Annotated in this window: 55 protein-coding genes; 32 read left to right on the forward strand and 23 right to left on the reverse strand. The window is 66.0% G+C overall.

From position 1 onward, the window contains the following. Positions 1–155: 155 nt before the first annotated feature. From ccmI to PVW49_RS10315, 4 genes are read right to left on the reverse strand one after another with little or no spacing between them, the layout of a single operon-like run. A complete protein-coding gene (gene ccmI, locus PVW49_RS10300; RefSeq protein ID WP_074837277.1) occupies positions 156–1,301 on the reverse strand; it encodes a c-type cytochrome biogenesis protein CcmI in 1,146 nt (381 codons plus the stop codon). Between the two features lie 3 nt (positions 1,302–1,304). Continuing rightward, positions 1,305–1,784, reverse strand: coding sequence for a cytochrome c-type biogenesis protein (locus PVW49_RS10305; protein ID WP_274562368.1), 480 nt, complete (start codon positions 1,782–1,784; stop codon positions 1,305–1,307). Continuing rightward, positions 1,781–2,335 (reverse strand): DsbE family thiol:disulfide interchange protein, encoded by a 555-nt coding sequence (locus PVW49_RS10310; protein ID WP_074837276.1) that lies wholly within the window; start codon positions 2,333–2,335, stop codon positions 1,781–1,783. Before PVW49_RS10310 ends, PVW49_RS10305 begins: the two co-directional genes overlap by 4 nt. A gap of 5 nt (positions 2,336–2,340) precedes the next feature. After that, a complete protein-coding gene (locus PVW49_RS10315; protein WP_074837275.1) occupies positions 2,341–4,332 on the reverse strand; it encodes a heme lyase CcmF/NrfE family subunit in 1,992 nt (663 codons plus the stop codon). A gap of 201 nt (positions 4,333–4,533) precedes the next feature. On the opposite strand from PVW49_RS10315, the gene PVW49_RS10320 reads away from it, so the two are divergent. Continuing rightward, entirely contained in the window at positions 4,534–5,508 is a 975-nt protein-coding gene (locus PVW49_RS10320; RefSeq protein WP_074837274.1) for a type I glyceraldehyde-3-phosphate dehydrogenase, read from the forward strand. Positions 5,509–5,587: 79 nt separating this feature from the next. On the opposite strand, the gene PVW49_RS10325 is transcribed toward PVW49_RS10320, so the two are convergent. Further along, complete coding sequence (locus tag PVW49_RS10325) at positions 5,588–6,142, reverse strand: TetR/AcrR family transcriptional regulator (RefSeq protein ID WP_274590491.1); 555 nt, start codon at positions 6,140–6,142, stop codon at positions 5,588–5,590. Positions 6,143–6,266: 124 nt separating this feature from the next. On the opposite strand from PVW49_RS10325, the gene PVW49_RS10330 reads away from it, so the two are divergent. Next, positions 6,267–6,800: a redoxin domain-containing protein gene (locus PVW49_RS10330; RefSeq protein WP_074837272.1), complete on the forward strand. Its 534-nt coding sequence runs from the start codon at positions 6,267–6,269 to the stop codon at positions 6,798–6,800. Between the two features lie 16 nt (positions 6,801–6,816). Next, complete coding sequence (locus tag PVW49_RS10335; protein ID WP_048532223.1) at positions 6,817–7,215, forward strand: nuclear transport factor 2 family protein; 399 nt, start codon at positions 6,817–6,819, stop codon at positions 7,213–7,215. A gap of 191 nt (positions 7,216–7,406) precedes the next feature. Here the strand turns inward: PVW49_RS10335 and PVW49_RS10340 are convergent, their stop codons facing one another. The 4 genes from PVW49_RS10340 to PVW49_RS10355 all read right to left on the reverse strand — a co-directional run bounded on the left by PVW49_RS10340 (position 7,407) and on the right by PVW49_RS10355 (position 11,777). Then, positions 7,407–8,195 (reverse strand): FAD binding domain-containing protein, encoded by a 789-nt coding sequence (locus tag PVW49_RS10340; RefSeq protein ID WP_274590492.1) that lies wholly within the window; start codon positions 8,193–8,195, stop codon positions 7,407–7,409. A 13-nt stretch (positions 8,196–8,208) separates the two neighbouring features. Then, a complete protein-coding gene (locus PVW49_RS10345; RefSeq protein WP_074837271.1) occupies positions 8,209–10,587 on the reverse strand; it encodes a xanthine dehydrogenase family protein molybdopterin-binding subunit in 2,379 nt (792 codons plus the stop codon). Positions 10,588–10,707: 120 nt separating this feature from the next. Continuing rightward, positions 10,708–11,193 carry a (2Fe-2S)-binding protein gene (locus PVW49_RS10350; RefSeq protein WP_048532226.1) on the reverse strand — a complete coding sequence of 162 codons (486 nt, stop codon included), beginning with the start codon at positions 11,191–11,193 and terminating at the stop codon, positions 10,708–10,710. A 47-nt stretch (positions 11,194–11,240) separates the two neighbouring features. Further along, positions 11,241–11,777 (reverse strand): CoxG family protein, encoded by a 537-nt coding sequence (locus PVW49_RS10355; RefSeq protein WP_274590493.1) that lies wholly within the window; start codon positions 11,775–11,777, stop codon positions 11,241–11,243. A 167-nt stretch (positions 11,778–11,944) separates the two neighbouring features. Here PVW49_RS10355 and PVW49_RS10360 point away from each other — a divergent pair, with 167 nt between their 5' ends. The 3 genes from PVW49_RS10360 to PVW49_RS10370 all read left to right on the forward strand — a co-directional run bounded on the left by PVW49_RS10360 (position 11,945) and on the right by PVW49_RS10370 (position 16,051). After that, a complete protein-coding gene (locus PVW49_RS10360) occupies positions 11,945–12,643 on the forward strand; it encodes a response regulator transcription factor (protein ID WP_048532228.1) in 699 nt (232 codons plus the stop codon). Positions 12,644–12,716: 73 nt separating this feature from the next. Next, a complete protein-coding gene (locus tag PVW49_RS10365; protein WP_274590494.1) occupies positions 12,717–13,859 on the forward strand; it encodes an FIST N-terminal domain-containing protein in 1,143 nt (380 codons plus the stop codon). Next, positions 13,856–16,051, forward strand: a complete 2,196-nt coding sequence (locus tag PVW49_RS10370) for a PAS-domain containing protein (protein WP_274590495.1) — start codon at positions 13,856–13,858, stop codon at positions 16,049–16,051. Before PVW49_RS10365 ends, PVW49_RS10370 begins: the two co-directional genes overlap by 4 nt. 11 nt (positions 16,052–16,062) lie before the next feature. Here PVW49_RS10370 and pobA read toward each other — a convergent pair whose 3' ends face one another. Beyond that, positions 16,063–17,232 carry a 4-hydroxybenzoate 3-monooxygenase gene (pobA, locus tag PVW49_RS10375; protein ID WP_274590496.1) on the reverse strand — a complete coding sequence of 390 codons (1,170 nt, stop codon included), beginning with the start codon at positions 17,230–17,232 and terminating at the stop codon, positions 16,063–16,065. A gap of 74 nt (positions 17,233–17,306) precedes the next feature. Here pobA and PVW49_RS10380 point away from each other — a divergent pair, with 74 nt between their 5' ends. Beyond that, positions 17,307–18,173: a helix-turn-helix domain-containing protein gene (locus tag PVW49_RS10380; protein ID WP_274590497.1), complete on the forward strand. Its 867-nt coding sequence runs from the start codon at positions 17,307–17,309 to the stop codon at positions 18,171–18,173. Positions 18,174–18,234: 61 nt separating this feature from the next. Here PVW49_RS10380 and PVW49_RS10385 read toward each other — a convergent pair whose 3' ends face one another. The 4 genes from PVW49_RS10385 to PVW49_RS10400 are packed head-to-tail and all read right to left on the reverse strand — an operon-like array spanning position 18,235 to position 21,652. Further along, positions 18,235–19,125 (reverse strand): amidohydrolase family protein, encoded by an 891-nt coding sequence (locus tag PVW49_RS10385; RefSeq protein ID WP_274590498.1) that lies wholly within the window; start codon positions 19,123–19,125, stop codon positions 18,235–18,237. Next, positions 19,122–20,165, reverse strand: a complete 1,044-nt coding sequence (locus PVW49_RS10390; protein WP_274590499.1) for a 4-oxalomesaconate tautomerase — start codon at positions 20,163–20,165, stop codon at positions 19,122–19,124. Before PVW49_RS10390 ends, PVW49_RS10385 begins: the two co-directional genes overlap by 4 nt. A 60-nt stretch (positions 20,166–20,225) precedes the next feature. Then, the gene (locus PVW49_RS10395) at positions 20,226–20,918 is read right to left on the reverse strand and encodes a 4-carboxy-4-hydroxy-2-oxoadipate aldolase/oxaloacetate decarboxylase (protein ID WP_074837263.1); all 693 of its coding nucleotides are present in this window, start codon (positions 20,916–20,918) and stop codon (positions 20,226–20,228) included. Then, on the reverse strand, positions 20,915–21,652 hold the full coding sequence (locus tag PVW49_RS10400; protein ID WP_048532234.1) for a PIG-L deacetylase family protein: 738 nt from the start codon (positions 21,650–21,652) through the stop codon (positions 20,915–20,917). Before PVW49_RS10400 ends, PVW49_RS10395 begins: the two co-directional genes overlap by 4 nt. 110 nt (positions 21,653–21,762) lie before the next feature. Here PVW49_RS10400 and PVW49_RS10405 point away from each other — a divergent pair, with 110 nt between their 5' ends. The 6 genes from PVW49_RS10405 to PVW49_RS10430 all read left to right on the forward strand — a co-directional run bounded on the left by PVW49_RS10405 (position 21,763) and on the right by PVW49_RS10430 (position 27,562). After that, complete coding sequence (locus tag PVW49_RS10405; RefSeq protein ID WP_274562402.1) at positions 21,763–22,989, forward strand: LysR family transcriptional regulator; 1,227 nt, start codon at positions 21,763–21,765, stop codon at positions 22,987–22,989. Between the two features lie 177 nt (positions 22,990–23,166). After that, the gene (gene ligA, locus PVW49_RS10410; protein WP_048532236.1) at positions 23,167–23,568 is read left to right on the forward strand and encodes a protocatechuate 4,5-dioxygenase subunit alpha; all 402 of its coding nucleotides are present in this window, start codon (positions 23,167–23,169) and stop codon (positions 23,566–23,568) included. After that, complete coding sequence (locus tag PVW49_RS10415) at positions 23,568–24,449, forward strand: class III extradiol dioxygenase subunit beta (RefSeq protein ID WP_074837261.1); 882 nt, start codon at positions 23,568–23,570, stop codon at positions 24,447–24,449. Before ligA ends, PVW49_RS10415 begins: the two co-directional genes overlap by 1 nt. 15 nt (positions 24,450–24,464) lie before the next feature. Next, positions 24,465–25,406 (forward strand): Gfo/Idh/MocA family oxidoreductase, encoded by a 942-nt coding sequence (locus PVW49_RS10420; protein WP_074837260.1) that lies wholly within the window; start codon positions 24,465–24,467, stop codon positions 25,404–25,406. Positions 25,407–25,616: 210 nt separating this feature from the next. After that, positions 25,617–26,576 carry an XdhC family protein gene (locus tag PVW49_RS10425; RefSeq protein ID WP_274590500.1) on the forward strand — a complete coding sequence of 320 codons (960 nt, stop codon included), beginning with the start codon at positions 25,617–25,619 and terminating at the stop codon, positions 26,574–26,576. Next, a complete protein-coding gene (locus tag PVW49_RS10430) occupies positions 26,573–27,562 on the forward strand; it encodes a molybdopterin-binding protein (protein ID WP_274590501.1) in 990 nt (329 codons plus the stop codon). Before PVW49_RS10425 ends, PVW49_RS10430 begins: the two co-directional genes overlap by 4 nt. Positions 27,563–27,620: 58 nt before the next feature. On the opposite strand, the gene PVW49_RS10435 is transcribed toward PVW49_RS10430, so the two are convergent. Next, entirely contained in the window at positions 27,621–28,784 is a 1,164-nt protein-coding gene (locus PVW49_RS10435) for a hypothetical protein (protein WP_274590502.1), read from the reverse strand. Between the two features lie 258 nt (positions 28,785–29,042). Between PVW49_RS10435 and infC the strand changes: the two genes are divergently transcribed. After that, positions 29,043–29,540, forward strand: coding sequence for a translation initiation factor IF-3 (infC, locus tag PVW49_RS10440; RefSeq protein WP_244526523.1), 498 nt, complete (start codon positions 29,043–29,045; stop codon positions 29,538–29,540). Between the two features lie 186 nt (positions 29,541–29,726). Here the strand turns inward: infC and PVW49_RS10445 are convergent, their stop codons facing one another. The 6 genes from PVW49_RS10445 to cysG form a co-directional block, all read right to left on the reverse strand. Continuing rightward, complete coding sequence (locus tag PVW49_RS10445; RefSeq protein ID WP_048532243.1) at positions 29,727–30,575, reverse strand: ferredoxin--NADP reductase; 849 nt, start codon at positions 30,573–30,575, stop codon at positions 29,727–29,729. 108 nt (positions 30,576–30,683) lie between these two features. Further along, positions 30,684–31,082 carry a DUF934 domain-containing protein gene (locus PVW49_RS10450; protein ID WP_074837256.1) on the reverse strand — a complete coding sequence of 133 codons (399 nt, stop codon included), beginning with the start codon at positions 31,080–31,082 and terminating at the stop codon, positions 30,684–30,686. After that, complete coding sequence (locus PVW49_RS10455; RefSeq protein ID WP_274590503.1) at positions 31,079–31,825, reverse strand: phosphoadenylyl-sulfate reductase; 747 nt, start codon at positions 31,823–31,825, stop codon at positions 31,079–31,081. The genes PVW49_RS10450 and PVW49_RS10455 overlap by 4 nt, the downstream gene beginning before the upstream one ends. Positions 31,826–31,870: 45 nt before the next feature. Beyond that, positions 31,871–33,535, reverse strand: coding sequence for a nitrite/sulfite reductase (locus tag PVW49_RS10460; RefSeq protein ID WP_274590504.1), 1,665 nt, complete (start codon positions 33,533–33,535; stop codon positions 31,871–31,873). A 42-nt stretch (positions 33,536–33,577) separates the two neighbouring features. Continuing rightward, positions 33,578–33,877, reverse strand: coding sequence for a DUF2849 domain-containing protein (locus PVW49_RS10465; protein ID WP_048532247.1), 300 nt, complete (start codon positions 33,875–33,877; stop codon positions 33,578–33,580). Beyond that, positions 33,877–35,292 (reverse strand): siroheme synthase CysG, encoded by a 1,416-nt coding sequence (gene cysG, locus PVW49_RS10470; RefSeq protein WP_274590505.1) that lies wholly within the window; start codon positions 35,290–35,292, stop codon positions 33,877–33,879. The genes PVW49_RS10465 and cysG overlap by 1 nt, the downstream gene beginning before the upstream one ends. A gap of 141 nt (positions 35,293–35,433) precedes the next feature. On the opposite strand from cysG, the gene PVW49_RS10475 reads away from it, so the two are divergent. After that, entirely contained in the window at positions 35,434–35,892 is a 459-nt protein-coding gene (locus PVW49_RS10475) for an Lrp/AsnC family transcriptional regulator (RefSeq protein WP_048532249.1), read from the forward strand. A gap of 50 nt (positions 35,893–35,942) precedes the next feature. On the opposite strand, the gene PVW49_RS10480 is transcribed toward PVW49_RS10475, so the two are convergent. Continuing rightward, positions 35,943–37,202, reverse strand: coding sequence for a vWA domain-containing protein (locus tag PVW49_RS10480; protein ID WP_074837252.1), 1,260 nt, complete (start codon positions 37,200–37,202; stop codon positions 35,943–35,945). Positions 37,203–37,298: 96 nt separating this feature from the next. Then, a complete protein-coding gene (locus PVW49_RS10485) occupies positions 37,299–38,210 on the reverse strand; it encodes an AAA family ATPase (RefSeq protein ID WP_274590506.1) in 912 nt (303 codons plus the stop codon). A 230-nt stretch (positions 38,211–38,440) separates the two neighbouring features. On the opposite strand from PVW49_RS10485, the gene PVW49_RS10490 reads away from it, so the two are divergent. The 17 genes from PVW49_RS10490 (at position 38,441) to PVW49_RS10570 (ending at position 55,360) form a co-directional block, all read left to right on the forward strand. Further along, on the forward strand, positions 38,441–39,481 hold the full coding sequence (locus PVW49_RS10490) for a glycosyltransferase family 2 protein (RefSeq protein ID WP_274562430.1): 1,041 nt from the start codon (positions 38,441–38,443) through the stop codon (positions 39,479–39,481). Then, complete coding sequence (locus tag PVW49_RS10495) at positions 39,478–40,122, forward strand: sulfotransferase family protein (protein ID WP_274562431.1); 645 nt, start codon at positions 39,478–39,480, stop codon at positions 40,120–40,122. Before PVW49_RS10490 ends, PVW49_RS10495 begins: the two co-directional genes overlap by 4 nt. After that, positions 40,119–42,446: a glycosyltransferase family 2 protein gene (locus PVW49_RS10500; RefSeq protein WP_274590507.1), complete on the forward strand. Its 2,328-nt coding sequence runs from the start codon at positions 40,119–40,121 to the stop codon at positions 42,444–42,446. The genes PVW49_RS10495 and PVW49_RS10500 overlap by 4 nt, the downstream gene beginning before the upstream one ends. 1 nt (position 42,447) lies before the next feature. Beyond that, positions 42,448–43,146 carry an FkbM family methyltransferase gene (locus tag PVW49_RS10505; RefSeq protein WP_274590508.1) on the forward strand — a complete coding sequence of 233 codons (699 nt, stop codon included), beginning with the start codon at positions 42,448–42,450 and terminating at the stop codon, positions 43,144–43,146. A 28-nt stretch (positions 43,147–43,174) separates the two neighbouring features. After that, positions 43,175–44,215: a glycosyltransferase family 2 protein gene (locus PVW49_RS10510; RefSeq protein ID WP_274590509.1), complete on the forward strand. Its 1,041-nt coding sequence runs from the start codon at positions 43,175–43,177 to the stop codon at positions 44,213–44,215. Between the two features lie 121 nt (positions 44,216–44,336). Then, positions 44,337–45,272: a phosphoadenosine phosphosulfate reductase gene (locus PVW49_RS10515; RefSeq protein WP_074837245.1), complete on the forward strand. Its 936-nt coding sequence runs from the start codon at positions 44,337–44,339 to the stop codon at positions 45,270–45,272. Positions 45,273–45,315: 43 nt separating this feature from the next. Beyond that, positions 45,316–46,353, forward strand: coding sequence for a dihydroorotase (pyrC, locus tag PVW49_RS10520; protein ID WP_274590510.1), 1,038 nt, complete (start codon positions 45,316–45,318; stop codon positions 46,351–46,353). A gap of 57 nt (positions 46,354–46,410) precedes the next feature. Then, a complete protein-coding gene (locus tag PVW49_RS10525) occupies positions 46,411–47,088 on the forward strand; it encodes an orotate phosphoribosyltransferase (protein ID WP_074837243.1) in 678 nt (225 codons plus the stop codon). A gap of 224 nt (positions 47,089–47,312) precedes the next feature. After that, the gene (locus tag PVW49_RS10530) at positions 47,313–48,803 is read left to right on the forward strand and encodes a replicative DNA helicase (protein WP_048532259.1); all 1,491 of its coding nucleotides are present in this window, start codon (positions 47,313–47,315) and stop codon (positions 48,801–48,803) included. 196 nt (positions 48,804–48,999) lie between these two features. Continuing rightward, positions 49,000–50,037 carry an alanine racemase gene (gene alr / locus PVW49_RS10535; protein ID WP_274590511.1) on the forward strand — a complete coding sequence of 346 codons (1,038 nt, stop codon included), beginning with the start codon at positions 49,000–49,002 and terminating at the stop codon, positions 50,035–50,037. Beyond that, positions 50,034–50,819 carry an MlaE family ABC transporter permease gene (locus PVW49_RS10540; RefSeq protein ID WP_139211390.1) on the forward strand — a complete coding sequence of 262 codons (786 nt, stop codon included), beginning with the start codon at positions 50,034–50,036 and terminating at the stop codon, positions 50,817–50,819. Before alr ends, PVW49_RS10540 begins: the two co-directional genes overlap by 4 nt. Next, complete coding sequence (locus PVW49_RS10545; RefSeq protein ID WP_074837242.1) at positions 50,816–51,562, forward strand: ABC transporter ATP-binding protein; 747 nt, start codon at positions 50,816–50,818, stop codon at positions 51,560–51,562. Before PVW49_RS10540 ends, PVW49_RS10545 begins: the two co-directional genes overlap by 4 nt. Further along, positions 51,559–51,951 (forward strand): hypothetical protein, encoded by a 393-nt coding sequence (locus PVW49_RS10550; RefSeq protein ID WP_074837241.1) that lies wholly within the window; start codon positions 51,559–51,561, stop codon positions 51,949–51,951. Before PVW49_RS10545 ends, PVW49_RS10550 begins: the two co-directional genes overlap by 4 nt. Before the next feature lie 69 nt (positions 51,952–52,020). Further along, a complete protein-coding gene (locus PVW49_RS10555) occupies positions 52,021–52,455 on the forward strand; it encodes a paraquat-inducible protein A (protein WP_048533857.1) in 435 nt (144 codons plus the stop codon). A gap of 166 nt (positions 52,456–52,621) precedes the next feature. Beyond that, positions 52,622–53,350, forward strand: coding sequence for a DNA repair protein (locus PVW49_RS10560; RefSeq protein WP_274590512.1), 729 nt, complete (start codon positions 52,622–52,624; stop codon positions 53,348–53,350). Between the two features lie 46 nt (positions 53,351–53,396). Then, positions 53,397–54,764: a DNA repair protein RadA gene (gene radA / locus PVW49_RS10565; RefSeq protein ID WP_074837239.1), complete on the forward strand. Its 1,368-nt coding sequence runs from the start codon at positions 53,397–53,399 to the stop codon at positions 54,762–54,764. 32 nt (positions 54,765–54,796) lie between these two features. Beyond that, positions 54,797–55,360: a CvpA family protein gene (locus PVW49_RS10570; protein ID WP_274590513.1), complete on the forward strand. Its 564-nt coding sequence runs from the start codon at positions 54,797–54,799 to the stop codon at positions 55,358–55,360. Positions 55,361–55,439 lie beyond the last annotated feature (79 nt).

Here is a 55,439-nt window from a genome sequence, read left to right on the forward strand (position 1 = left end):
CGCCATCGCCCACCGAAAAGCCCGATCAAATACGCAACTGTAGTACTAGTGTCGAACAGGCCGGCGGGTGATCCCCCGCCCGGGCTTTCCTCTTGCCGAAAATACCGCGGGGAGCGCGAGGGGCTGGCCCCTCGCTCCGACGCCGGCCGCGCCGCTTATCCGCCGTGTTCCGCCAGTCCGGCGGCCACGACCTCCCGCCGCGGATCGTTGGCAGCCAGCCCTTCCAGCAGCCCCTCGGCCGCCTGATAGGCCTGCAAGGCCCGCGCCTGCTCGCCTAGAACGCCATAGGCGCGGCCAAGTTGCAGCCAGCCGTCGAGATCGTCGGGTTCGTCCTCCAGCCGCTCGGCCAGACGGTTGACCATCGAGCGGATGAAATCGCCGCGTTCTTCTGCGGTCATGGCCTGGGCCGCCTCCACGTCCTCGGCGCTGGGGCCGCGGGTCACCACGAAATCGTCGAGCGCCACGGGTGCCGCGCCGGTCTCGCTGCCGAGGCGGTTGATCTGGCGCAGAAAGACCTCCATCCAGGGCTGCGCCTCGTCTGCCTGCCGCAACCGCAGCACCAGCAGCTCGCGGGCCTCGCCCGAGCGGCCTTCCTGCTCCAGCCATTGCGCCTTGTAGTAGCTCGCAGCCGGGTTCAGCACATCCATGTCCAGCGCCCGGTCGATCGCTGCTCCGGCCTGGGCGGTGATGATGCCGTCATTGGCGGCGATCAGCGCCTCGGCCCATTGCGTCAGATGGCCGGAATGGGCGTCCTCGCGGTCGACGATCCGGCCCAGCGCCTCGGCGGCGGCGTCGAATCGGCCCATCCTCATGTAGGTCTGGGCCAGAAGCTCCCAGCCCTCGGTCGGCCCGCCATTCTCGTCGCTCGTCAGCCGCTCACGCAGCCGTTCGGTCAGCTCCACGATCTCGCGAGTGTCGGCGCGCTCCTCGGCGCGTTCGGCAAACGGCAGGCTCTCGGCCCCCGGCGCGCCGGTCATCACATAGACCCCGCCGGCCAGCAGCGGCACCAGAACCGCCAGCGCCATCAGCATCGCCGCGCCGCCGGTTCGTGCCGGTCCGCGCCCCTTCAGGCGACCGACCGCCAGCATCCGGCGCTTGATCTCGAGCTGCGCGGCCTCGGCCTCGGCCGGTGAAATCAGCCCACGGGCGCGTTCGGCGTCGATCTCCTTGAGCTGATCGACAAAGATCGCCAGCGCGCCCTCGCGGTGATCCACCGCAGCGCCATCGCGGCGCCAGAGCGGCAGCAGGATCATCAGAACGGCCAGAAGCGCCATCGCCGCGGCGGGTATCCAGAATGTCATCACTCAGTCGTCTTTCCTGCTCTGATCGCCGTCATAGCGCGCCATCAACTCGGCCACGCGCGCCTCGTCCTCGGCGTTGAGCGCCTCGGCACCGGCGCGCATGCTGCGTCGCCGCAGCGCCGCCCCGGCCGCCACGCTGCCCAGCCCCAGAAGCACGAAGGGCGCCAGCCAGAGCGCATAGGTCGACGGCTTGAAAGGCGGTTTGAACAGCACGTAATCGCCGTAGCGGTCGACCAGGTACTGCCGCACCTCGTCATCGCTGTCGCCGGCCACCAGCCGTTCGCGGATCAGCAGCCGCAGGTCGCGCGCCACCCCGGCGTTCGAACTGTCGATCGGTTCGTTCTGACACACCACGCAGCGGATATCCTTGGAGATTTCCCGCGCCCGCGCCTCGAGCGCCGGGTCGTCGAGGATCTCATCCGGCTCGACCGCCGCCGCCATTCCGGCCAGCGCGATCAGCAGCGCGGCAAGCAACCCCCTCACGACGCCGCCCTTTCCCGCGTCGCGGCCAGCGCGCGGCGCAGATCGTCCTGCGCCTGCTCGGTGACAATCGGTCCGACATAGCGCCAGATCACGGTGCCGGTGCCGTCGATCAGAAAGCTCTCGGGCACGCCGGAGATGCCCCATTCCAGCCCGGAACGGCCGCTCTCATCCGATCCGATGCGCAGATAGGGATTGCCCAACTCTTCAAGCCATGCCTTCGCATCCTCGGGCTTGTCCTTGTAATTGATGCCAAAAAGCGGAAAGCCCTCCTGCGCAGCCAGGCGTGTCAGCACCTTGTGCTCGGCCCGGCAGGGCACGCACCAGGAGGCAAAGACATTGACCAGCACCGGTTCGCCCGCCGCCAGATCGCCGCTGGCCAGCCCCGGCACATCGACCCCGGCGATCGGCGCCAGGTCAAACACCGGCACCGGTTTCGAGATCAGCACCGAGGGAATGGCGTTGGGGTCGCGCTCGGGGTTCAGCCCCCAGACAAAGAAGCCACCGATCACCAGAACCACCGCGATGGGCAGCAGGACAAGGATACGTTGCATGTCGTTTACTCCGCAGGTTGCGCCATCTCGGGCGCCTTGGCCCGGCGTGGCGCGCCGACGCGCAGCCGCCGGTCGCTGAGCGAAAGCGCGCCACCGAGGACCAGCATGAAAGAGCCGAGCCAGATGAAATTCACCAGCGGCTCGTACAGCACCCGAAGCGTCCAGGCCTCGCCCGCGGTCTGCGAGGCCGGCTCGGCGATCGAGGCATAGAGGTCGCCGGCCAGCGAATGGCGAATGGCGCTCTCGGTGGTCTGGCTGCGCGCCACCGGGTAGTTGCGCCGCTCGGGATAGAGGTTTTGCAGGAATTCACCATCGCGGCTTACCACCAGGGTGGCGCGAAAGGCGGTGTAATTCGGCCCGGGCACCTCTTCGACGCCCTCGAGGCGCAGGTCAAAGCCCGCCACCTGAACCTCTGTACCCGGTTCGGCAAAGACGATCAGGTCTTCCTTCCAGGCCGAGGAGCCGACAAAGCCGAAGATGCAGACCGCCAACCCGAGATGCGCCAGCGTCATGCCATGGCTGGCGCGTGGCAGATTGCGGGCGCGCCGCAGGCTTTCGGAAAACGGCGCGCGGAACAGCTTGATCCGCGACGCCCATTCCTGCGCCGTCGCCACAAAGAGCCAGATGCCGAGGCCGAAGGCCAGCACGGCCAGCACCGGCCCCTCGGTCACCAGATACCAGAGCACCAAGGCCGCGACCGCCGCCAGCGCCAGCGCCAGCCAGAGCCGTTGCAGCACGCCCTTCAGGTCGGCCCGCTTCCAGGTCAGGAACGGCCCCAGCCCCATCACGAACACCAGCGGCAGCATGATCGGCACGAAGGAGGCATTGTAGAACGGCGGGCCAACCGAGATCTTGTCGCCGGTGATCGCCTCGAGAAACAGCGGATAGAGCGTTCCGAAGAGCACCGTGCCGGTGGCCACCGCCAGCAGCAGGTTGTTGATCAAAAGACCGCCCTCGCGGCTGACCGGCGCAAACAGCCCGCCGCCCTCCATCGCCGGTGCGCGCACCGCATAGAGGGTCAGAGAACCGCCGATCGAGATGCCCAGCAGCCCGAGGATATAGATCCCGCGCTCGGGATCGACGGCAAAGGCGTGCACGCTTGTCAGCAGCCCCGAGCGGACGATGAAGGTGCCCAGCAGCGACAACGAAAAGGTGAGGATTGCCAGAAGGATGGTCCAGGACTTGAAGGCGCCGCGTTTCTCGGTGACGATGGCGGAATGCAACAGCGCGGTGCCCAGCAGCCAGGGCATGAACGAGACGTTCTCGACCGGATCCCAGAACCACCAGCCACCCCAGCCAAGCTCGTAATAGGCCCACCAGGAGCCGAGCGCGATGCCGGCGGTAAGCGACATCCAGGCCGCCAGCGTCCAGGGCCGCACCCAGCGCGCCCAGGCGGCATCGACCCGGCCTTCGATCAGCGCGGCGACGGCAAAGCTGAAGACGATGGAAAAGCCCACGTAGCCGACGTAGAGCAGCGGCGGATGCATCGCGAGGCCGATGTCCTGCAACAGCGGATTGAGGTCATTGCCGTCGACCGGCGGCGGCAACATGCGCTCGAAAGGGTTCGAGGTGAAGAGCATGAAGGTCAGGAAGCCGACCGAAATCCAGGCCTGCACCGACAGTGTTCGCGCCCGCAGGGCATGGGGAATATTGGTGCCAAAGACCGCCACCCCCGCGCCGAACAGCGCCAGGATCAGCGTCCAGAGCAGCAGCGAACCCTCGTGGCTGCCCCAGGTGGCGGCCACCTTGAACAACATGGGTTTCAGCGAGTTGGAATTCTCGACCACGTTGCGCACGGTGAAATCGCTGACCACGAAGGCCCACATCAGCGCCCCGAAGGCCAGGGCGAGAAACACCAGTTGCCCCAGCGCTGTCGATTGCGCCGAGCGCATCCACACCAGGTTGCCGCGGGCCGCACCTGCCATCGGCACCACCGATTGCACCACCGCCAGCGCGAGCGCCAGGGCCAGGCCGAATTGTCCGAGTTCCGGGATCATGGCACCACTCCCCATGGGCTGTCAGATCATTGCGACAGTCCTAGCCGCTGAGAGGTGAAAATTTAAGTCACCATTTCGTTGTTTTACGTATCATTTGGTCGCAGCCCGGGCGTCGCGGCCAAAAGTTTCCGCCGCGGGCCATTGCCTCTGGCGCCGCAATGAGGTCACTTCCGGTGACCTCCCAAAGCCGCAGGATCGCCCATGTCCCTTCGCATCTTCATCAACGGGTTCGGCCGCATCGGCCGCACCATCACCCGCATGATCCTGACCGATCACCCCGATATCGAGATCGTTGGAATCAACGACATCGCGCCGCTCGAGACCTGCGCCTATCTGTTCGGCTACGACAGCGTCTTCGGCCCCTTCCCCGGCGGTGCCGAGGGCCGCGACGGCACGCTGCATGCGGCCGGCCGCGCCCTGCCGATGACCCATGCGCCGGATATCTCGGCGCTGGACCTCACGGGCGTGGACATCGTGATGGAGTGCACCGGCAAGGCCCAGACCCGCGAGGTGGCGCTGCGTGGCCGCACCGCCGGGGCGCGCCGCATCCTGATCTCGGGGCCCTCACCGGCGACCGACGATACCATCGTGCTTGGCGCCAACACCGAGCTGTTGGGCGATCAGATTGTGATCTCCAACGCCTCCTGCACCACCAATGCGCTGGCACCGCTGCTGCGCCTGCTCGACGAGGCGGCGGGGGTGGAGAGCGGCCACATGACGACAGTGCATTGCTACACCGGTTCGCAGCCCACCGTCGATGCGCCGCGCGGCGATCTGGTGCGCTCGCGCGCGGCGGCGCTGTCGATGGTGCCCACCACCACCTCGGCCGGCCGGCTGATCGGCGTGGTGCTGCCGCATCTGGCCGGCCGGATCGAGGCCCGCGCCATCCGGGTGCCCACCGCCAGCGTCTCGGCCATCGACCTCACCGTGCAGACCCGCGCGGCGATCACGGCCGAGCGGCTGAACGGGCTGATCCGCGCCGCCGATCCCGCGCTCTTCGGCTATACCGACCTGCCGCTTGTCTCGACCGACCTGCGCGGCCGGCCGGAATCGCTGGTGGTGGCGGGCCGCGAAACCTCTGTTTCGCTAGGCGGCGTGCTGCGGATCTTCGGCTGGTATGACAACGAATGGGGCTTTTCGGCGCGGATGCTCGATATGGCACGCCGGATGGCCTGACGTGGCATGGGCCGGACGGCTGCGGGCGCCACGGGGTCGTTCGGCCGGATTGCGCTGCCCAGATCTGCCAGGGTGAAGATCAGTTCGAAAGCAGCATGGCAACCCGCTCGGGCACGTCCTTCAACATACACTCGCGCGACAACCCCGCGCGCCCGCGAAACATGTAGCCCTGCCTGATGTCAAAGAGCAGGGCCGCCCGTTCCCGGGCGGGAAAGGTTGCCGGCAAGGTGCCCTTGTCGATCTCTCGTTCAAAGCGGGCCGTCAATCTGCGTTCGGTGTCGGCAATGGCATCCTCGACACGTTCGGCCACCCCGTCCACCTGGCCGACAGAGGCCACGACGCTGGACGCGAGAAAACACCCCTTTGCCCCGCTTTCATGCTCGGTCGCCGACCGGATCACCTCGACCAGAAAGCCATGCAGCGCCGGCTCGATGTTCTCTTCGCCCTCCAGGACGACAAGCGGCGTGCAGGCATCGGCCGAGCAATAGTGATCGATCGTTTTCAGGTAGAGCCCACATTTGTCGCCGAAGGCGGCATAGAGGCTCGGCCCCGTGATCCCCATCGCGCCGGTCAGGTCGCGCATCGACGCCCCATCGTAGCCCTTCTCCCAGAACACGGCCATCGCTTGCAGCAAGGCCGTGTCATAATCGAAGGTTCGCGGGCGCCCTAATTTTTTTGTAACGGACAATATATAATCCTTGACCCTCACGGGCTCTGCGATTTATGTGTTGATCGTTACATATAGAGGATCACCCAAATTGACCAGTGGAAAACTTGCCGCCGGATCGGTATTTCCGGCGATCGACCTTCCTGTGCTCGGCGGTCGCCGTCGCGAAATTGCCAAGCCCGCCGAGGGCTTTGAATGGATGCTTGTTGTCGTCTATCGCGGCAAGCACTGCCCGCTTTGCACGACCTATTTGCAAGAGCTCAACGCCGCCTTGCCCGAGCTGAACGCTCAGGGCGTCGACGTGATCGCGGTATCGGCCGACAGCGAAGCCCGGGCGACCGCGCAGATGGCGAAAGTCTCGCCCAGGTTCGACGTCGCCTATGGCCTGACGATCCCGCAGATGGCGAGGCTGGGGCTCTATATCTCGGATCCCCGCAACGGGATGGATGTCGAGGCCCCTTTCGCCGAGCCGGGACTGTTTGTCCTCGATGAGACCGGGGCTCTGCAAATCGTCGATATCTCGAACGTTCCGTTTTCCCGGCCCAACCTGGAGTGGATTGCCAAGGGCATCAGCTTCCGGCGCGGGCCCATGAAAGAGGCCCCCATCAACGGCACATATGCCTGAACCAGAAGGAAACATCATGACCGAAAAAACTGAAACCGCTCTGCGCGCAAGGATCGACGAGCTGATGAAAGCCGGGGTCAGCGCTGACATGGAGACGCTGGACAAGATTTACCATGACAACATCGTCGTCATGGATCTGAGCATCGACGGCCGCCTGATGACGCTGGAGAAAAACGACTTCATGGCGCTGCTGAAGGAGACCTTCAGGGACAAGACCCCGGAAGATCATATGTGGTCGAAAATCCACAGCCTGACGGTCACAGGGGACCGTGGCCATGTGCTTATCTCGCGCAGGATTCCGGTTGGTGGCCCGAACATGATGATCGATCTGAGCATCGATTTCGTCTTTGAAGACGGCCGCTGGCAGGTGGTCCGCGAGGTGAATTTCAGCCGTCCGGACCAGAAAGCGGCCTGATCCGAGCCATATACGCGCAGCGCGGACGGCAATGGCGCGCAGTCGGGCGATCGCCAATTGGCCTCTGATCATGGCGCATTGCGCCACCCCCGCAGCCTCGGCCATGTCAGAGGCGCCCGCCCGACACCTCCAACCAACGGCAAGGGGTGGCCCGTCAGGGCCGCCCCTCTCTCAATTCATGCCCCTGGCGGTCACCGGGCCGCAGCCACCGCCCGCCGCGTCATCACGCCCACCAGATGCGCGCGATATGCGCCGGTGCCATGCAGATCTCCGATCATGCCGTCACCAGAGACCGACAGCCCTTCAAGTGCGTTTTCGGCGAAATTGCCGCCCAACGCCGCTTCTGCCTCGGTCCAGCGGAATACGCCCTCTTCCGAGGCGCCGGTGACGCCGACGCCGACCCGGTCGGCGTATTTGGCCACAAAGACCCCCACCAGCGGAAAGCGCGAGGCCGGCTGCTCGAACTTGATATAGGCCGAGCTCTCGGGCACCGGGAATTTCACCGCGGTGATAATCTCGCCTTCCTCCAGCGCAGTGGCGAACATGCCCTGAAAATAGTCGTCCGCCGCGATCTCGCGAGAGTTGGTCACGATGGTCGCGCCGCAGGCCATGGCCGCCGCCGGATAACAGGCCGACGGGTCGTTGTTGGCCAGCGAGCCGCCGATGGTGCCGCGATTGCGCACCGCCGGATCGCCGATCTTCGAAGCCAGCCCCGCAAGACCGGGAAAGCCCTCCGCCGTCTCGCGCTCGATGGTGCCATGCGTGGTGCCGCCGCCAATGGTCAGCGTGTCGCCGTCGCGGCTGATACCCTTGAGCTCTTCGATGCCCGACAGGCAGACCAGTTTCGACGGGCTTGCCAGACGCTGCTTGAGCGTCGGGATCAGGGTCTGCCCGCCGCCCAGCGCCTGCGCCTCGTCGTCGGCCAGCGCCGCCAGAGCATCGGCCAGGGTGGTTGGCCGTTCGATGTCAAAGCTGTACATATTCAGCCCTCCCTTAAGACGCGTTGTTGATCGCCGCCCAGACCCGCGAAGGCGAGGCCGGCATGTCGATGTGATCCACTTTATGCCCACCGGAATTCAGCGCGTCGAGGATCGCGTTGATCACCGTCGGCGGCGAGCCGATGGCCCCGGCCTCGCCACAGCCTTTGACCCCCAACGGATTGTGGGTGCAGGGCGTCTGGCAGGAATGATCGACCGTATAGGCCGCCATCTCGGGAAGGTCATCTGCCCGCGGCATGGCGTAATCCATGTAAGACGCCGAGAGCAGCTGGCCGTTCTCGTCATAGACGCAGTTCTCCAGCAGCGCCTGGCCGATGCCCTGGGCGATTCCGCCATGTACCTGGCCCTCGACGATCATCGGGTTGACCACATTGCCGAAGTCATCCGCCGAAACGAACTTTTCGATCGTGGTGACGCCGGTTTCGGGGTCGACCTCGACTTCGCAGGCATAGGCCCCCGCCGGATAGGTGAAGTTCGACGGATCGTAGAAGGCGGTTTCCTCCAGCCCCGGCTCGATATCCTCGAGCGGATAGTTGTGCGGCACGTAAGCCGCCAGGCAGACATCGCCCCAAGCCACCGATTTGTCGGTGCCCGCGACCGAGAACTGACCGTCCTTGAGCTCGATATCCGCCTCGGCGGCCTCGAGCAGGTGGGCGGCGATCTTCTTGGTCTTGGCGATGATCTTCTCGGCCGCCCGCACCATGGCCGAGCCGCCGACCGCGATCGAGCGCGAGCCGTAGGTGCCCATGCCCATCGGCGTATTGGCGGTGTCGCCATGCACGATCTCGACCTGGTCCTCGGGGATGCCGATCATCTCGGAGATCACCTGCGGAAAGGCGGTCTCATGCCCCTGCCCGTGGCTGTGCGAGCCGGTCATGACGACCAGGCCGCCGGTGGCATTGACCCGCACCGTGGCGGATTCGTAGAGCCCCGCACGCGCGCCCAGCTGCCCCACCAGGTTCGACGGCGCGATGCCGCAGGCCTCGATGAAGCAGTTGATGCCGAGGCCGCGCAGCTTGCCCTTCTTCTCGCTCTCGGCGCGGCGGGCGGCAAAGCCGTCGCGGTCGATCAGCTCGAGCATCTTGTCCATGGTGGCATGGTAATCGCCGGTGTCATATTCCACCGCCACCGGGGTGGCATAGGGGAATTCGGTGATGAAGTTTTGCCGCCGCAGCTCCACCGGGTCGACCCCCAGCTCGCGCGCCGCCTTGTCGATGACGCGTTCGAGCTGATAGGTCGCCTCGGGCCGGCCGGCGCCACGGTAGGCATCGACGGGCACGGTATTGGTGAAGACGGCCTTGACGTTCACGTAGATGTTCGGCGTCTTGTAGTTGCCCGCCATCAACGTGCCATGCAGCCAGGTCGGCACCGAGGGCGCGAAGGTCGACAGATAGGCCCCCATGTTGGCATAGGTCTCGGTGCGCACGGCGGTAAAGTTGTTGTCGGCATCCAGCGCCAGTTCGATCTTGGTTACATGGTCGCGGCCATGGGCGTCGGACATGAAGGCCTCGGACCGGGTCGAGGTCCATTTCACCGCACGGTTGCAGGCCTTGGCGGCAAAGGTGCAGAAGGCTTCCTCGGCATAATGGAAGATCTTGGTGCCGAAGCCGCCGCCCACATCCGGCGCCACCACACGCAGCTTGTGCTCGGGGATGCCCAGCACGAAGGCGCCCATCAGCAACCGGATCACATGCGGGTTCTGGCTGGTGGTGTAGAGCGTCGAATCGCCGGTGGCGCGGTTGAAATCGCCCACTGCGACGCGCGGCTCCATCGGGTTGGCGACCAGCCGGTTGTTGACCAGCTCGAGCGTGGTGACATGGGCGGCATTGGCAATCGCCTCTTCCACCGCGCCCTTGTTCTCCTCGACGAAGCCCCAGTCGTAGCAGAGGTTGTCGGAAAGGTCGTCATGCACCTTGGTGGCGCCCTCCTCCAGCGCCGCCTTCATGTTGACGACGGCGGGCAGCTCCTCGATGTCGAGATCGATCGCATCGGCGGCGTCCCGCGCCTGTTGCAGCGTGTCGGCGACGACGGCGGCGATCGGCTCGCCCACATGGCGCACCTTGCCCTGGGCCAGCACCGGGTGCGGCGGCTCCTTCATCACCTCGCCGTGCTTGTCGGTGACCTGCCAGCCGCAGGGCAGCCCGCCGACGCCTTCGAAATCGGCCCCGGTGAAGATGCGCACCACGCCGGGCATGGCGGCAGCGGCGGCGGTATCGATATTGGTGATCCGGCCATGCGCCACGTCGGAGCGCAGGAAATGCACATAGGCCTGGCCATGGACGTTGATGTCATCGGTGTAATTTCCGGCGCCGGTCAGAAAGCGCACGTCCTCGCGGCGCTTGGTGCTGGCTCCTATGCCATGATCTTTCGGCATTTTCGTTCCTCCCATGGGATCGGTGGGCTGCAAGCCCACCCTACGGACGGTGCGCAGTGAATGCGCACCCTACGGGGTGTTGCTGTCGGGTGCGCCTTCTTTGCGCCCCGCGGCGTCACATCACTCGGCGGCGACCGCCGGGACCTCCTGACCCGATGCGGCCATGATCGCGCGAACGATGTTGTGATAGCCGGTGCAACGGCAGATATTGCCTTGGAGATAGGCCCTGACCTCCTGTTCGGACGGCTTGGGATTGTCCTTGAGCAGCGCCGCCGCCGACATCACCATGCCCGGCGTGCAAAAGCCGCATTGCAGCCCGTGATAATCCTGAAACGCCTGCTGGATGGTGTTGAGCGATCCATCGGCATTGGCCTGGCCCTCGATGGTGGCCACTTCGGCGCCCTCGGCCTCGGCGGCGAACATGGTGCAGCTCTTGACCGCCGCGCCGTTGACATGCACCACGCAGGCGCCGCATTGGCTGGTGTCGCAGCCGACATGGGTTCCCGTCAGATGCAGATCACTGCGCAGGAACTCGACAAGCAACGTGTTGCCCGCCACGTCGCCGCTCACGGACTTGCCGTTTACGGTCATCGTTACCTTGGTCATGAAGTCCTCCCTTGGTTATGTCTCAAATGAATGAATCGGACGGTATCTCAGGTCACCGCCCGCTTGAACCAGCCCTTTTTCGGTGCCGCTTCGTCCCCGTCGGAAGCCGCTGCCTCGGGGGCGTCGTCGGCTGCGTCTTGGCCTGGCCCTTCGACCGCGGCCTTGAAGTTGTCGAAGAATTGGTCGGCCATCTTCTTGGCAAAACCGTCGATGATCCGGCTGCCCAGCTGGGCCAGCTTGCCGCCGACCTTGGCCTCGACATCATAGCTCAGCAAGGTGCCCTCGCCCTTGGGCTCGAGCCGCACGTCGGCGCCGCCCTTGGCAAAGCCCGCCGCCCCGCCCTTGCCTTCGCCGGTCAGGGTCAGGCTCTCGGGCGGCTGCATGTCCGACAGGGTAACGGAGCCCTTGAATGTGGCTTTCACCGGCCCGACCTTCTGGACGACCTTGGCCTCGAAGCCCTCTTCCGGGCTGCCGGTCATTTCCTGGCAACCGGGCACGCATTGCTTGAGCACTTCGGGGTCGAGGATGGCCGCCCAGACGATCTCGGGCGTCGCGGCAATCTCTCGGGAATCGGTTAGTTGCATGGTGTTGGTCTCCTCGGGTCCGAACCTAGGCGTGGATCGGCGTAACCGGCTATTATACAAAGGTGCCGGGTGGCCGCTGGCGCGGCCGCGCCCATGCGACTATTGGACAAAAGACCGGCCCCGCCATCGCCGCTAGGCTGAGCCTAACGCAGAACGGACAGTGCACAATGACCAATGCCCCCCAGACGCCGATAAATGGCATTTCCCGCGCCCTTGTGATCGACGATCATCCGCTGTTCTGCGACGCCTTGGTGCTTACCCTGCGCGCGCTCTGTGTCGGGGCCAGGGTGGAAACCGCCGCCAGTCTGGACGAGGGGCTGACCCGCGTGGCCGAGACCGGATCGCCCGACATCGTGCTGCTCGACCTTAATCTGCCGGATGTGAACGGGCTTGACGGGCTGTTGCGGTTGCGCGCGGCGTTGGGTCAGAACAGCCCGGTGATCGTGGTCTCTTCGATGGCCGACAACCGGACGATTTCCAAGGCGCTCGCAGCCGGTGCGGCGGCCTTCGTGCCGAAACACAGCCAGAAGCCGGCCTTTCACAAGGCGCTGAGCGCGGTGCGCAAGGGCCAGGTCTATACGCCCGAGGATTACCTGCCCGACGCCGATGAACAGCCGCAGGAAAACGACGCGATGGAGCGGCTGTCCACGCTGACCAACCAGCAATCGCGCATCCTGCAACTGATCTGCGAGGGCAAGCTGAACAAGCAGATCGCCTATGACCTGTCGATCGCCGAAACCACCGTCAAGGCGCATGTCACCGCGATCATGCGCAAGCTCGGGGTGCAGAGCCGGACCCAGGCGGTGCTGGTGGCGCAGGACGCGCGGCTTGGTGGCGGCTTGCCAGACCATTCCCAACACGCATAAGATCCGGCGCGCAAGACAGGAACAATCCGGGACATCCGAAATTTTGGACGGCCAGACACCAGAACCGTCCGCCGTGGGAGGACAGGCATCGGGGCTGCGCAATGCGCAGGTGTCGGTGCACGAAGCCGATCCGGTGGGGGCCATCGCGGCGGGGCTTGGCCCCGGCCCGTTCGAACTCGTGTTGTTGTTTGTCAGCAATCGCGGCAATTTCGCCGCGCTGTCCGCCGAGGCGCATGAACGGCTCGATGCGCGCCATGTCACCGCCTGTACCACCGCCGGAGAGATCGGCGCCGAGGGCTATGAGGAAGACCAGATCGTGGCGCTGGGCCTGCTGCCCTCGCATTTCCGCGCCGTCTGTTACCTGGTCGACGGGCTGGACCGGCTCGACCCGCAATCCGAGATCGACAAGCTGATCCGCCACCGGGTGGCGCTGGCCGATTGCGCGCCGGATTTCACCTCGGAATTCGCCTTTCTCGCCATCGACGGCCTGTCGCTGCGCGAAGACGAGCTGACCGCCGTCCTCTCGGCCGGGCTGGGCGGGGTGCCGCTGTTTGGCGGCTCGGCCGGCGATGGCGAAACCTTCCGCCGCACGCTGCTTGCGCTCGACGGCGAGACCCGGGGCAATGCCGCCGTGGTGTCGATGGTGCGCTCGATCTGCCCGATCCGGGTGTTCAGCCTCGATCACCTGACCCCGACCGATATCAAGATGGTGGTGACCGATGCCGACCCCGAACGCCGCATCGTCCGCCAGATCAATGCCGAACCGGCAGCGCGGGAATATGCCCGCATCGTCGGCAAACTGCCCGATCAGCTCGACCAGTTCACCTTTGCCGCCCATCCGGTTGTGGTCCAGCTCGGCCATCGTCATCACGTCCGCGCCATCCAGCGGGTCAATGCCGCAGGCGAGCTGGTGTTTTTTTCCGCCATCGACGAAGGCATGGTGCTGACGCTGGCCACAACCGAGGATATGGCGGGCCATCTCGAAACCGAGCTTTCCGGCCTGTCGCGCGACCGCGACCCGGCGATGATCCTTGGCTGCGACTGCATCCTGCGGCGGCTGGAAGCCGGCCAGAACCAACAGAGCCGGGCGGTCTCGGACGTGCTGCGCCGGCACAATGTGCGCGGCTTTTCGACCTATGGCGAACAACTCGGCGCGCTGCATGTAAACCACACGATGACCGGCGTGGCCTTTTATCCGCCGGACGATGCCGAATGACGCTGATCAACCCCGCCGACAGTGTCGAGCGCCAGAACGAAAAGCTCCTGCGGATCACCCAGTCGCTGATGCGCCGGGTGGAGCAACAGCAGGATCCCTCGGGGCTGGCCTATGCCCAGTTCGAGCGCGCCGCCCTGCTCGAGGATCAGGTGCGCTCGCGCACCCGCGATCTGGAGCGTGCGCTCGACCTCCTGCACGACAGCAACCTGCAACTGGAACAGGCCAGCGCCGAGACCGAGGCGGCCCGGGCCAACCTTGCCGACGCGATCGAGGCGGTGCACGAGGGCTTTGCGCTCTTCGACAGCCAGGACCGGCTGGTGCTGACCAACAGCCGGTTCTGCCAGGACATGCGCGACATCGCCGGTCAACTCACCCCGGGGCTGCGGTTCGACGATTATGTCGATCTTGTCAGCCGGTCCGCCTATCTCGCCCTGCCGCAAGGCGAAACCGGGCTGGCCTGGGCGCTGAAACGCAAGGCGCGCCACCGCGAGAACGACGCCATGTTCAACGTGCGCCTGACCCAGGATCTCTGGCTTCAGGTCTCGGAACGACGCACCGCCAGCAACGGCACCGTGGTGCTGCAAACCGACGTGACCGATCTGATCCGACTCGAGCGCAAGGAACGCGCGCGATTGCAGAACAAGCAGGCAAGGCTGATCGCCGCGACGCTCGAACATCTCAACCAGGGGGTCTGCATCTTTGACGATGCCGCCCGGCTGATCGGCTGGAACGCGCGGGTGGCCGAGCTCTTGCGGCTGCCGCTGACACGGGTCCAGCGTGGCGCGAGCTTTGGCGGCCTAATCGCCCAGTTGCCGGAGGATTTCGCCCTGTCGCATGGCATGTCACGCAAGCGGTTGCTGGATTGGGCGGACCGTCCGGCGCGGCGCGGCGCGCTGCGGTTCGAGGCGACCCAGGGCGCGGCGCTGACCCTCGATGCCTTTGCCCAGGGGCTGCCCGACGGCGGCTTCGTGATCTCCTTTACCGATGTCACCGCCGAGCGCAACGCCGCCCGCGCCCTGCGCGAGATGAACGAACGGCTCGAGGCGCGGGTCGTCGAACGCACCACCGAGCTGGCGTCGGCGCTGGCCGAGGCCGAGCGCGCCAATGCCTCCAAGAGCCGCTTTGTCGCCGCCGCCAGCCATGACCTGCTGCAACCGCTTTCGGCGGCAAAACTGTTTGTCGGCACCTTCTCGGGCGAAACCCTCTCGCCGACAGGCCGCGAGACGCTGGGCAAGATCTCTTCGGCGCTGGGCTCGCTCGAACATATCATCGAGGCGCTGCTCGACATGTCCAAGCTCGACAGCGGCCGTGCGGCCTTTGACATCCGGCCCATCGATCTCGGCCAGATCTTCACCGCGCTCGACACCCAACTCGAACCGCTGGCGGCGCAGAAAGGCCTTGGCCTCCGGGTGCGCCCGACCTCGGCCAGAGTGGAAACCGATCCTTCATATCTGCGGCGCATCCTGCAAAACCTGCTGGGAAACGCGGTGCGCTACACCCGCCACGGCCGGGTGCTGATGGGCGCGCGCCGCCAGGGCGACAGCGTCAGGATCGAGGTCTGGGACACCGGGCCCGGCATCGCCCATGAGCACCGCGACATGATCTTTCGCGAGTTCAGCCGGGTCGACGCCCCGGCTTCGGCCTCCGAAGGCCTCGGGCTGGGCCTGGCCATTGTCGACCGCGCCTGCGCCGGTCTCGGTCTGCCGCTCGATCTTCGGTCGGAACCGGGGCGCGGCACTGTCTTTTCCGTCACCGTGCCACTGGCCGCGCAGGCGCCGCGCAACCCCGCATCGCGCGGCAGTCGCCTTTCGCCGCCGGGCGCGCCAGTGCCGGGCCGCGTGGTCTTCCTGGTGGAAAACGACGCCGACCTGCGCCGCGCGCTGACCCTCTCGCTCGAAGGGCTGGGGGCGGATGTGATCGATGTGGCCAATGCCGGCGACGCGCTCGACCTGCTCGACGAGCTCGAGATCACCCCCGACGCGCTGATGTTCGACGAGGATCTCGGCCCCGGCATGACCGGCACCGAGCTGTTGCGCGAGATCACAGAACGCTATGGCCCGATCCCGGCCCGCATCATCTCGGCCCACCGTGCGGCGGGCCTGAGCAAACGCTGCAAGAGCCTCGGCGTGCCACTGCTGTCAAAGCCGCTCGATGGCCGCGACCTGGAGCATTTCCTGTCGGAACTGGCCTGAGACTTGACGGCTCAATACGGCAGGCCGACGTAATTCTCGGCCAGCGAGACCTGCGCCGCCTCGGACGAGAACAGATAGGCCAGGTCGATCTGCTGCAACCGGCTGTCATAGCTGTCACCGTCGTGGAACCGGTGCAGGAGCGAGGTCATCCACCAGCTGAACCTTTGCGCCTTCCAGGCCCGCGCCAACGCCTTTTCGGAATAGCTGTCGAGGCCGCTCTCGTCGCCCTCGGCGTAATGCGCCAGCAAGCCGTGATAGAGGTAATGCACGTCCGAGGCGGCGGTATTGAGCCCCTTGGCGCCGGTCGGCGGCACGATATGCGCCGCGTCACCGGCCAGGAACAGCGCGCCATAACGCATCGGCTCGGCCACATAGCCCCGCAGCGGCGCGATGGATTTCTCGATCGAGGGACCGGTCTCGAGCCGCGCCGCCACGTCCTCCGGCAACCGTGCCTTCAGCTCGGCCCAGAACGCCTCGTCCGACCAGCTCTCGGCGCTGTCGGACAGCGGCACCTGGATGTAATAGCGGCTCAGCACCTGGCTGCGCATCGAACAGAGCGCGAAGCCACGATCATGGCGCGCATAGATCAGCTCGTCGCAGACCGGCGCGGTCTCGGACAGCACGCCCAGCCAGCCGAAGGGATAGACCTTTTCATATTCCTTCAGCACATCCGCCGGGATCGATTTGCGGCTGACGCCGTGATAGCCGTCGGCGCCGACGATGAAATCGCAGTCGATCCTCCTGGCCTCTCCGTCCTGGACAAAGGTGACATGCGGCGTCGCGGCTTTCAGGTCGTGCAGCACGACCTCGTTCACCTCATGCAGGATCTGGCCATTCAAGGCATCGCGCGCCTGATAGAGATCGCGGGTCACCTCGGTCTGGCCATAGACCAGCACGCTCTGGCCGGAAAAGCGGTGCAGGTCCACCCGGTCCATCCGCCCGTCATGCGCAATGTAGAAGCCGTCATGCACCGCGCCCTCGGCATCCATTCGCTGGCCGCAGCCGGCCTCGCGCATCAGATCGGCAAAGCCATGCTCCAGCACGCCGGCGCGGATCCGGCCGAGCACATGCGCCCGGGTCTGACGTTCCAGAACGATGGTCTCGATCCCCTTGCGATGCAGCAACTGGCTGAGCAACAGCCCGGACGGCCCGCCGCCGATGATACAAACCTGAGTTTTCATGCCATCCCTCCTCTTGATCTCTCGCATCATGCCGAAAAACCCGGCGCGCGCGAATGGACCGGAACGGCAGAAACATGTACAAATCGCACATGCCGCACCCCGAGATCCTCAATTACAACCTGTTCGGTGAATCCCGCGACCTGCCCGATGTGGTGCATTGTGAAACCATCGAGGCCCGGTCGCGGCTGCACAATTGGGAATTCGCACCGCACCGCCACGCGCGACTGCATCAGGTGCTGCTGCTCGAACAGGGCAGCGGCCGCGTCACGCTCGACGGCGGCGAGTTGACGCTGGGCGATGGCACATTGGTCAACGTGCCGCCGGGTCTGGTGCATGGATATCGGTTTGCGCCGGGATCGGCGGGGCTGGTGGTCACCCTGGCGGCGGAAATCCTCGACGAGACGCTGCGCCCCGGCGAAGGGCTGGCGGCGCAATTGTCGCGCCCGGCGGTGCTGCCGGCACCTGCCGAAATCGCCGCCACATTATCCGAGATCGCCGCCGCCTTTTCCGACCGCGGCTTTGCCAGGGCGCAGATCCTGCGGGGGCTTTGCGCCCTGCTGCTTGGACAGATCGCACGCGCCTTGGCACAGCGCAGCGCGGCGCGGCCCGCGGCGGGCAAGACCGATCTTCTGCATCGGTTCGACGCTCTGGTCGAGGCGCGGTTCCGCCAGCATTGGCCGGTGGCGCGTTATGCGGCGGCACTGGCGATCACCCCGGCGCATCTCAGCCGGCTCTGCCGCGCCGCCACCGGCCGCCCGGCCAGCGCGGTGATCGAAGACCGTATCATCCGCGAGGCCCGCCGCCATCTGGTCTATACCAACCTGCCGGTGCAGAGCATCGCCTATGACCTGGGCTATGACGACCCGGCCTATTTCTCGCGCGTCTTCACCCGCGCGACCGGCCTGTCGCCCCGCAGCTTCCGGCAGCAGAGCCAGGGCTGAACCGCCCGAGCGGACCCGCCACAAATCGGACGGGCCTTGCGAACACGCCCCCGCTGCCGCCTCAGCGCGCCCAGTACAGCCGCATGGGATTGTCGACCAGAAGCTTGCGCTGCTGCGCTTCGGTCACCGCGATACGGGGGATGTAATCAACCAACGCGCCATCGTCGGGCATATGCGATTTCATGTTCGGATGCGGCCAGTCGGTGCCCCAGAGCACCCGTTCGGGAAAGCGCTCGACGATCGCCCGGTAGAACGGCACCACGTCGTCATAGGGCGGCCCGGCCGCAGTCAGCCGCTCCGGGCAGGTCACCTTGGACCAGATCGTCGGCACCTCGTCCATCAGCCGGATAAAGCGCTGAAAATCGGGATGATCCACGCCCTTGGACACATCGGGCCGCCCCATGTGATCGACCACGATGGTGGTCGGCAGCTGCTTCAGGAAGGGCTCCAGCTCTTCCAGATCGGCAGCCTCGAAATAGACCACGATGTGCCAGCCAAGCTGCGCCACCTTCTCGGCAATCCCGAGAAAGACCTCTCTGGGGGTCGCATCCACCAGCCGCTTGACGAAGTTGAACCGCACCCCGCGCACCCCGGCGGCGTCCATCTCTTGCAGCTCGTCCAGGGTGATGTCGGGCCCGACGCTGGCAATCCCGCGCGCCAGGTCGCCGGCGCTGCGGCAGGCATCGACCATGGCGCGGTTGTCCTTGCCGTGACAGGTCGCCTGGACGATCACATTGCGCGAAAACCCGAGGAAATCCCGCAGCTTGTAAAGCTCTTCCTTGCCGGCGTTGCAGGGCGTGTATTTGCGCTCTGATGCAAAGGGAAACTCCGGCGTCGGCCCGAAGACATGGCAATGCGCATCCACCGCCCCCTCGGGCAGCCGAAAGTCGGGTCGCTTCGGATTGGGGTGAAAGACCAGCCAATCCGCATCCATGATCTGTTGTTCGCTCATCCGAAAATCTCTCCGTCCATCAGTTTGCGCGCCGTGCGCAGGATTGCCGCCTCGGCCACCATGCCATCGTCACCGAGGGTCGCCACCACCGTCATCTCGCCGGTGGGATGTTCGACCGAAAGCACCCGCTCGCGCCCCGCGCCACGCGACGCCAGTTCGTAGGCCGGCGATCCTTCGAGCAGACAGGCGGTGGCAACAGAGACCGCGCCCAGCACGCCGATGGTCTTGTGGCAGCGGTGCGGAATGAAGGTGCGCGTGGATATCGCCCCACCCGCCCGCGGCGCCGAGACCATGGTCAACTTGGGCACCGATTTCTTGCGCACATCGCCAAGGTTCATCACCGGCCCGCAGGCCAGCCGGATCGCCTCGAGCTTGTCGCGCAGCGCCGTGTTGGCCTCGAGCTCTTCCGGTGGCTCATCGCCGGTGATCCCCATGTCCGCGGCCCGCATCACCACGCAGGGCATGCCATTGTCGATCATCGTCACCGCGATGCCCTCAACCTCGTCCACCACCGCGCCGCTGGGCAGAAGCGCACCGCAGGACGAGCCGGCGGTATCGCGAAAGGCAATCGGCACCGGCGCAGAACCGCCGGGCACGCCATCGATCCGCGCCTCTCCGGCATATGACACCCTGCCGCCCGGCGTCGCCACCCGCGCGACCGCCACCTGGCCGGTGTTTGCCATGAAGATCGTCACCGGCGTCTCGCCGTCCTGCGCCGCGACCAGCCCGCGCTCGATGGCGAAAGGGCCGACACCGGCCAGGATATTGCCGCAGTTCTGCGCATCGGTAACGATCGGCTGATCCACGAACACCTGGAGAAACAGGTAATCCACATCGACGCCCGCGCGCTCGGACGGCCGCACAACGGCCACCTTGGAAGTCAGCGGATCCGCCCCGCCCATGCCGTCGATCTGGCGCGGATCGGGCGAGCCCATGGCCCGCAGCAGAAAACCGTCCCGGTCCTGCGGCAGATCGTCGGCCAGGAAATACCCGCCTTTCGAGGTGCCGCCCCGCATCCACATACAGCGCACAGCGTCCATGTCAGCTCCGATCCTGCGTTCTCTTGCCGGCACCGCATCCGGGCGCCGCCGGCGCGGATTTCAGATATATTTCAGGCCCTTCTCGGCCAGCCGCCCGCGCATGTCATAGATGTCGAGCCCCAGTTCGCCGGCCGCCAGACGTCGGCGCTTGTCCTGTTCCGCCGCCTCGCGCTTCTGCGCCTTGACGAGCACGTCCTCGGCCTCTTCGCGGCGCACCACACAGACGCCGTCGTCATCGGCCACGATCACATCGCCGGCGTTCGCCAGCTGGCCGGCACAGAGCAGCGGCACATTGACCGAGCCCACCGTTTCTTTCACCGTGCCCTGAGCGTAGATCGCCTTGGACCAGACCGGAAAGCCCATCTGTTCAAGATCCATGACGTCGCGCACACCGGCATCGATCACCAGCCCGCGCACCCCGCGCGCCTGCGCCGAAGTCGCCAGAAGATCGCCGAAATAGCCGTCTTCGCAAGGGCTTGTCGGCGCCAGAACCATGATGTCGCCGGCACGGCACTGTTCGATGCAGACATGCACCATCCAGTTGTCGCCCGGTGCGGCACTGATCGTCACCGCCGAGGCGGCAAGCCGGGTGCCGCGATAGATCGGCCGCATGTAGCTGGCCAGCAGGCCCTTGCGGCCCTGCGCCTCGTGCACCGTGGCGACGCCACAGGCGCCCAGGGCATCGACCACCTTCGGATCGGCGCGGTCGATCTCTTGCACGACCACGCCCCTTTGTCCCACTGCACCGGTCATTCCAGTTCATCCACAGTGCGGGGAAAGATCGTCTGGAACCCTTCGGCGTATTTCGCCGCCCGGCCCCCGGCCATGCCGCCGGAGTTGCGGCGGAAGTGGTTGGCGCGGTTTTCGGCGACGTTCTTGTAGAAATTCCACAGGTGCTCCTGGCCCTGCATGCACTGGATGGCAGCCCATTTCTTGTCCCAGACATCGGTGATGTCGAGAAAGACCGAAGGTTTCCATTCCATCTGCTCGGTCTGGTGCGGCTCGAAGAGATAGAGCTGCGGCGCGCCCAGCACCTTTTGCCCCGGGTTATGGCCCCAAGCCTGCGCCACCATCCGGCATTCCAGCGCGAATTGCGTCGTGTTCATGTGGTCGGTGTTGTAGGGATCCCACTTCGAATGCGACATCATCCAATTTGGCTGCACCTGGCGGATCACGTCGACCATGCGATCGCGGGTCTCGCGGCCAAGGTCGAGCGGATAGTCGCCCACGTCGAAAAAGCGGATGTCGGTCACGCCAAGCGCGGCGGCGGCGCTCTCGGCCTCCTTGCGGCGTTCGGTCTTGACCTTGTCGAGGGTCATGCCCTCCTGTTTCCAGAGCTTGGCGCTTTCGCCGCGTTCGCCGTAGGACAGGCAGACCACGGTCACTTCGTAGCCCTTTGCCTGATGCAACGCGATGGCCCCGCCCCCGCGCCAGACGAAATCGGCGGAATGCGCGCTGATCACCAGTGCCGTTTTCTTGTCGGACATCATAAATCCCTCCCTCGTTTCACCTTGGCCGCATCATGGCGCAGGTCGCGGGATTTGCCTATTTCGAATAATATTCCTAATATAAGTTTTTGCTATGAGGCACGCCGAAAATGGAATTCACCCTGCCCAACCTGCGACACATGCGGGTGTTTCTGGAATGCCTGCGCAGCGGCTCGGTTTCGGTTGCCGCGCAGCGCTGTCACATGTCGCAACCGGCCGCCACCCAGGCGATTGCCAAGCTCGAGGCCAGCATGGGCGCGCCGCTGGTGCTCCGCCAGCCGCAGGCCTTCGGCGCCACCCCCTGCGGTGCGCTCTTCGTGCGCCGGGCCGAGGCGGCGCTCGATCACCTGCAACGCGGGGCGCGCGAGGCGCGGCGCGGCACCGCCTCGCGGGCGCGCGATACCGCCGGCTTTGAACGCAATGTCACCCCGGCGCAGATCCGCGCCCTGATTGCCATCGCCGGCAGCGGCAGCTTTACCGTGGCCGCCCGGCGGCTGGGCCTGTCGCAGCCCACCGTCCACCGCGCCGCGCGGGCGTTGGAACAGGTGGCGGGGGTGCCGTTTTTCAAATCCACCGTGGCCGGGGTCGAGCTGACCGCCGCCGCCCAGGCCTTTACCCTGGGGGCCAAGCTGGCGCAGGCGGAAATCCGGCAGGGCATGGAGGAAATCGGCCGCGAGCTTGGGGAAGACCGGGGCATCTTTCTGCTGGGCAGCCTGCCGCTTGCGCGCACCGCCATCGTACCAAGGGCCACCCATGCGATGGTGTCGCGCTTTGCCGGGGTGCAGGTGCGGGTGATCGACGGTCGCTATCACGAGCTGCTGCGCTCGTTGCGCGAAGGCGATCTCGATTGCCTGATCGGCGCCCTGCGCCATCCGTTGCCGGCCGATGACGTGGTGCAGGAAGAGCTGTTCCAGGACCGGCTTGCCGTGGTGGCGCGGCCCGGCCATCCCCTGGCCGGACGGACGCGCGTGACGCTGGATGAGGCGCTGGCCTACCCCTGGGTCGCCTCGCCCAAGGATACCCCTGCGGGGCAATATGTCTTTGAAACCCTGCGCATCCACGAACGCGACCGGACGCCGGTGCGGGTGGTCTCTTCCTCGCTGGTCATGCTGCGCGGCATCCTGGCCCAGGGCGATTATGTCTCGATCGTCTCGCGCCACCAGGTCTCGGTCGAGATCGGCGCCGGCCTGCTGACCGCGCTGGACATCCCGCTTGCCGGCAGCGGCCGCGCCATCGGCCTGACCCATCGCCGCGACTGGCGGCCGACCCGGACGCAAGAGAGCTTCATCGGTTTCCTGCGCCAGCACAGCCGCCCCGAGCCGGAGAACACTCCCTGAAATTTCGGGTTCTATAGCTTTTTCCAATGCTACGCCTCGCATTCCAATTGGCCGCTGCCGGGCCCGGATGCTAGGCTCTTGCGCAACCGGTCGCCTTTGCCGCCTGCCCTGGCGGGCCCGGGATAAGGGCGGCCGGGGCACCGGGCGGACCGGTGCGGAGGAAGAGGAGGACACGCCATGACCAAGAAGGACTACGAGGATATCCCCGGCACCTTCGTGTTTGACGCCGACAGAAGCCGCGAAGGATATCATCTGAACCAGTTCTGCATCTCGCTGCGGCTGCAAAAGAACCGCGACGCCTTCAATGCCGACGAAGAGGCCTATCTCGACAAGTATCCGATGACGGCGGACCAGCGCGAAGCGGTGCGCAAACGCCAATGGAACCGCCTGCTCGAGCTCGGCGGCAATATCTATTACACCTCGAAGCTCGCCGCCAACGACGGCATCAACTTCCAGAACCTGGCCGGGCTGATGACCGGCATGGGCGTCGAGGCCTATCGCGACATGATGCTGCACGGCGGCCGCTCGGTCGAAGGCAACCGTTATACATCCGAATGGGACGAAGAGGAGGAAACCTGATGGCCCGTATCACCGCAGGCGTGGGATGCTCTCATGTGCCCGCCATCGGCGTCGCTATGGACACCGGCATCACCGATCAACCCTATTGGAAGCCGGTCTTCGACGGGTTCCGCAAATCGCGCGAATGGATGAAGGCGAACAAGCCCGACGTTATCTTCCTGGTCTACAACGACCATTGCACCGCCTTCGACGCCTCCTGCATCCCGACGTTCGCGCTGGGGGCCGCGGCCGAGTTTCAGCCGGCCGACGAAGGCTGGGGCCCGCGCCCCGTGCCGGTGGTCAAGAATCACCAGAAACTGGCCTCGCATATCGCCCAGAGCCTGGTGCTCGACGAATTCGACATGACCATTATGAACGAGATGGAGGTCGACCATGGGCTGACCGTGCCGCTCTCGGTCATGTTCGGCGAGGTCGCGCCGGAAGAAGCCTGGCCCTGCCTGGTAGTCCCGCTGGCGGTCAACGTGGTGCAATACCCCGCCCCCACCGGCAACCGCTGCTACAATCTCGGCAAGGCAGTGCGCCGCGCGGTCGAGAGCTATGACGAGGATCTCGACGTGATGATCTTTGGCACCGGCGGCATGAGCCACCAGCTGCAATACAAGCGCGCCGGTCTGATCAACCCCGAGTGGGACAACGCCTTTCTTGACCGCCTCACCTCCGACCCGGTCGGCCTGAGCCGGATGCCGCATGTGGAGTATCTGCGCGAGGCCGGATCGGAAGGCGTGGAAATGGTGATGTGGCACGTCATGCGCGGCGCGCTTGAGGACGATGTGGTCGAGGTGCATCGGCATTACCATGTGCCGGCATCGAACACCGCCGTGGGCCATATCATCCTGGAAAACAAATCCTACCACGACGGTCGCATGATCGCGGCCGAATAACGAAAGGACACCGACATGCGGATTTGTGTCGCCGGCGCCTATGGCGCATTCGGCATCAAACATCTCGACGCCCTGGCCGCCATCGACGGGGTCGATGTCACCTCGGTCATGGGCCCGACCCAAGCCAAGATCGACGCGCTGGCGCAGGAGCGTGGCATCGGCCACGCCGCCACCACGCTTGAGGAATGTCTCGCCCGCGACGACGTCGACGCGGTGATCCTGGCCACGCCGACACAGCTCCATGCCGAGCAGGCGATTGCCTGCATGAAAGCCGGCAAGCCGGTGCTGATCGAAATTCCGATGGCGGATTCGCTGGCCGACAGCGAGGCGATCTGCAAAGTGCAAAAAGAGACCGGCGTGCTGGCGATGGCCGGACAGGTGCGCCGCTTCAACCCCTCGCACCAGTGGATCCAGAACAAGATCGCCGCCGGCGCGCTGAAGATACAGCAAATGGATGTGCAGACCTACTTCTTCCGCCGCTCCAACATGAACGCCAAGGGCGAGCCGCGGAGCTGGACCGATCACCTGCTCTGGCACCATGCCTGCCACACCGTCGATCTGTTTCAGTACCAGACCGGCGAAGAGGTGAGCCAGGCCTACGGTCTCGAAGGCCCGCACCACCCCGAGCTGGGCATTGCCATGGACATGTCGATCGGCATGAAGACCCCGTCGGGCGCGCTCTGCACCCTGTCGCTGTCGTTCAACAACGACGGGCCGCTGGGCACCTTCTTCCGCTATATCTGTGACAACGGCACCTATATCGCGCGGTACGACGATCTGTTTGACGGCAACGAAAACCCCATCGACCTGAGCGATGTGGCGGTGTCGTCGAACGGCATCGAGTTGATCGACCGCGAGTTCATCTCGGCGATCGAGGAGGGCCGCGAACCCAATGGCTCGGTGCATGACGTGCTGGCGGCGATGAAGACCTTGGACCGGATCGAACAGAGCTTCTGACCGCCGTTTCACGTCTCCGGCAAGACCGCGCCGAGACAGGCGCCCCGTCGCGGAGCCGCTCCGGCGGCTGCCATCCGGTTCTGCCAGGAGGCGCCGGGTCGGGCCCGGGGCGGGGTGTCTTGCAGGGGCGACCCCTGCGACCAAAGTCCGGGCCGATGGGGCGAGACACCCCCGCCAAAGCTGATAGACTGCGGCGCGGGAGGACCTGAGATGAAGGGCATAGCGGAAACCGCACTGGACTGGCACCGCGCCGGCACGGGCGCGGCCCTGGCCACGGTGATCGAAACCTGGGGCAGCGCGCCGCGCCGGATCGGCGCGCAGCTTGCGATCAGCGGCGCGGGCGAGATCGAAGGCTCGGTCTCGGGCGGCTGCGTCGAGGGCGCCGTGGTGGTCGAGGCGCTGGAGGCGCTCGAGGCCGGCGCGGCGCGGGTGCTGGAATACGGCGTCTCGGACGGCGATGCCTTTGCCGTGGGCCTGGCCTGCGGCGGCACCATCAAGGTGCTGGTCGAACCCATCGGCACCGCCCTGCCCGAACCTCTGCTGGCCGAGCTGACCGCCGCCCGCGCTGCCCGCCGCCCGGCAGCCTATGTGGTCAACATCGAAAGCGGCGCGCGCCGGCTCGACAGCGCAGGCCACGCCAGCCGTTTTCGCATGGACCGCTCCGGCTTCGAGCCGGACGGCGAGACTTTCGTGGCGATCCACAACCCGCCGCTGCGGCTGATCGTGGTCGGCGCGGTGCATATCGCCCAGCACCTGGTGCCGATGGCCCGTGACATCGGCTATGATCCGGTTGTGATCGACCCGCGCGAGAGCTTTGCCTCTGCCGCCCGTTTTCCCGACACTCGCCTGCTGCACGACTGGCCCGACGCGGCGGTCGACGAGCTTGGCCTCGACAACCGCACCGCGCTCTGCCTGCTGACCCATGACCCCAAGCTCGACGATCCGGCGCTGATGGCAGCGCTGGCGGCGGATGTCTTCTACATCGGCGCGCTGGGCTCCACCCGGACCCATGGCAAGCGGCTCGAACGGATGGCCGAGGCCGGCTTTGCGCCAGAGCATTGCGCCCGCATCCACGGCCCGATCGGGCTTGATATCGGCGCTGCCAGCCCGGCGGAAATCGCCGTTTCCATCCTTGCCGAGATGATCCGCGTTCTGAGGAAAGGCGGATGAAATTCGGCCCCCTCCCGCTGGCCGAAGCCGAAGGCGCGGTGCTGGCCCATTCGGTGCGGCTCAACGGCCAGCGGCTGCGCAAGGGGGTGACGCTGACGCCGGCGCATCTGGCCGATCTCGCCCGGGCCGGCGAGACCGAGGTCATCGTGGCCCGGCTCGACCCCGGTGACGTGCATGAAAACCAGGCCGCCGCCCGGCTTGCCGCCGCCCTGGTGCCCGATCCGCAGGCCGCCGGGCTGCGACTGACCAAGGCGTTTACCGGCCGGGTCAACCTGCTGGCCGAGGGCCCCGGCGTGGCGGTGCTCGATGTGGCGCGGCTGAGCCGGCTCAACCTGATCAACCCGATGATCACCCTGGCCACCGTACCCGCCTGCCGGCAGATGGCCGAGGGCGGCATGGTCGGAACGGTCAAGATCATCTCTTACGCCGTTCCCGGCGCCGACCTGGCCGCCGCCTGCGAGATCGCCCGGGGCGCGGTGCGGCTGGCCCGCCCGGTGCTGGCCACCGCGACGCTGATCGTGACGGAAATTCCCGGCGGCGCCGGCGAAAAAGGCGTGCCGGCCATCCGCGGGCGACTCGCCGCGCTGGGGATGACGCTCGACCAGGTGGTCATGGTACCGCACAGGATGCCGGAGATTGCCGAGGCGCTGGGCCGCGTCGGCAGCGATCTGGCGCTTGTCCTCACCGGATCGGCCACCTCAGACCCGCATGACGTGGCCCCTGAGGCATTGCGCTACGCCGGCGGCACAGTGGAGCGTTTCGGCATGCCGGTCGATCCGGGCAACCTGTTGTTTCTGGGCGCGCTTTCCGGGCGTCCGGTGATCGGCCTGCCGGGGTGCGCCCGGGCACCGGCGCTCAATGGCGCCGATTGGGTGCTGGCGCGAGTGGCCTGCGGAATCGCGGTCAGCCATGCCGACATCGCCGCCATGGGGGTCGGCGGGCTGCTCAAGGAGATCCCGACGCGGCCGCAGCCGCGTCGCGGCTGACACCCCGAGAAGCCGCGCCCGTTCGAGGCCGGGCGCGGCTTGTCCTGTTGGCGCTGCCTTATTCGGAAGCGGCCGGCGCTTCGATGCCCAGCGCATCACGCACCCTTTCGAGCGCGGCCGCGAGCAAATCGGGATTGTCGCGGGCCTGCTCCAGCGCCTGTTTCAGCGGCGTCTTGAGCAGCGGGCTCACCTCTTCGGAGTCGTCGATCAGCGCGATCACCGCGTCGTAGTCAAAGCCTTCGACGGTCAAAAGCTCTTGCGGAGACGCCGGCGCGGCGGTCTCTTCCGCGCCTTCGGTGGGCTCTGTCGCGGGCTCGATGGCCTCGGTGATCGCCGTGCCGATCTCGTCGGTGGTCGCTTCCGCGTCATCAGTGGCCACTGCACTGCCCTCCTCGGCCGGGGCATCGGCCATGTCGGCGGCGGGATCCGTGGCCTCTGCCTCAGGCTCGGGCGCGGGGTCCACCGCCGCCGCGATGCTGTCCGCCGCGTCTTCCATGGCCTCTGCCAGATCCGCGGCCCTGGCGTCATCAACCGCCACCTCGGCCGCCGCATCGGCCCCGGCACCAGCCTCCGTGGCGGCCCCCTCCGATTCGGCCCCGGCGCCCTCGTTCGCCGCCATGTCCGCATCGGCCCCTGTGTCCGCGCCGGACGCGTCATCTGTCGCCGCATCGGTGTCCGCCGCAGGATCGGTCTCGGCCGCGTCACCCGCCGCCATGTCCGCGTCGCTGCCCGAATCCGCCGCGGCCGCATCCTCGGCGACCATATCCGCGTCAGCCGCCGCGTCGGCCTCGGCCGCGTCACCCGCCGCCATGTCTGCTTCAGCCTCGCCGGCCATCTCAGCCTCGGACGTCCCGTCCGCCTCGGGTTCAGCGGTCTCCGGCGCGCCGGCGGCTTCGATCGCCTCTTCAAGCTGATCGACGGCCTCTTCCACCGCACCCGCGACCTCATCGGTCGCCTGTTCGACGGTCTCGATCATCTCGTCGGCCGCGTCCTGCATCGCATCGGCCGGCTCTTCCGCCTCTTCGGCGGCAAGGTCCAGCTCTTCGGCGCCCTCTTCTCCCGGCACCGCCACCTCTTCTTCAACCGGCGTGACTTCTTCAACCGGCGTGGCGACATCGGCGACCGGAGGCACACTGACCTCCGGTGTCCGGTTGAGATACACGCCCGCGCCCACCGCCACGGCGGCGACAACGGCAACCACTACCCAGGTGCTGTTCTTCATCTCGTGAAATCCCTCAGACTAGGTTTTCGGGGCCGGCGACGATCCGCGACCCTCTCGCCCCAAGACCTGCGCTGCACTTGCAGCATAGGCAAGGGGAAAAGCGCCCGGGGCGCCCCCCTTGCGCCGATTATACGCTTGAAAGACCGTCCGCCCCCCACTACCTTGCAGCCCTGATTTCATGTCTGAAACTGTCAAAGGAACAACGTCATAGCCCGCAGACCTCACAACGCGCCCCCGACAAGAGACACCGGCCCGCGCGTGAATGAACGTATCCGAGCCCCCGAGATTCGCCTGATCGGCGCCGAAGGCGAAAATGTCGGCGTCGTATCGCCGGCCCGCGCGATGGAAATGGCCGCAGACGCGGGGCTCGATCTCGTCGAGATTTCGCCCAATGCCAACCCACCGGTCTGCAAGATCATGGATTTCGGCAAGTTCAAATACGAACAGCAAAAGCGGGAATCCGAAGCGCGCAAAAAGCAGAAGATCATCGAAGTCAAAGAGGTGAAGTTCCGTCCCAACACGGACACCCACGACTATGACGTGAAGATGCGCAATGTCTTCAAGTTCCTCGAGAACGGCGACAAGGTGAAGGTCACCCTGCGGTTCCGCGGCCGCGAGATGGCGCACCAGAACCTGGGCCGCGAACTGCTGGAACGGGTGGCGGAAGACGTCAAGGAAATCGGCAAGATCGAGAATATGCCGAAGATGGAAGGCCGTCAGATGATCATGATGATCGGCCCGCTGCCACAGAAATAGACGCGTTTCGGCACCGAAACGACAAACGCCGGGGCATTTGCTCCGGCGTTTCGCGTTTGGCGGCTGTGGCGTGACAGGGGCTCTGCCCCTCGGCCTGCGGCCTCACCCCGAGGGATTTGGAGCAAAAGGAAGCAGGACGACGCATCCCCTGCCTCTTCTGTTTGGCAATGCCCTCGGGGAGTGCAGTCAGTCCAGGAAGGCCTTTTCGACCACGTAATGCTGCGGGTTCGAGTTCGCGCCCTCGACCAGGCCGTAGCCTTCGAGCATTTCCTTGAGCTCGAGATTGAACGCCAGGTTGCCGCAGATCATCGCGCGGTCGGTGTCGGGGCTGAGCGCCGGCACCTCGAGATCGGCAAAGGCCTCGCCAGACCGCATCAGGTCGGTGATCCGGCCTTTCTTGGCGCTCTCTTCCCGGGTGGTGGTGGGGTAGTACTTGATCTTCTTCCAGAACCCGTCGCCGATCACCTCGTTCAGCAGTTCGTCGGCCTTCAAGCTCTCGATCAGCTCAGCCCCATAGGTCAGCTCGCCGGCCTCGCGGCAGGTGTGGGTGATGACGATCTCGTCGTAATCCTCGTAGGTCTGCGGCTCGCGCAGCAGCGAGGCGAAGGGCGCAAAGCCGGTGCCGGTGGCAAAGAACCACAGCCGCTTGCCGGGCAGCAGCGCGTCATGCACCAGGGTGCCCACGGGCTTGGGGCGCAGGATGATCTCGTCGCCGGGCCGGATGTGTTGCAGCTTCGAGGTGAGCGGGCCATCCTGCACCTTGATCGAATAGAACTCCAGCTCCTCGTCCCAGGAGGGCGAGGCGATGGAATAGGCGCGCAGCAGCGGCTTGACCTTGCCGGTCTCGGGGTGCGGGTCGCCCATCAGGCCGATCATCACGAACTCGCCCGAGCGGAAGCGCAGGCTGGCGGGCCGCGTCACCCGGAAGGAGAACAGCCGGTCGGTCCAATGGGTGACCGACGTCACGGTCTGGGCGTCCGGCAGGGTGGGCACTTTGATGGCTTTGGCTTCGGTCACGTTGGTCAACTCTGTCATTTCATCCTGCCGGCACGGTTGGCCGGCACCTCACTTTAAACGTTGCTGCAAGGCAGAGAAAGGGACGCGCTGTCGCGGGCGCGTCCCCTGCCCTCCGGTTCTGGCCCGTCAGACGCCGGCGCGCAGCCGCGACTGATAGTCATGGCCCTGCCAGTCGGCGCGAAAGACCCATTGGTCCTCGGGTTGCCGGGCGGCGAGATCGGCGGAGATCTCCACCTCGTCGAAGCCCGCGCGCCGCGCCATGGCATATTGGTCGGCCAGCACATGGCCGCGGGCGCGCAGGCGTCCGGTATACCCCTTGAGACGCAGCAGCCGGGCGATGGTAAAGCCCCGGCCATCGGCGAAGCTGGGGAAATCCACCCGGATCATCCGGAGCCCGGAAAATGTGTCTGCCACCGCCTCGACATCGGCGTCCGAGGCCAGATCAAGCGCCGTTTCGCCGTCGAAGGCATCGAAAAAATCCTCGGGCGCAAAGCCCGTGTCGCGCACGATCACCGTATCCGTCATGCTGTCTCTCCTTTTCGCACCATCCTGCCGTTGACAAAATGGATGCCGCATTCCTCTTTTTCCTCGCCGCGCCAGCGCCCGGCGCGGGGGTCTTCGCCCGGTTTCACCTTGGACGTGCAGGGGGCGCAGCCGATGCTGGGATAGCCTTGGGCCACCAGCGGGTGGCGCGGCAGGCGGTTTTCTTCCATATAGGCAGCCACGTCGCCCGGCGCCCAGAAAGCCAGCGGGTTGACCTTGATCCGGCCGGTGGCCGCTTCGATCTCGAAGAACTCCATCTGCGCCCGCGTGCCCGACTGAAAGCGTTTGCGGCCGGTGATCCAGCCGTCATATCCGGCCAGCGCCCCGTCGAGCGCTTCGGTCTTGCGCAGGGTGCAGCAGGCGTCGGTATCGGTCTTGTGCAACCGCCCGTCCGGGTCGCGGCGCGCCAGTTCGCCCGGGTCCGCATGGATGGCGCGGACGTTTTTCAGCCCCAGCCGCTCGGCGACCTCGGTCTGATAGACCAGGGTTTCGGCAAAGAGCATCTGGGTGTCGATGAAGAGCACCGGGGTGGTGCGGTCGACCATCGCCACGAGATGCAGCAGCGCCACGGATTCCGCGCCGAAGCTGGAGACCATGGCGATCTTGCCGAACTCGGGCCGCGAAAGCGCCGCCTCGAGCACCGAGGTCGCGCCGTGGTGGCGGAACTCGGTGTTGAGGCTGGCGATGGTGTCGCGCAGGTCTTTTATGTCGGTGACATGGGTCACTGTATCGCCTTTGCGTAGCTTGAAAGGGTGAACGGCCCGGCTGTCTCAGGCCGCCTTCTCGCGGGCTTCCGGATAGAGCAGCGCCTTGAACGGCTCGGCCCCGAGCCGGCGATAGGCTTGCAGGAAAGTCTCGTCGGCGTCGTTGCGCAGGTCGAGATAGCCCACCACCAGCCGTTCGATGGCCGGCACGATCTCATCCGCCGAAAAGCCCGGCCCGGCACGGGTGCCGATGCTCGCGGTTTCGGTGCCGTCGCCCCCGAGGGTGATCTGGTAATTCTCCACGCCCGCCCGGTCGAGCCCGAGAATGCCGATATGGCCCACGTGGTGATGGCCGCAGGCGTTGATGCAGCCCGAGATCTTGATCTTCAGGTCGCCGATCTCATGCTCCAGCTTGAGTTCGTCGAAACGGGTGGCGATCTCCTGCGCGATCGGGATCGAGCGGGCGGTGGCCAGGGCGCAGTAATCCATGCCCGGGCAGGCGATGATGTCCGACACCAGCCCGATGTTGGCGGTGCCGAGGCCTTCGGCCTTGAGCGCCCGGTAGAGCTCCGGCAGCGCGTCCTTGGGCACATGCGGCAGGATCACGTTCTGCTCGTGGCTGATGCGCAGCTCGTCATAGGCATGTTCTTCGGCCAGGTCGGCCATCACCCGCATCTGTGCGCCGGTGGCATCGCCCGGGGTCTTGCCATGCGCCTTGAGCGAGATCGAGACGATGGCATGATCGGCGCGGCGGTGGGCCGCGATATTGGTGTCGACCCAGGAGCGGAAGGTCGGGTCGTTGCTGTAGGCCGCCTCGAAGGCGCCGGTGGCGGCATCGCGGAAGTCGGGCGCGGCGAACTGCGGCTCGATCGCGGCCAGCATCTCCTGATCGACGCCGCCGAACTGCGATTTCAGCAGGGCGAAGCGCTCTTCGACCAGATCGCGGATCTTCTCGAGCCCGTTTTCATGCACGGTGATCTTGATCCGCGCCTTGTACTTGTTGTCGCGCCGACCAAGCAGGTTGTAGACGCTGACGATGGCCTCGAGATAGGGCAGCAGGTCGGCCTTGGGCAGGAACTCGCGGACCACCTTGCCCAGCATCGGGGTCCGGCCGAGGCCGCCGCCGACGTGAATGCGATAGCCGCGCTGGCCGTCCTGTTCGGTGATCTCGACGCCGATGTCATGCGACTTGATGACGGCGCGGTCGTTGGGCGCGCCGATCACCGCGATCTTGAACTTGCGCGGCAGGAACTGGAATTCCGGGTGGTCGGTGGACCACTGGCGGATCAGCTCGGCGGTGGGGCGCGGGTCTTCGACCTCGTCGGCGGCGGCGCCGGCGAAATGATCCGAAGTCACGTTGCGGATGGTGTTGCCCGAGGTCTGGATGGCGTGCAGGTTCACCTCGGCCAGCGCGTCGAGCATGTCGGGGATATCCGACAGTTTCGGCCAGTTGTACTGGATGTTCTGCCGGGTGGTGAAATGGCCATAGCCCTTGTCCCATTTCTCGGCCAAGAGCGCCAGCTGGCGCATCTGGGCCGAATTCAGCGTGCCATAGGGAATGGCGACCCGCAGCATGTAGGCATGCAGTTGCAGGTAGACGCCGTTCATCAGGCGCAGCGGCTTGAATTCATCTTCGGTCAGCGAGCCGTCGATACGGCGTTCCACTTGTGCGCGGAACTGGCGGTTGCGCTCGGCGAGGAAGGCGCGGTCGAAGTCGGTATAGCTGTACATGTCGTATCCTTGCGTTGGGCTGGGGCGAGATCGGGGTGGACCTCAGCCTTCGGCCTGTTTGCCGTGGAAATAATTCGAGGGGCCGGTACGACGGAACTCTTCGCGGAAATGGGTGGGTTCCGGCGTGCCGTCCTTCACCGCCACATCGGCGAGATAGACGCCCACCGCCTCGGCATGGCGCGACGAGGCGTCGAGCAGGCGCACCTCGGCATGGGCCTCGTCGGTGATGACCTCGGCCTCTTTCAGCGCGCGGCTCCAGCGGTCGTCTTCGGTGAGATAGACCACATCGCCCTCGATCAGGGCATTGGCGGTGATCACCTTGGGAGTAAAGGGACGGGGCATCAGGCAAGCTCCTGTGTCAGTGTGAGGTCTTTGTGGGCCATCCCCTGCCGGGCAAGGGCCGCTTCGCGCGGGGCGAGGCCATAGAAGGTGAGCGCGGGGCCATCGACCGAAGCCGCGGCGAGATCGGTGGGAAGATCGGCGAGACAGGTCTCGAGGATGCGTTGTTCGGCGCGCGAGGCATTCTCGATGAGTGTCACCGGGGTGGCGGGATCGGCGCCGTGCATCAGCAGCCGGCCCTGGATGAAACGGGCGGATTTCTTGCCCATGTAGATCGCCGCGACCTCGCCCTCGCGCGCCAGGGTGCGCCAGTCGTGATCGGCAAAGCCCTTGGTGTCGTGACCGGTGAGGAAGCGGACCGAGGAATTGCGGCCGCGCTTGGTCAGGCTCTGGCCGATGGCGGCGACGGCGGCCGAGGCCGAGGTGATGCCGGGCACGATATGCCAGCTCACACCGGCGGTCTCGACCGCGTCGATCTCTTCGTCGAGCCGGCCGAAGACGGTGCTGTCGCCGGATTTCAGCCGCACCACCTGGGCGCCCTGACGGGCATGATCGACGATCAGCGCATCGATGTCTTCCTGTTTCGTCGAGGGGCCGAAGCCCTCCTTGCCGACGTCGAGCAACAGGGCCTCGCGGCGCGCCAGCTCGAGGATTTCGGGGCTGATCAGCCGGTCGTGGATCACCACATCGGCCTCGTCGAGCGCGCGGCGGGCCTTGAGCGTCAACAGCTCGGGATCCCCCGGGCCGGCGCCGACAAAGGCCACGTGGCCCTTGCGCGACTGGCGCGAGAGGTGATCGGTCAGCAGGCCCTTCAGCGCCGCATCGGCACCCTCGGCGCCCTTTTCGTCAAAGGCGCGGGGGCCGGCGTTGAAATAGTAATCGGCCCAGAAATCGCGGCGCGGCCGGCCCATGGGCAGGGCATCGGCCATCTTGCGAAAGGCCTTGCCGATCCGTGCCAGCGGGCCGAGACGCACCGGCAGCCGGGCTTCGAGATCGGCCTTGATGGCGCGGGCCAGCACCGGGGCCGCGCCCTCGGTGCCGATCGCCACGGTCACCGGATCCCGGTCGACGATGGCGGGGGTGATGAATTCGCTGTCATGCAGGTTGTCGACGATATTGGCCAGCGCGCCTTCGGCGCGGGCCACGGCCGCGGTGCGGGCATCTTCGCCCGCGTCCTCGTCGGCGGCATAGAACAGCCGCGCGCCGGCGACATCGCCTTCGGCCAGCGGGCGCCGCACCAGGGTCAGGCGCCCGGCCTCGGCCCATTGCACGATCTCCCCGGCGGGATCGGCGGCATAAACCACGAGCGCAGCCTCGGTCTTGAACAGCAGCCGCAGCTTGGCCAGCGCCGCCTCACCACCACCGGAGACAACGACGCGCTGCCCGGCGAGGTTCACGAAGATCGGAAAATGCTGCATCTGACTCTCCTGCCTGTCCTAGGAGGATATATAGGAAATCTTCCCGTTTTGGCGCTAGTGGGTTGCGGATTTAAGGATGCTCGTTCTAATGGGGCGCAGAGAAGGAACGCTTGTTTCAAAAACGCGGGAAAGGCCGGACAGATGGCACGTATCGACGACACCGATCGGAAAATCCTCAAGGCGCTGCAAGAGGACGCCAGCCGCTCGCTGGACGAGATTGCCAAGGTTGTGGGCTCTTCCAAGACGCCGGTATGGAACCGAATCCGCAAGATGCGCGAGGCGGGGATCATTGGCGCGCAGACCGTGCAGCTCGATGCCGAGAAGCTGGGCTTCGAGGCTTGTTTCTTCGTGCTGATCCGCACCTCGGAACATGATGCCACCTGGCAGAAGGCCTTTCTGAAGGCGCTGAAGGAACGCCCCGAGGTGCAGGAGGCGCATCGGCTGGCCGGCGATATCGACTATATCCTCAAGGTGCGGGTGTCGAACGCGCGGGCCTATGACACGTTTTACCAGGCGCTGATATCAGAGGTGAAGGTACACAATGTCACCGCGCTGCTGTCGATGGAGGAGATCAAGTCGACGACGGCGCTGGCGTTGTGAGCGGCGGCCGATCCATCCCTGGATCGGTGCCGGTCTGTTGACGGATCGGATCAGCCCGGATCGGCCATGAGCCGCGCCTTCTCACCGGGGTCGTTGGGTTTCGAGATCGCCTCGGCCAGCGCTTCGAGGCTGTCGATGTTGTGGCCGGCGCGGAAGGTGTCGACATGCGGCAGCATGGTGCGGATGCCGGTGGCGCGGGCGGCGAATCCGTCCCAGCGCAGCAGCGGGTTGATCCAGATGAGATGGCGCGCGGACAGGTGCAGGCGTTCCATGGTCTTGTCGAGCGCATCCGGATCGCCGCGGTCGAGCCCGTCGGTGATCAGCAGCACCACCGCCCCCTGCCCCATCACCCGGCGCGACCAGTCGCGATTGAAATCGTGCAGGCAGTCGCCGATCCGGGTGCCGCCCTCCCAGTCCTGCGCCTCGGCCCCGGCGGCGGCCAGCGCCGCATCGACATCGCGGGTCGCCAGATGGCGGGTGATATTGGTCAGCCTTGTGCCGAAGGTGAAGGCATGCACCCGGGCCCAGCCCGCGCCCTTCTCGTTCGAGACCGCGTGCAGGAAATGCAGGATGATGCGGGAATAGGTGCTCATCGAGCCTGAGATGTCGCAAAGCACCACCAGGTTGGGCCAGCGCAGCCGCGGCTCCTTGAGCGCCAGCTCGCGCAGCTGGCCGCCGCGGCGCATCGAGAGCCGCAGGGTCCTGCCGAAATCGACCCGGTGGCCCTGATGGCTGGCGCGGGAGCGGCGCGACTTGATCGGCGGCACCGGCAGGGTGAGCCGGGCCAGCATGCGGCGGGCGCGGGCCATCTCCTCGGTGCTCATCTGCTCGAAATCGAGGCTGCGCAGCTTTTCCTCCGAGGACATGGTGCGCGCCGCATCGACCTCGATCAGCGGCTCCTCTTCGTCGCTCTCGGGCGGCGTCTCGGGCTCGGGCAGTTCGGCGCCGTCGAGCAGCGCCTCGGCGGCGCGCTTCTCGGCCGCCTTGGCGCTGCGCTCTTCCTGCACACCGCGGATGGCGGGCAGCATGAGCGACATCATGTGCTCCATGTAACGCGGATCGCGCCAGTAGAGGCGGAAGACCTGGGCAAAGACGGTGCGCTGCTCGGGCTTGTTGACGAAGACCGAATGCAGCGTCCAGTAGAAGTCGCGTTTCTCGGTGAAGCCCGCCGCCTCGACCGCGCGGATCGCCTCGATCACCCGTCCGGGGCCGATCGGCAGCCCGGCCTTGCGCAGCGCGCGGGCGAAATGGGTGATGTTGGCGGTGAGGGCCGGGTTTTCCGGCAGCTCGAGCGGGGCGTATTCTGGCATCTGTTGATTTTCGGGGGCGCTGCCCCCGGACCCCCGGGAATATTTTGGGCCAGAAGAAGGATCAGTCTGTGGATCTGGCGGTTTCGGCGTTCTGGTTCAGGCGGGTTCGAGGGAGGCGCGGGCCTCGTCGAGGATGCGCTTGGCCTCGGAGCCTTGCAGGCGGGCGATGTCGTCCTGGTATTTCAGGATCGCGCCGAGGGTGTCGGAAATCACCTGCGGCGACAGCGCGATGACATCGAGGGCGAGCAGGCATTTCGCCCAGTCGATGGTTTCGGCAACACCGGGGCGCTTGAAGATGTCCTCGGTGCGCAGGCGCTGCACGAAGGCCACGATCTCGCGCGAGAGGGTGTCGGCGGCCTCGGGCACGCGGGCGTGCAGGATCTCCATCTCGCGGCCGAAATCGGGGTAATCGACCCAATGGTAAAGGCAGCGGCGTTTCAGCGCGTCGTGCACCTCGCGGGTGCGGTTCGAGGTCAGGATGACGATCGGCGGTTCCGGCGCCTTGATGGTGCCGAGCTCGGGGATGGTGACCTGGTAATCTGACAGCGCCTCGAGCAGGAAGGCCTCGAAGGGCTCGTCGGTGCGGTCGAGCTCGTCGATCAGCAGCACCGGGGCGCCGGCCTCGTCGGGCCGCATCGCCTCGAGCAGCGGGCGTTCGATCAGGTAGTCGGGGCCGAAGAGCTCGGATTTCAGCAGGTTGCGGTCGGCGACGCCCTCGGCCTCGGCGGTGCGGATCGCCACCATCTGGGCCGGAAAATTCCATTCATAGACCGCCGAGCCAGCGTCGAGCCCCTCGTAACATTGCAGGCGGATCAGCCGGCGGCCGAGGCCCCGGGCGATGGCCTTGGCGATCTCGGTCTTGCCGGTGCCCGGCTCGCCCTCGAGAAACAGCGGCTTGCCCAGGGTGAGCGCCAGAAAGGCCACCGTGCCGAGCGCCCGGTCGCAGACGTAATCCTGAGCGCCCAGCATGGTCTGAACCGCGTCGATGCTTGCCGGTGTCTGTGTCATTCAAGCCCTCTCCCTTGTGCAGCAAGGGCTACACGCGCCGTCTTTGGGGTCAAGACGACAAAAGTCGCGTTGCCTCCGGTTCGCCCGCCCCGGCGGCAGCGCAATTGACGCAGGGCCGGCAACATGCGAGTTTTTGCAAAAAGATAACCAAGAGGCGGCAGTATCGCGGCGATCCGCGATCACGGGGCGGCAATGCAGAGCGTCAAACACGACGGTGAGGGTGCGGTTTCATGCGCATAGCCGCCGTGACATGTGTCAAGAACGAAGGCCCGTTCCTGCTGGAATGGATTGCCTACAACCGGGTGATCGGCGTGCGCGATCACCTGTTCTATTCCAACGATTGCTCCGATGGCACCGACAGGTTGCTGGATCGGTTGGCGGCGCATGGCGTGGTGGCCCATCTGGCCAATCCGGCCGAAGGCCGCAATTACCAGATGGAAGCGCTCAAACACGCCCGCGGGCAGGAGATGGTGCACGCCGCCGATTGGCTCTGGGTGGCGGATGTCGACGAGTTCCTCAACATCCACGTCGGCGATCACAGCATCCCGGCGCTGATCACGGCCTGTGGCGATCCGCAGGCCATTTCGGTGAGTTTCCGGTTCTTTGCAAATGCCGGGGTCACGCGTTTCGAAGACCGGCCGGTGATCGGCCAGTTCACCCGCTGCCACGCCCCCGACCTCTGGTGCGGCGAGAGCGCGATCGAGGTCAAGACTTTGGTGCGGCGCGATTTTCCGCTGCAATATTACGGCGCGCATCGACCGTTTCACAAGCCAAACAAAGCGGCGGCACCGGTCTGGAAGGACGGTGCGGGGCGCGATGTGCCCGAGGCCTTTTTGCGGGCCGCCAACAAGCGCCGGATCCGCAAGTTCCCGGCCAAGGGTGCGCGCAGTTTCGCCACGCTGAACCATTACGCGCTGCGCTCGCTCGACAGTTACCTGGTCAAGAACGACCGCGGCGACGTCAACCGCGAGAACCGGGAATTCGACGACAGTTACTGGCGCGAGCGCAACGACGGCGCCTGCGAAGAGCCCTCGATCCTGCGGATGCTGCCGAAGCTCGAGGCGCAGATCGCGGCCCTGAAGGCGCTGCCCGGCGTGGCGGAGCTGCATGCGGAATGCGTGCGCCTGCACCGGGCGCGGCGCGATGCGCTGGTGCAGCAGGCGCGGTATCAGGCGATGCAGGCGCAGCTGCGCGCGGCGTCGACCCTGCCGCCGGGCGAAGACGAGCTCTTGGCGCGGATCGGCGCCGCGCCGGTTCTGGCCCTGCCATGAGCCGGTTGCGGGTCATCAACCTCGGGCTGCCGAAATCGGGCACCACCACGCTGGCCCGCGCGCTGCGCAAGGCCGGGCTGCATGTGGCCGATCACCGGATCAAGCCGGTGCAGACCGACGAGGCCGCACTGCACGGGCGGTTCGTCGGCGAGATGATGTATGATGGCTATTTCCTGCGCGGCGATCCGCTGCACGGGCTCGACGTCTTTGACGGTTTTGCCGAGATCAACGCCCTGCGCCCGCCGCGCTCGATCTGGCCGCAGTTCGATTTCGGGCTGCTGGCCGCCATTCGCGCCTGTCACCCGGGCACGCGGTTTCTGGCGACCTGGCGGCGGCCCGAGGAGATCGCGGATTCCATGCTGCGCTGGTCGAACCTCGGGACAGAGCGGCTCCCGGCGGCGGATATTCCCGGCCTGCCCGCCGGCTATGGCGTGACGACCCGCGAACGCGAGACCTGGATCGCCGGGCATTACGCCGCGCTCGACCGGTATTTCGCCGGCTGTGAGGAGTTCCTGCGGATCGACGTGGCCGATGGGGCGGCGCCGGCGCGGATCGGCGCGTTCCTGGGCCGCGACCTGCCATGGTGGGGCAAAACCAACGTGAACCCGGTGCGCGCCGCGCAAGAGGATGACAGCGCATGAAGATCAGCCTGCATATCGGGCCCGACCTCTGGGCCACGACCCGGCTTCAGCAGGTGCTGGACGCCAAGCGGCGGCAGCTCTTGCGCAATGGCGTGCTGTTTGCCCGCACGCCGGGCGCGCGCAACCACACGCGGCTGTTCATGGCGGTGAGCGATCCCGGCGCGGTGGACACCCTGCGCCACAACCGGGGCTTTGCCGCGCCCGAGCGGCAGGCGCAGCTGCGTGCCGATGTGACCGAGGCGCTGGCACGCGAGGTCGAGGCCAGCGGCGCCGGGCATCTGATCCTCTCGGCGCATCAGTTCGGCAGCAGCCTGCTGACCGGCTCCGAGCTGGAGCGGCTGAAGGCCGTACTGGCGCCGATTTCCGATCGGGTCGAGGTGATTGCCCATCTGGACTGCCCGGCGCGGATGCTGTTGCGGCAGTATATCGTGCAGGTTCTGGATGGGCGGATGCGGCCGCTCGAGCTCGAACTGCGGCTGGCCGATTGCCCCGACTGGTGGGCGGCGGCGCTGGCCGACCGGCCCCGGGCGCGCCCCGACCAGGGGATATTCCCCGAGGTGCAGATGGCGCCGGCCTGGCTCGACTACCCCGCCCTGCGGCGCCATTGGGAGGCGGTCTTTGGCGCCGGATCGGTGCGGTTTCGGCCGCTGGACGTGGCGGCACTCTGCCGCGAGGATGTGACCGAAGAGCTGCGCACCTGCCTTGGCCTCGACGCGCAGATCGGCAAGCATGAGGCGATCACCGCGCCCGCCATGTCGTCGGCGGAATGGATGGCGCGCGCGCGGCAGTTCAACGATGTCCTCACCCGGCTTCTGGCACAGGGCGATCACCGCGTATCGCGGCAGATCTGGAAACGGATGCTGGGCGATCTGCGGCTGCCCGGCCCGGCGATGCAGGCCGGAACGCTGGCGCCGATCGCCGCGCGGTTTGCCGGCGACCTGGCGGCACTTGCGCAGGAGACGCCGGCCCTGGCCCCCGCCTTTACCGCCGACCGACCGCTCGCGCGCTGGCAGGAGGCCGAGACGACGGAGGGCTACCGCGCCTCGCAACACCTGCTGGCGGCCCTCCCCCGGATCGAAAAATCCACCCGCGAGGCGCGCGCCGCCGACCGCGCCACGAACGAGGCCGATGTCGCTGGGCTGTCGCGCCAGGCCGCCGCGCTGATGCCGCAGCTGGCGAAAGAGAAATTCGCGCAACTGCGGGGCGGGCCATTCGCGCCGCACAACCGGCTCGGGCGGGTCAACGAGGAAGAGCTGGCGCAGGCCTTTGCCCCGGCTCCGGCGCGCCGCCTGCCGCCGGGCTCGAGCGGCAATGTCATTGTCGGCTGCATGAAGAACGAGGCGCCCTACATCCTGGAATGGATCGCCTACCACCGCGCCATCGGCATCGACAGTTTCCTGATCTACACCAACGGCTGCGCCGACGGCACCGACGAGATCCTCTATCGCCTGCAAACCCTTGGCATGATCGAGCACCGCGACAACGAGAATTGGTCGGGCAAGTCGCCGCAGCAATATGCGCTCAACCAGTCGCTGAAAGAGCCGGTGATCCGCCAGGCCAAGTGGATCATTCATATCGACGTCGATGAATTCATGAACATTCGCTGCGGCAATGGCACGCTTCAGGATTTCCTCGACCGGGTGCCCGAGGCCACCAATGTCGCCATGACCTGGCGGCTGTTCGGCCACAACGGTGTCACCAGTCTCGACGACAACTTTGTCATCGACCAATTCGACAGCTGCGCGCCGAAGTTCTGCCCCAAGCCGCACACCGCCTGGGGGTTCAAGACCATGGTGCGCAATATCGGCGCCTACGAGAAACTCTCCTGCCACCGGCCCAACAAGCTTGTGCCGGACATGGCCGAGCGGGTGCATTGGGTCAACGGCTCGGGCCTGCCGATGGGCGACGAGGTTAAGAAGAACGGCTGGCGCAATTCCAAGCGCTCGATCGGCTATGACCTCTTGCAGCTCAACCACTACGCCCTGCGCTCGGCCGAGAGCTTCCTGATCAAGCGCCAGCGCGGCCGGGCGCTGCATGTCGACCGGACCATCGGGCTGAACTACTGGATTCGCATGGACTGGAACGATCACCGCGACATCACCATAAAGCGCAACCTGCCGCGGGTGCGGGCGGAATACGACCGGCTGCTGGCCGATCCGGTGCTGTCCGAGTGGCACGCCAGGGGGCTGGCCTGGCACCGGGCCAAGGCCGCCGAGCTGCGGCAGGTGCCGGAATTCGCCGAGCTTTACGACCAGGCCATGGCCCTGCGCCTGACCGAAACCGAACGCGCGGCCTATGCGCTGGCGCTCGACATGGAGACCTGAGATGAACGTCGAGACGCCGCCCGCCCGGGGCTTTATCCGCTCGCGCGGGATGCGGGTGCCGCGCCATCCCGGCATCACCACAGGCCGGATTCGTGCCGCGCTTCGGGCCGAGACCTTTGAGCGCAAGGAATGCGAGGCCGTGATGCGGGTGGTGCAGCAAGGCGACCGGGTGCTCGAACTGGGCGGCGGCATCGGCTATGTCTCGACGCTGATCGCCACCCAGCGACAGGCCGGGCGGCTGGTGAGCTACGAGGCCAACCCGGCGCTGATCCCGCATATCCGCCGGATGCACGCCGCCAATGATGCCGAGCGGATCGAGCTGCGCAATGCGCTGCTCACCCCCGAGGGTGGCGCCCCGCTGCCGTTTTACCTGCGCAAGAATATCCTCAGCTCGTCGCTCGATGGCACCGTCGATCCCGGCGCCATCACCGGTACCGTCGAGGTCGCGCGCCAGGCCATCGACCCGGTGCTCGAGGAGGTGCGGCCAGAGGTGCTGATCTGCGACATCGAGGGTGGCGAGGCCGCACTTTTGCCGGCCGGCGACTGGTCGTCGCTGCGCGCGGCGGTGATCGAGCTGCATCCGCAATGGATCGGCCAGTCCGGTGTTCAGGCGGTGTTCGACGCCATGCAGGGCGCGGGGCTGAGCTATTTCCCGCGCGCCTCACATGGCAAGGTCGTGACCTTCCGCCGGGGATGGTGAGCCGCATGTCCCCCGCCGGAGCCCGCTGATGCAGGCCACCGCCGTCCTGTGCCTGCGCGACGAAGGCGCCTTTGTGCTCGACTGGCTGGCGCATCACCGGACGGTGGGCTTTTCCCATGTGGTGATCTGCACCAATGATTGCGCCGACGGCACCGATCTGATCGCCGACCGGCTGGCGGCGCTGGGGGGCGTCACCCACATCCGCAACGACGGGCCCTATCATCAGGCCGGTATCCAGTTCACCGGGCTGAAGCTGGCGGGCAAGGTCAAGCCGGTGCGCAAGGCCGACTGGCTGATGGCGCTCGACATCGACGAATTTGTCAACATTCACACCGGCGGCCACCAGCTGCCCGATCTGATCGCCGCCCTGCCCGGAGCCAGCGCCATCACCCTGACCTGGCGGCTGTTCGGCAATGCCGGCGAAATCGCCTGGCGCGACGCCCCGGTGCCCGAGGTCTTTACCCGCGCGGCCCCCGAGGTGATGCATTGGCCGTGGCGGGCGCAGATGTTCAAGACGCTCTATCGCAACGACGGAAGCTTCCGGCAGTTGGGGGTGCACCGCCCGCGCGGGCTGCGCGACGGCCGCGCGGTGCAGTGGCGCGATGGCGCGGGCCGCACGCTCGATTTGCAGGCGCATGACCGGCGGGTGTTCTCGCCGCTGGGGCAACGCCATTGCCGCCTCGCCCAGCTCAATCACTACGCGCTGGGGGCGATGGAAAGCTTCGTCCTGAAATCCGCCCGCGGCCGGGCGGTGCATTCCGACGACCGGCTCGGCATGGACTATTGGACCGACCGCAATTTCAACACCGAGGAAGATCGCAGCATCCTGCGGCTTGGCGCCGAGGTGGCCGCGGAGCGCGCCCGGCTGGCCGCCGACCCCGAGCTGGCCCGCCTGCATGCCGCGGCGGTGGCCTGGCGTCATGCACGATTTGCCGAGCTGATGCAGACCGAGGACTACCGCGCGCTCTTCGGCCGCCTGATGATGACCCCGCCGTCGCATCCCCTCCCGCGCGACGCCGCTCGCAAGCTGATTGCCCATGCCCGGCGAAGCCAGCGACTAAGCCCCTGAATAGGCAGAATTCGTCAGGAATTCGCCTTGTTCCTCGGGGAATTCTTCCAACTTTCGCCTAAATTGTCGTTTAACCCTGAGGTAATCGCGCAAAAGCCGCGTGCGCTCCGAGGAATTGACGATGCAGGACACGCTGAACACATTTGACGCGCCGATGACTTCCTTGCCCAAGGCAAAGTGGTTCGGCGCGCTCAAGGACATCGCCGAGGAAGAGGGATTCTATGCCCCGCTCGGCCCGAAACACGCCGCCGCCTTCATCGAGGAAGGCGATACGCTGCTGGTGACCTTCGAAAGCTTTCAGGGCATCCAGGCCCTGTCGGAGACCGGCCAGCCGCTGGGCTTCGATCTGGTGCGCGCGATGGGCTGGTCGCATCTCGGCGTGGTCTGCGACGGCGAGACATGGTTCCGCACCGGCGAGGTCTATGAATTCTTCGACGAGCTGACCGACGATGGCTTCTTCGACGAATTCGACCGGGTGATCTTCTATGGCGCCGGGCCCTGCGGTTATGCGGCAACGGCCTTTTCAGTGGCGGCACCGGGCGCGACGGTGGTGGCGATCCAGCCGCAGGCGACGCTCAATCCGCGGCTTGCCGGCTGGGACGACCGGTTCACCGATCTGCGCGCGATGGATTTCACCTCGCGGTACGGCTATGCCCCCGACATGTCGCAGGGCGCCGATCAGCTGTATGTGATCTATGACCCGCGCGAGCCGCTCGACGCGATGCATGCCGCGCTCTTTCACGGGCCGCAGACCACGCTGCTGCCGGTGCCGGGCCTCGGCGACACGATCCAGAGCGACCTGCTCGAGATGTCGGTCCTGTTCCGCATTCTCGCCAAGGCCGGCACCGGCAAGCTCGACCCGCAAAGCTTCTACCGGCTGATGCGAGCGCGGCGCAGCCATCCGCCCTATCTGCGCAACCTGCTCGGCGCGCTGGATCGCGACCGGCGCACCGCGCTGGCCGAACGGCTCTGCCGCTTCGTGGTCTCGCGTCAGAGCGCGCCCAAGTTCCAGCGCCGGCTCGACGAGATCGTGGCCGACAAGAAAAAGGCCGGCTAAAGCCCTCTGGCACCCCTCACGCGGCTGGTGTAACTGCTGGCGCATGACCCAGAGCCTGACCCTCCGCCGCCCCGACGACTGGCACCTGCATCTGCGCGACGGCGCCATGCTGCGCGCCGTCCTGCCCGAAACCACACGCCATTTCGCCCGCGCCATCATCATGCCCAATCTGGTGCCCCCGGTGGTCACCGGCGCCGATGCCGCGGCCTATCGCGACCGCATCCTGGCGGCGCTGCCCGAGGGCGCGGATTTCACCCCGCTGATGACGCTCTATCTGACCGAGGACACCGACCCGGACGACCTGGCCGCCGCCCATGCCAGCGGGCTGATCACCGCGGTCAAGCTCTACCCGGCCGGTGCGACGACGAATTCCGCCAGCGGCGTTCAGGATTTCGACAGGGTGCGTCCGGTGCTCGAACGGATGGCCGAGATCGGCTGCCCTCTCTGCGTCCATGGCGAGGTGGTCGATGCCGATATCGACATCTTCGACCGCGAGGCGGTGTTCATCGACCGGGTGCTCGACCCGATCCGCCGCGCCACCCCCGGCCTGCGGGTGGTGATGGAGCATATCACCACAAAAAACGGCGTCGATTACGTCAAGGCGAACGACCGCGACCTCGGGGCCACGATCACCACCCATCACCTGATCATCAACCGCAACCACATCCTGGTCGGTGGCATCAAGCCGCATTACTACTGCCTGCCGGTGGCCAAGCGCGAGGAACACCGCCTCGCTCTGCGTGCTGCCGCCACAAGCGGAGACGCGCGCTTCTTCCTCGGCACCGACAGCGCGCCGCATACCGACCCGAACAAGGAAAGCGCCTGCGGCTGCGCCGGCTGTTTCACCGCCACCAACACCATGGCCCTGCTCGCCCATGTCTTCGAAGAGGAAAGCGCGCTCGACAAGCTCGAAGGCTTTGCCTCGCTCAACGGCCCCGGCTTCTACGGCCTGCCGGTCAACGACGCCACCCTCACCCTCACCAGGGGCGACGCCGTGACCTTCCCCGACAAGATCGAGACCGAGGACGGCCCCGTCACCGTCTTCGACCCGGGCGTTCCGGTGCATTGGCATGTCGCCTGATCTTCTTCTCTTTCCAAATACGCAATCCACCGCCTGCCACAGCAACGGACCCTCGCCATGATCCCCTCGACCTATCCCGCCAAGGAAGAAATCGCCCGCCTGACCGCCCGCATGCTGCTGGAAATCGGCGCGGTGAATTTCAACACCGACGCGCCCTATACCCTGGCTTCCGGCCTGCCCTCGCCGAGCTACATCGACTGCCGCAAGCTGATCTCCTTTCCGCGCATCCGGTCGACGCTGATGGACTTCCTCGCCGTCACGGTGATGCGCGAGGCCGGTTTCGAGGCCTTCGACAATATCGCCGGCGGCGAGACGGCCGGCATCCCCTTTGCCGCGCTGGTGGCCGAGCGCATGGCGCTGCCGATGACCTATGTGCGCAAGAAGCCCAAGGGCTACGGCCGCAACGCCCGGATCGAAGGTGCGATGTCCGAAGGCGAGCGGGTGCTGCTGGTCGAGGACCTGACAACCGACGGCGGCTCCAAGCTGTCGTTTGTCGATGCGATCCGCGAGACCGGCGCCAGCTGCGGCCATACGGCGGTGATCTTCTATTACGACATCTTCCCCGAGACCGAGAAGACGCTGGGCGATCACGGTGTCGCGCTGCACCATCTCTGCACCTGGTGGGACGTGCTGGCCGAGGCTAGGCGCCAGGGCAAATTCGCCGCCGAAACGCTGACGGAGGTCGAGACCTTCCTGAACGATCCACGTAAGTGGCAGGAAGCCAACAAGAAATAAATCCACCTGTGGACGGCTGGGGAAAACCCGGCCGCGACTCACCGGTACATTCAACATTTGGCAGAACGCCTGTAATCGGCTACCATATGAGCCGAGGCAAAAGCGATGTGACCTAAGGTCACAAAAGTTATCCCTGCGGGGTATCCACAGCGTTATCCAGATGGATTGGTGGCCCCGGTTTGGCTAGAACTGGGCACCATGGGGCAAAGACAAGAGCGGGCACAATGAACGAGATCACAACGATCAATCCCACAGGCGTGGAGATTCAATCCGAAGAGACAATGCCGCATTCGATCGAGGCCGAGCAGCAGCTTCTGGGGGCAATTCTCACCAACAACGACGTCTACGACCGCATCGCCTCGATCATCGGCGCGCGGCATTTCTACGAACCGGTGCATGCGCGGATATTCGACATCGCCGCCGCCCGCATCGCCAAGAACAACCTGGCCTCGCCGGTCACGCTCAAGGCCTTCATGGAAGATGACGAAGGCCTTCAGGAGCTGGGCGGCGCCGCCTATCTGGTGCGGCTGGCGGGCGCGGCGGTCAGCGCCTTTGCGGTGCGCGACTATGCGCAGATGATCTATGACCTCGCGGTGCGCCGCGACCTGATCGGGCTGGGCCGCGACATCTCGGCCAAGGCAGCGCGGGTCGATGTGGCGTCAGAGCCGCGCGAACAGATCGTCGAGGCCGAGCAGAAGCTCTACAAGCTGGCCGAACAGGGCCAGACCGAGGGCGGGTTCCAGTCCTTCCTCAAGGCGGTCACCGATGCGGTCAATGTGGCCAATGCCGCCTATCAGCGCGAGGGCGGGCTGGCCGGGCTCTCGACCGGGCTGATCGACATGGACAAGAAGCTGGGCGGGTTGCACCCTTCGGATCTTCTGATCCTGGCCGGGCGGCCCTCGATGGGCAAGACCTCGCTGGCCACCAACATCGCCTTCAATGTGGCCAAGGCCTACAAGCGCGGCCTGCGTCCCGATGGCAGCGAAGGCGCGATCGACGGCGGCGTGGTGGGCTTCTTCTCGCTCGAGATGAGCGCCGAGCAGCTGGCCGGCCGTATTCTCGCCGAAGCCTCCGAGATCTCCAGCCACAAGATCCGCCAGGGCGACATGACCGAAGAGGAATTCCGCCGCTTCGTCGATGCCGCCAAGGCGCTCGAGGCCTGCCCGCTTTATATCGACGACACGCCGTCGATTCCGATCTCGCAGCTTGCCGCCCGTGCCCGGCGGCTCAAGCGGACCCACGGGCTCGACCTTCTGATCATCGACTACCTGCAACTCGCGCGCGGCACCGCCGACAACCGGGTGCAGGAGATCGCCGAGATCTCGATGGGCCTGAAAGCCATCGCCAAGGAGCTGAACATTCCCGTGGTCGCGCTGTCGCAGCTCTCGCGTCAGGTGGAAAGCCGCGAGGACAAGCGGCCGCAGCTGTCGGACCTGCGGGAATCGGGCTCGATCGAACAGGATGCCGACGTGGTGATGTTCGTGTTCCGCGAGGAATATTACAAGGAACGGGAAAAACCCGGCGATCACGAACTCGACAAGATGGCGGAATGGCAGGAGGCCATGTCACGCCTGCACGCCAAGGCCGAGGTCATCATCGGCAAGCAGCGTCACGGCCCGATCGGCACCGTCGAGCTGAGCTTTGAAAGCCAGTTCACCCGTTTCGGCAACCTCGTCAAACCCTGGCAACAGGACGGCGGCGGCCAGAACTTCTAGAACTTTCGGAGCCGCGGCCGAGGCCGGGGCTTCCAGGAATAATCGAGCGAGGGCAGGTTTGCGGGTCGGACAGGGCAAGGTCCGGCCCGCAGTCATTCCGAGGCCCGCCGCCGCCCCTTGGCGGAGAGCCGCGAATGCACGCGGCGGTTCTGAATTCCCCCTTGACCTCGGGCACGCGCCGCCCGACTAAGCCCGCATGGCACAGGCGAAACTGACAATCGATCTCGACGCGCTGCGCAGCAATTGGCGCGCGCTCGACGCCCGCTCCGAGGGCGAAACGGCGGCAGTGGTCAAGGCCGACGGTTATGGCCTTGGTGCGCCCCGCGTGGCGCGTGCGCTGGCCCGCGCCGGGGCCCGCCGGTTCTTCGTGGCGCTGGCCGAGGAAGGCGCCGCCCTGCGCGAGGCGCTGGGCCCGGGGCCTGAGATCTGCGTCTTTTCCGGGCATATGCCGGGCGACACCGACATGATCAACGATCTGTCGCTGGTGCCGATGATCAACAACATCGACCAGATGCTGCGCCACGTCGAGGCCCTGCCCGGCGCGCCCTTCGGCATTCAACTCGACACCGGGATGAATCGGCTGGGCATGGAGCCTGCCGAATGGGCCGCGCTGCGCGATATTGCCCTGGCCCAGAACCCGGTGCTGGTGATGAGCCATCTGGCCTGCGCCGATGATGCGGCACATCCGATGAACGCGCGACAGTTGCAGGCCTTTCGCGAGATGACCGATGGCATCGATGTGCCGCGTTCGCTGGCGGCGACGGGCGGCATTCACCTCGGGCCGGACTATCACTTCGACCTGACCCGCCCCGGCGTCGGGCTTTATGGCGGGCTGCCCTTTGTCGATGCGACCCCGGTGGTGACGCTCGAGGTGCCGGTGATCCAGGTCCGCGAGCTGGAGCCGGGCGAGACCGTGGGCTATGGCAACAGCTTCACCGCCAGCCGTCCCAGCCGCATCGCCACGATTTCCGCCGGCTACGGCGACGGCATCCTCCGAGGCATGGGACCCAAGGCCAGCCTGATGGCGGGCGAGACGCGCTGCCCGGTCGCGGGGCGGATCTCGATGGATCTGATCGGCGTCGACGTGACCGATGCGCCGGAGTTGCCCGACAGGCTCGAGCTTCTTGGCCAGCACCAATCGATCGATACGCTGGCCGGATGGGCCGACACCATCGGCTATGAAATCCTGACCTCGCTGGGCGCGCGGCTGAGCCGGGTCTATCGCGGCGAATGAGCGGTCTGCTGTCCCCTGTCGCGGCGCTGGGACGCAGCATGCTGGCGCTTCTGGCCTATGTCGGACGGGTGGCGATCTTTGCCGGCGCGACGGTGGCCCATGTCTTCCGGCCCCCCTGGTACTGGCGCGAGTTCGGCTGGGCGCTGATGCAGATCGGCTGGCTGTCGCTGCCGGTGGTGGGGATGACGGCGCTGTTTACCGGCGGCGCGCTGGCCTTGCAGATCTATGACGGCGGCGCGCGATTCCAGGCCGAATTCGCCGTACCCTCGATCGTCGCCATCGGCATGGTGCGCGAGCTGGGCCCGGTGCTGGGCGGGCTGATGGTGGCGGCGCGGGTGGCGTCGTCGATTGCCGCCGAAATCGGCACCATGAAGGTGACCGAACAGATCGACGCGCTGGTGACGCTGTCGACCCATCCGATGAAATACCTCACCGTGCCGCGCGTGGTGGCGGCGACGCTGGCGGTTCCGGTGCTGGTGGCGGTGGGCGACAGCATCGGCATTCTCGGCGGCTACCTCGTTGGGGTGACGCGGCTCGATTTCAACGCCGCCGCCTACCTCAAGAACACCTTCGACTTTCTCGAGCTCTGGGACGTGACCTCGGGGCTGATCAAGGGCGCGGTCTTTGGCTTTATCGTCGCGCTCTGCGGCTGTTACTTCGGCATGAATTCGGGCCGTGGCGCCCAGGGCGTCGGCCGGGCGACGAAATCGGCCGTGGTCACCGCCTCGGTGCTGATCTTTGCCGCCAACTACATCCTGACCGAGGTGTTTTTCGCGGCATGATCACCCTCACCCACGTGCATAAATCCTTTGGTGACAACCACGTTCTGCGCGGCGTCAGCCTGCATGTGCCCAAGGGACAGTCGATGGTGATCATCGGCGGCTCGGGCACCGGCAAGTCGGTGACGATCAAATCGGTGCTCGGGCTGGTCGAACCCGACAGCGGCCGGATCGAGGTCGATGGACGCGAGGTGCACGAAGGCGACCGCGATGCCTTTCTGGCGCGCTTCGGCATGCTGTTTCAGGGCGGCGCACTGTTCGACAGCCTGCCGGTCTGGCAGAACGTCGCCTTTCGCCTGCTGCGCGGCGCGCTCAAGCGGCCGAAAGAAGAGGCGCGCGAGATCGCCATCGACAAGCTGCGCCGGGTCGGGCTGCGCGCCGCAGTGGCCGATCTTTTCCCCTCTGAACTCTCCGGCGGCATGCAGAAACGCGTCGGCCTCGCCCGCGCCATCGCCGCCGATCCCGAGATCATCTTTTTCGACGAGCCAACCACCGGTCTCGATCCGATCATGGCCGGCGTCATCAACGAGCTGATCCGCGAGATCGTCACCGAAATGGGCGCAACGACCATGACCATCACCCATGACATGACCTCGGTGCGCACTATCGCCGACCGGGTGGCGATGCTGCATGACGGGGTGATCCAGTGGGAAGGCCCGATTTCCGAGATGGACGGCGCCGACGATCCCTATCTGGCTCAATTCATCCGTGGCCGCGCCGACGGCCCGATCGAGGCGGTGCGATGACCTTTCTGCAACCGAGCCCGGCAGTGATGGCGCTGCTGAGCCTTCAGACCTTTCTCTATCTGCCGCTGCTGGCGATCTTGGCTGCGTGTCGCACCGGCGCCGCGCGCGGCCCGAGCCGCTGGCTCGGGCTGGCCAGCCTGGCGCTGGCGCTGATGGGCATGGCGGCGCATTTCGGCCCGCCGCTGCTCAATCTCTACACCGGGCCGCTGCCCCGGCTGGCGACGCTGATGACCAAGCCGGCGGGGGGCATGATGCTGCCGCTGATCGCCTCTGTGCCGCTGCTGGCCTCCGGCTTTGTCGCCGGGCGGGCATGGAAATGGGTCGACTGGGCGCATGTCGTGCTGCTGGCGGTGCTGCTGGGGCTTTGGGGATATACGCGGTTTTATTGAATGCGGCGCCTGCGGAGAATGAAATCCGGCCTGCGGCGCAGGTGCGCGGCCGTGCGGAGACATGACAAGATGCGCTGGATCAACCTGTCCTTGCTGGTGCTCTTTCCGGTGGCCTGGTTCGCGCCTCTGATGCAGGCCGGGCTGCTGCCGCTTTTCGGGCTGGAACGGATCAGCGTCATCACCGGGCTTCAGGCGCTGTGGTCGAGCGACGTGGTGCTGGCGCTGGTGGTTACGCTCTTTGCGCTTTTCGCCCCCTACCTCAAGACCATTGGCCTGGCGCTGGTGCATTTCGGGCTGGCCGACCCGCGGCTCTTGCCGGCGCTGACCCTGCTGGGCAAGCTGGCGATGGCGGATGTCTTTCTGATCGCGCTCTACATCACGGTGATCAAGGGAATCGGCGTCGGGCGAATCGAGACGCTCTGGGGACTGTATCTCTTTACCCTGTGCATTCTGACGTCGATTGGCTGCTCAATTCTCACAAAGCGTAACGAATCGAAATATTGATCACAGCAGATCGGCAAAGGTTGACCGACAATCAAATACTTCTAGGTCGAAAAGTCGCAGGCCTGCATACTCCTCTGGGCCGCCCATTTTCAGATCCTAGGGGGATCATATGCGCAATTTTCACACTGCCCTGCGGCTGGCCGCCGTAGTTTTCCAAATGATTTTCATGGCCTTTTATGCCGTGGCCGGCATCGGCCTGCTCGGGTTTACAATCGCGAGTGCCATGGGACAAGCCTCCTGGCTGACCCTGCCCATCCAGTTCGGCAGCAATCCGCCGGTCGATCTAGGCTGGATTGTCCAGATTGCCTTGACAGCCATGGTGCTTGGCCTGGTCGTCTATCTGCCATCCAATCAGCGCATCTTGCGTCTGGAGAACAGCCATCGCCGTTTTTCCATCAACATGCAGGATGTCGCCCGCGCCTATGACGCCGTTCACAAGGCCGACCGCGCCGGCGTCTTCGAGCTCAAGTCGGAATTCGACGCGGTTCGCGAACGCATGATCTTTCTTCGCAACCACCCCGATCTGAACGTGCTCGAGACCGATCTTCTCGAGGTGGCGGCCCAGATGGGCGCGATCAGCCACGAATTGGCCGAGGTCTATTCCGACGAAAAGGTCGATCGGGCCCGCGCCTTCCTCGCGCAGCGCCAGCAAGAGGTGAAGATGATCGAAGAGCGGCTCGACGAGGCCAAGGTGATCGCCAACGACATCCACAACTGGGCGATGCGGGTCGAGATCGAGGAAGATATCGCCCGCTCCGAGATCCAGCGGCTGTCGGAGCTTCTGTCCGACGTGATGCCGGAACTCGACCTGCCCGAAGGCGCCGACCTGCGGCAGGCCAGCCGGATGGCGAATGGCCGGATGATCGAACTCGCCGGGCGCCAGGCCGCCGAATAGCTCAGGATCGACTTGGCAAGGCGTCTGTCCTCGGGCATGACGCCTTATGGCCAAGACGAAAGCAACCTTTTCCTGCACCGCCTGCGGCAATGTCACCACCAAATGGTCGGGGCGCTGCGAAGCCTGCGGCGAATGGAACTCGATTTCCGAGGACAGCGGCATATCCGCCGGCCCGGCGGGAAAATCCCTGGGCGACGCCCGTGGCCGCGCCGTGGCGCTGTCGGACCTCTCGACCGAAGAGACACCCCCGCCCCGCACCCATTCCGGCATGGACGAGCTGGACCGGGTGCTGGGCGGCGGGCTGGTTCCGGCCAGCGCCATCCTCGTCGGCGGCGATCCCGGCATCGGCAAATCGACCCTGCTGTTGCAGGCCGCCGCGCGCTTTGCCGGCGCCGGGCTGAAAACCGTCTATATCTCGGGCGAAGAGGCCAGCGCACAGGTGCGGATGCGGGCGCAGCGGCTGGGGCTGACCCAGGCCGAGGTGCGGCTCGGCGCCGAGACCAACCTGCGCGATATCCTGACCACGCTCGATCAGGAGCGGCCGCAACTCGCGATCATCGATTCGATCCAGACCATGTGGGCCGACAACGTGGGCTCTGCCCCGGGCTCGGTGTCTCAGGTGCGGGCGGCGGCGCATGAGCTGACCTCCTTCGCCAAGCGCAAGGGCATGTCGGTGATCCTGGTCGGCCATGTGACCAAGGACGGCCAGATCGCCGGCCCCCGGGTGGTCGAGCACATGGTCGACACCGTGCTCTATTTCGAAGGCGAGCGCGGGCATCAGTTCCGCATCCTGCGCGCGGTCAAGAACCGGTTCGGCCCGGCGGATGAGATCGGCGTCTTCGAGATGACCGGCAGCGGCTTGCAGGAGGTACTCAACCCCTCGGCGCTGTTTCTCAGCGAACGCGGCACCCCGGCCCCCGGCTCGGTGGTGTTCTCCGGCATCGAGGGCACGCGGCCGGTGCTGGTCGAGATGCAGGCGCTGGTCGCGCCAACGCCGCATGCCCAGGCGCGGCGCTCGGTCGTCGGGTGGGACGGCTCGCGGCTGGCGATGATTCTCGCGGTGCTCGAGGCGCGTTGCGGCATCCCCTTTGCCGGGCTCGACGTCTACCTCAATGTCGCCGGCGGCATGAAGGTCAGCGAACCGGCGGCGGATCTGGCCGTCGCGGCGGCATTGCTTTCCGCGCGCGAAGATGCGGCATTGCCGCCGGAAACGGTGGTTTTCGGCGAAATCAGCCTATCTGGTGCCCTGCGCCCGGTGGGTCAGAGCGAAAACAGGTTGAAAGAAGCGGCCAAACTTGGTTTTACATCCGCGATCGTGCCCGAGGGCGGCAAGATGTCGGGCAACGGCGGCCTCTCGCTCAACCGCATGGCCGATCTGACCGCATTCGTGGGCGAAACGTTTGGTGCCGGGTAAGCGGCACCGCCAAGGGCAGTGAAGGGCAGGACATGGAAGGTTTTACACTGGTTGACGGCATTGTGGCCGTTGTCATCGTGCTATCCGCGCTGCTGGCCTATTCGCGCGGCCTTGTGCGCGAAACCATGGCGATTGCCGGCTGGGTCGCCGCCGCGATCCTCGCCTTCATCTTTGCCCCGCAGGTCGATCCGCTGGTCAAGGAAATTCCCGTGCTCGGCGATTTCATCCGCGACAGCTGCGAGCTGAGCATCATCACCGCCTTTGCCGTGGTCTTTGCCGGAGCGCTGGTGGTTGTCTCACTCTTCACGCCGATGTTTTCCTCGATCGTCCAGCGCTCGGCGCTTGGCGGACTGGATCAGGGACTCGGTTTTCTCTTTGGCGTGGCACGCGGCATTCTGTTGGTAGCGATCGCCTTTTTTGTCTACGAGACGGTGATCACCAGCCAGGACATCGCGATGATCGACGATTCGCGCTCGGCGCAGGTCTTCGGCCGGATGACCGACGCCATCGAAGAGCGCAATCCCGAGCAGGCGCTGGGCTGGGTCACCACGCAATACGAAGAGCTTGTCGGCGTCTGCGACGCCCCGGCCGAGTAAGCCCGCCCATCCTCGCCCGCGCGATCCAGGGCGGCGGCTGTTCCCGCAGCTGGTCCTGATCGGGCGGCCTGTGGCTCTC

This window comes from Marinovum sp. PR37, from assembly GCF_028807375.1.
GTDB lineage: Bacteria > Pseudomonadota > Alphaproteobacteria > Rhodobacterales > Rhodobacteraceae > Marinovum > Marinovum algicola.

What these genes read in the sequence shown, in the direction of transcription:
- ccmI (WP_074837277.1), bottom strand. Translation starts at nt 1,301, where the DNA reads ATGACATTCTGGATACCCGCCGCGGCGATGGCGCTTCTGGCCGTTCTG.
- PVW49_RS10310 (WP_074837276.1), bottom strand. Translation starts at nt 2,335, where the DNA reads ATGCAACGTATCCTTGTCCTGCTGCCCATCGCGGTGGTTCTGGTGATC.
- PVW49_RS10315 (WP_074837275.1), bottom strand. Translation starts at nt 4,332, where the DNA reads ATGATCCCGGAACTCGGACAATTCGGCCTGGCCCTGGCGCTCGCGCTG.
- PVW49_RS10320 (WP_074837274.1), top strand. Translation starts at nt 4,534, where the DNA reads ATGTCCCTTCGCATCTTCATCAACGGGTTCGGCCGCATCGGCCGCACC.
- PVW49_RS10335 (WP_048532223.1), top strand. Translation starts at nt 6,817, where the DNA reads ATGACCGAAAAAACTGAAACCGCTCTGCGCGCAAGGATCGACGAGCTG.
- PVW49_RS10340 (WP_274590492.1), bottom strand. Translation starts at nt 8,195, where the DNA reads ATGTACAGCTTTGACATCGAACGGCCAACCACCCTGGCCGATGCTCTG.
- PVW49_RS10345 (WP_074837271.1), bottom strand. Translation starts at nt 10,587, where the DNA reads ATGCCGAAAGATCATGGCATAGGAGCCAGCACCAAGCGCCGCGAGGAC.
- PVW49_RS10350 (WP_048532226.1), bottom strand. Translation starts at nt 11,193, where the DNA reads ATGACCAAGGTAACGATGACCGTAAACGGCAAGTCCGTGAGCGGCGAC.
- PVW49_RS10355 (WP_274590493.1), bottom strand. Translation starts at nt 11,777, where the DNA reads ATGCAACTAACCGATTCCCGAGAGATTGCCGCGACGCCCGAGATCGTC.
- PVW49_RS10360 (WP_048532228.1), top strand. Translation starts at nt 11,945, where the DNA reads ATGACCAATGCCCCCCAGACGCCGATAAATGGCATTTCCCGCGCCCTT.
- PVW49_RS10370 (WP_274590495.1), top strand. Translation starts at nt 13,856, where the DNA reads ATGACGCTGATCAACCCCGCCGACAGTGTCGAGCGCCAGAACGAAAAG.
- pobA (WP_274590496.1), bottom strand. Translation starts at nt 17,232, where the DNA reads ATGAAAACTCAGGTTTGTATCATCGGCGGCGGGCCGTCCGGGCTGTTG.
- PVW49_RS10380 (WP_274590497.1), top strand. Translation starts at nt 17,307, where the DNA reads ATGTACAAATCGCACATGCCGCACCCCGAGATCCTCAATTACAACCTG.
- PVW49_RS10385 (WP_274590498.1), bottom strand. Translation starts at nt 19,125, where the DNA reads ATGAGCGAACAACAGATCATGGATGCGGATTGGCTGGTCTTTCACCCC.
- PVW49_RS10390 (WP_274590499.1), bottom strand. Translation starts at nt 20,165, where the DNA reads ATGGACGCTGTGCGCTGTATGTGGATGCGGGGCGGCACCTCGAAAGGC.
- PVW49_RS10395 (WP_074837263.1), bottom strand. Translation starts at nt 20,918, where the DNA reads ATGACCGGTGCAGTGGGACAAAGGGGCGTGGTCGTGCAAGAGATCGAC.
- PVW49_RS10400 (WP_048532234.1), bottom strand. Translation starts at nt 21,652, where the DNA reads ATGTCCGACAAGAAAACGGCACTGGTGATCAGCGCGCATTCCGCCGAT.
- PVW49_RS10405 (WP_274562402.1), top strand. Translation starts at nt 21,763, where the DNA reads ATGGAATTCACCCTGCCCAACCTGCGACACATGCGGGTGTTTCTGGAA.
- ligA (WP_048532236.1), top strand. Translation starts at nt 23,167, where the DNA reads ATGACCAAGAAGGACTACGAGGATATCCCCGGCACCTTCGTGTTTGAC.
- PVW49_RS10415 (WP_074837261.1), top strand. Translation starts at nt 23,568, where the DNA reads ATGGCCCGTATCACCGCAGGCGTGGGATGCTCTCATGTGCCCGCCATC.
- PVW49_RS10420 (WP_074837260.1), top strand. Translation starts at nt 24,465, where the DNA reads ATGCGGATTTGTGTCGCCGGCGCCTATGGCGCATTCGGCATCAAACAT.
- PVW49_RS10425 (WP_274590500.1), top strand. Translation starts at nt 25,617, where the DNA reads ATGAAGGGCATAGCGGAAACCGCACTGGACTGGCACCGCGCCGGCACG.
- PVW49_RS10430 (WP_274590501.1), top strand. Translation starts at nt 26,573, where the DNA reads ATGAAATTCGGCCCCCTCCCGCTGGCCGAAGCCGAAGGCGCGGTGCTG.
- PVW49_RS10435 (WP_274590502.1), bottom strand. Translation starts at nt 28,784, where the DNA reads ATGAAGAACAGCACCTGGGTAGTGGTTGCCGTTGTCGCCGCCGTGGCG.
- PVW49_RS10445 (WP_048532243.1), bottom strand. Translation starts at nt 30,575, where the DNA reads ATGACAGAGTTGACCAACGTGACCGAAGCCAAAGCCATCAAAGTGCCC.
- PVW49_RS10450 (WP_074837256.1), bottom strand. Translation starts at nt 31,082, where the DNA reads ATGACGGATACGGTGATCGTGCGCGACACGGGCTTTGCGCCCGAGGAT.
- PVW49_RS10460 (WP_274590504.1), bottom strand. Translation starts at nt 33,535, where the DNA reads ATGTACAGCTATACCGACTTCGACCGCGCCTTCCTCGCCGAGCGCAAC.
- PVW49_RS10465 (WP_048532247.1), bottom strand. Translation starts at nt 33,877, where the DNA reads ATGCCCCGTCCCTTTACTCCCAAGGTGATCACCGCCAATGCCCTGATC.
- cysG (WP_274590505.1), bottom strand. Translation starts at nt 35,292, where the DNA reads ATGCAGCATTTTCCGATCTTCGTGAACCTCGCCGGGCAGCGCGTCGTT.
- PVW49_RS10475 (WP_048532249.1), top strand. Translation starts at nt 35,434, where the DNA reads ATGGCACGTATCGACGACACCGATCGGAAAATCCTCAAGGCGCTGCAA.
- PVW49_RS10480 (WP_074837252.1), bottom strand. Translation starts at nt 37,202, where the DNA reads ATGCCAGAATACGCCCCGCTCGAGCTGCCGGAAAACCCGGCCCTCACC.
- PVW49_RS10485 (WP_274590506.1), bottom strand. Translation starts at nt 38,210, where the DNA reads ATGACACAGACACCGGCAAGCATCGACGCGGTTCAGACCATGCTGGGC.
- PVW49_RS10490 (WP_274562430.1), top strand. Translation starts at nt 38,441, where the DNA reads ATGCGCATAGCCGCCGTGACATGTGTCAAGAACGAAGGCCCGTTCCTG.
- PVW49_RS10495 (WP_274562431.1), top strand. Translation starts at nt 39,478, where the DNA reads ATGAGCCGGTTGCGGGTCATCAACCTCGGGCTGCCGAAATCGGGCACC.
- PVW49_RS10500 (WP_274590507.1), top strand. Translation starts at nt 40,119, where the DNA reads ATGAAGATCAGCCTGCATATCGGGCCCGACCTCTGGGCCACGACCCGG.
- PVW49_RS10505 (WP_274590508.1), top strand. Translation starts at nt 42,448, where the DNA reads ATGAACGTCGAGACGCCGCCCGCCCGGGGCTTTATCCGCTCGCGCGGG.
- PVW49_RS10510 (WP_274590509.1), top strand. Translation starts at nt 43,175, where the DNA reads ATGCAGGCCACCGCCGTCCTGTGCCTGCGCGACGAAGGCGCCTTTGTG.
- PVW49_RS10515 (WP_074837245.1), top strand. Translation starts at nt 44,337, where the DNA reads ATGCAGGACACGCTGAACACATTTGACGCGCCGATGACTTCCTTGCCC.
- pyrC (WP_274590510.1), top strand. Translation starts at nt 45,316, where the DNA reads ATGACCCAGAGCCTGACCCTCCGCCGCCCCGACGACTGGCACCTGCAT.
- PVW49_RS10525 (WP_074837243.1), top strand. Translation starts at nt 46,411, where the DNA reads ATGATCCCCTCGACCTATCCCGCCAAGGAAGAAATCGCCCGCCTGACC.
- PVW49_RS10530 (WP_048532259.1), top strand. Translation starts at nt 47,313, where the DNA reads ATGAACGAGATCACAACGATCAATCCCACAGGCGTGGAGATTCAATCC.
- alr (WP_274590511.1), top strand. Translation starts at nt 49,000, where the DNA reads ATGGCACAGGCGAAACTGACAATCGATCTCGACGCGCTGCGCAGCAAT.
- PVW49_RS10540 (WP_139211390.1), top strand. Translation starts at nt 50,034, where the DNA reads ATGAGCGGTCTGCTGTCCCCTGTCGCGGCGCTGGGACGCAGCATGCTG.
- PVW49_RS10545 (WP_074837242.1), top strand. Translation starts at nt 50,816, where the DNA reads ATGATCACCCTCACCCACGTGCATAAATCCTTTGGTGACAACCACGTT.
- PVW49_RS10550 (WP_074837241.1), top strand. Translation starts at nt 51,559, where the DNA reads ATGACCTTTCTGCAACCGAGCCCGGCAGTGATGGCGCTGCTGAGCCTT.
- PVW49_RS10555 (WP_048533857.1), top strand. Translation starts at nt 52,021, where the DNA reads ATGCGCTGGATCAACCTGTCCTTGCTGGTGCTCTTTCCGGTGGCCTGG.
- PVW49_RS10560 (WP_274590512.1), top strand. Translation starts at nt 52,622, where the DNA reads ATGGCCTTTTATGCCGTGGCCGGCATCGGCCTGCTCGGGTTTACAATC.
- radA (WP_074837239.1), top strand. Translation starts at nt 53,397, where the DNA reads ATGGCCAAGACGAAAGCAACCTTTTCCTGCACCGCCTGCGGCAATGTC.
- PVW49_RS10570 (WP_274590513.1), top strand. Translation starts at nt 54,797, where the DNA reads ATGGAAGGTTTTACACTGGTTGACGGCATTGTGGCCGTTGTCATCGTG.